The organism is Trichocoleus desertorum AS-A10, from assembly GCF_039962155.1.
Taxonomy (GTDB): Bacteria; Cyanobacteriota; Cyanobacteriia; order FACHB-46; family FACHB-46; genus Trichocoleus.
The window spans coordinates 1-46,127 of record NZ_JAMPKN010000030.1 but is presented as its reverse complement, the minus strand read 5'-3'; the positions used below and the strand labels follow the sequence as shown (position 1 = coordinate 46,127).

Genomic DNA, 46,127 nt, shown 5'->3' with positions numbered 1-46,127 from the left:
AGACATTTGATATCACTGTTTCTCATGCACTCACCATTCTGGAGAGTAACAACAGCACGGAGGATGAACGCCGAAAGGCTCAGAAGCGCCTGCTAGAGGATAAATTGCCAGGGCTGGACCTAACCGTAGATTTTCTGCTCAAAGCAGTCATTGAGAATCAAGGCCGGTTTCTCAAGCAATCCGAGCTGCTTTGGATGATTCAGAACCCGGAGGTTGCAAAGCAAATTGATCGACGTTCATTCACTAACAAAATTGAGAAGGCCGCTTTTGTCTGGTTGCCCAAAGTGCGGCAAACCTCGCTAATTGCAGACCTGATGAACCGCTCTGGTTATCTCTCTCTGCTGAGCAACGCTGAGTATCGAGAGTCAGACGAGAAAGTTCAGCTATTCAAAACCTGGGCATTGTGGAATAGCAACGAAATCCGCCGCATATTGGGCCTCACCATCAATCGAGAGCATAGCGCCATCAAAATACTCAACAAGTTTCACAAGAAGCTCGGATATGAAGCGAAGGTGATTCGCAAAGAGGGAGGGCGAGGACAGCAGGAGCGCATTTGGCAATTGAGCAACTATCACGATGGCGATCGCGATGCTATTTTCACGGCGCTCACTCGCAAATATGGGGACTTAATGGCTCAGCAAGCCTCAGAACCGTATCACTCTGATACCGTAGTCACAACTTTTTCTAATGATCACCCACAAAAAGTTGTGACTACGCTGGCTCCAGTAGAGATGGAACAGCTGTCATTAAAAGGGCCACCATTCAGTCCCGGTGCTATCACAACCCGCGTTGGCTCTATAGGACAGTGGGTGATTCAAGCGATCGCAGACCAAACCGCAAAGGTGAAGCAGTTAAATGGTTGGGGTTTCGGAGAATTTCCACTCAATGAACTCACTTTGGTACAGGAGGCGATCGCATGAGCACCCCTGAATCAGAGCAGTTTGTGCCGTCTTTATCTCCCCCAGAAATCGAATGCATAACGTACTTATCCCAGCGGTATGGAACCCCAGTTCCGGAACTCATTGAGCATCTGCATCGAAACAGAGTCGAAGCTCAACTGGTTTCAGCCCTTGAGGGCATAAGTATTGAGGATTTCTACAACCGAACGATCGCTCAGCTAAAAGCTCAGTTAACAGAGTTTGGGAATGAACCCACCAACGATGGCAAAGCTCAAAGTTGATTGTCCAACAGTGCGCTTGAAAAAAATTAGGATGCAGAAAAGTGCAGAAAAGTGCAACTTTTCTAATTGATGTAAACAAGCCAAGCTATTGGAAATCGTCATTATCAATAGCTATTCAGGCTTTCAGGGTCTTCGAATCAGTACAAGTGGCCCATGCTTCTCACTTGGCTGAGGCGATCGCCCTCTACCACCTAGCCTCGAAGCTGCCATTCTTGAACAGCAGGAAGGTAGATCTTGAGGAACTTGCCCCGCCTCATGTAGTGCCACCCCTCAACCCACTCCCCAGACTCAATGAGTCGGCGCAAAGCTCGGACGCTATAGCCTGAGCCAAATTGCTCACTAAGCAGTATTGAGGCATCTTTGAGGTCGTAGAGCTTGGCATCTAAAGGAATTTGCCGCGTCTCAGGTTTAGCGATCGCTCGGGGAGGAGCAACTTGTTTCTCAGGTAAATATCTGCGTGGTGGCATAACTCATTGGAAATTACTGCATCTGGGCGATCGCCAAACACTTACCTCTAAGTCTTGTGTTGCATTAATTGCTTGAGACTCAAGGGATATTTAGCCAATCTCACAGCCAAAACTGAACAATGTAACTAAACACCTGATAGCCAAAAGCTGCTCAGGTGTGGAAGTAATGCAAGGGCTCTCATAAGGAAACCCCATGAATAGGGGGATACCCCATGAACCTATTGCCAAAATCATGCCAATCAGGAATGACTCAGGCGAGCAATAGAAGCCTGTTGGATGCCCTCGTTGTGGAGAACTGCTCGTTCCTGAACAAAAAAATTATGCTGCCGTTTTACGCCGTTTTACGCCACTTTTCACCCACCGCATGCCTAGAGACAAAAAAGTCAATCTTTAACCGTGGAGCAGTAAAAGCAAGTTGCTGTATGGGTGGTGATGGCTTGATAGGACGTGCGATCGCTTTTAGAACTTGCTTCTAGAGAACCGTGCTTGTTCAGCTTTTTTCAATACAGTGTCAAACAGCTTACGACCTGCTTCCTCAGTCTGTTTGCCTACTGCACCACTGTTTACGTCCGCACCTGTTAACTGGTTGACAATTTGTAGTTGAATGTCCTGATTGACTGTGGTTCCTGCGTTTTTAAGAGCATCCAACTGTTGCTTCAGAACGGCTTCTGCTGGACCCTGTGCCGCTCGTACTCCCTGAGGTGATGCGGTGGGCAATGTGGCAATCGGTCCTACCGCTGGAAGGAATGGGTTAATTGCTGCGGTCGGAGTACGATCGAAACCTGTGTTAGTGGCTTTAATGCCCGCTTCAAACTGCCCCCTACCACCAAAGCGATCGAGCAACTGTTGCTGAAACTCTCGCTGCTCTCTTCTGCGTCGTCTAGGGCTGGCGATCGCCCCTATCGCTTCAGCATTGGCCGAGTCCAGTGTCGTTGCTTGTCCTGCGAGTAACTCCTGCCTCCGATTAGCTTCTGATGCTGCTTGCCGAGCACCCTGCTCATCTAGCAATACACCTTGAGCCGCCAACGTCCCTTCTTGCTCTTGCTTCTTTTCCAATACCAGTTCTAGTGCCCGTAGTTGCTCAGGTGAGGTGTTTTTGTCCGCCCTAGCTTTGGCGATGTCAGCTTCCGTTTGTGCGGTGTCCGCTTGATTTTGGATTTGAGCAATTCGATTCCGAATCTTTTCTTGTTCCAGTAGCGATCGCTCTTTTTGAAACTCAAGCTCCTTTGACTGCCGAGTTAGTTCTTGTTCCCTTAGTAAGGATTGCACTCGAAGCTTAGCTGCTGCTTCTTGAATCTGTTTGCGTTTTGACTCAGAGGTGGTCAACTCACCCAACAGCTTGAACTCGTTTTGCACAAAGCTGTCTAAAGCCTGAGATAGACTCTTTCTTTCCTCCAGTAATCGGTTTTGATTCTCTAGTGACTTAGATTGAATATCTAGTGCCTGGGCTTGTGCTTCAAAACTTTGTTGAGTCTCGGTGAAAATGTTTTGCTGTGCAGCCGTCCTCTTATCGATCTGTCGTTGAATACTGTCGGTTAGTGCTTGCTGCTGGTCTTCTTCGTTCTTGAGAATGTCGCGGGTTAGCTCAGCAGTTCGGCGCTTGCTGTCTCTGATTCGGTTCTCTTGCTCCTCTTGCTCAGCCGCAGTTCCACCCGTAGGCAGAGCCTGGAGTGCTGCAAGCTTGTCCCTTTCTGCCGCCAGCTCACCATTGATGCGATCGCGGGCTAACTTCAGGTTTTCAGCTTCAGCATCCTCACGCTTTAGTTGTCCAGAGTTAATTAAGCGTTGGATTTGGGTTTGTCGTTCCACTTCAGCAGAAGCGATCGCATCAGATGCCCTACCCTCAGCCCGCTCAATCTCCTGTAACTTGATTTGCTGAATACGCTTGAGGCTTTCAATTTGCGATCGCTCTAGCTCGGTTCTCAGTTGCGTTTCTTCTACTGAACCCTTGGCCACCACTGAGAGGCGTTTCTCGATTTCTAATTGTTTTAGATTTGTTAATTCTCGTTCGCCCTCAATTTCTCCGGTCGCGCCACTGGCGATCAAATTCTCAACCACAGCAGTTTGAGCTTGAATAGCCTTTGCTTCAATATCGGCTACCTGCTTCCTCCCATCTACCCTGGCTTTAGCTAAATCAACCTGTAGCTGCTTTTCTTCATTAGATCCCTTGGCTACTGCGGAAAGACGTTTCTGGATCTCTGCCTCCCTAAGAGCTGTAGTTCTGCGCGCCGCCTCAATCTCCGAGATTTGTCCATTTTGAGCAGCGACCTCAACTTGAGCTGATTGAATCTGAATAGCCTTTACTTCAGCCTCGGCTACTTGTTTACGACCTTCGAGTCTTGTCTTAGCTAAATCCACCTGTAGTTGTTTTTCTTCGTTTGAGCCTTTGGCCGTTGCAGACAGTCGTTTCTGGATCTCTGCCGTACGAAGCTCCGTTAATTTCTTGGCCCCATCCAGTTCGGATATTTGGCCCGACTCTACAGCCAACTGTGTTTGCGATTGCTGAATTTGCAGTGCTTTAGTCTCAGCCTCAGCTACCTGTTTACGACCGGATACCGTTTCTTTGAGTAACTGGGCGTTGAGAGACCTAACCTGGGATGCCGCCTTTTTAGCATCTACGCTTCCCTCAGGAGAGTTCTTCAATATCTCCTGCTGTTGAGCGATACGCTTGCGTAACTCGTCTAGCTTTAGCTGGGTTAAGGTGCGGGTGCCTTCAATTTCGTTTACGTTGCCCGTCGCCAACGCCGCCTCTGTCTGGCTGATTTGAATTTTTGTACTTTCAATTTCTTGATCGCTAGAATCTTGCCTAACTTTGGCGATCGCTTTACGCGAAGCTAGTTGGGTTTTGAATTCAATAGCTTGGCTATCGCTGACAACCTGAAGTCTGCGCTTGGCCTCTTGTTCCGTTATCTTTCCAAGTTCTAGCTGCTGCTGGGTGGCTTCAATCAATGTTTGAGCCTGCTGCTGTAACTGAGCCGAGTCAATCCCTTCCCCTCCACTCTCTATGGCTCTCAGCGCTCCTGAAGCCTTCTCATCTAGCTGTTTGTAGGTATCGCCTAGAATCGCAGCCTTTTTCCCCTGAAGGACGACTTCTTGGCCTTGCCCCATTAGGGCTTTTTTAAGGTTTTCTAAGTTTGCAATTTCAGCATCCCGCTGTGCCTGAACCTCTGATGATACGGCTGGGATTTGCTTGTAAGCAGCAATCTGAGAGTTCAAAGCTTGGACAAGCCCTTGCGATCGCTGCCTAAGTGCCTCCTCTTTTTTGAGCTGCTGTTCGGTAAGCGTTTGTCCATTAGCCCGCGCTTCATTTAGCTGCTTAAGCGTCAAGACGGTTCTAGATGTTTCCCCTGTTAGTGAGTTTGAGGAATTAGTAAGTTCCTGGATAGCGTCTGCTGCATCATTAATTTGATTTAGCAGTAACAGCTCGGTTATTTTGCCAATACCTTCCGTAGCTTTAGCAATGATTTGGCCTAACATTCCAGCCAATGGACCCAGTGCTGCAAGCGTAGTGGAGGCTCCCTGGGCCAGGATGAAAAACAAATCTCTTGCAACAGGTGCGGCTTGCTTCAGGATGTCAACAGTTGCGTCAAGAGCAGGCCCTAAGCTCCTGCCAATGTCTTGCGATATTCTTAAAAGCCCTTCGGTAGTGGATTTTGTAAACGCAAGAATTGCATCTTGATTTAATTGAAGATACTCATATATCTCGTTCAGCCCGTCAACGATCGGATCGAGTAATGGCTCGCCAGCAATCCGTAATGTTTCCTGAAAAATTTCTTCGATGTTGCTGGAAACGCCATTAAAAGTCTTGGCGAGCTTCTCCTGACCCGCTACCGCGCCACTTAGTCTTTTAATCAGTTCGTCGTACAGCTGGCCCGATTGCTTGAGTTTTTCTACATCTGCGTTTCGCAGGTTTAATTGGCGGGCTAGTAAACTGTCAGAGGTGATCTGACCGCTCAAAATTGACCGGATCTCTTGGTTCGCCTGCGCGATCGGAATTTTCCAGGTGGTGAGTCCCGCAGCCGTCGCGATACTCAATTTCTCCGCCTTCTGTAAGTCGCCGCCGATCGCTGAAATGTTTGCTGCGACTACATCAAAGACCCCTAGCAAATCTCTGGATGTGATCCCAGCTAGAGATAGCGAATCTTTCCGCAACTGGGCGATCGCATCGCTTACAGGGCCTTCCAGTGCATCAATCGCTTTAGCTGGGTCAGTGATTACGACTCCACCCTGCAAAACATCGTTAGTGCTAGCAAGTGTCGCCTGCATAGAGAGCAGGGACTCACGGTATTCAATCGACTGTCCAATCAAAAGATCGAACGCAGGTCGAGCAGTTGCTGCAAGTGTTTGAATTGACCCAACTACGTTGTTAAAAGCAAAAGCGATACCGCCGATCCCTTTCTGCCAATCCGCGCCTTGCTGATTGGCCTGTTGTGCCGCTTGACCAGCAGCATTTCCTGCCTGTTGCGCGGCTGCGCCTGCTCCTTGGTAGACCCCCTGTAGTCGCTGTAGTTGCTCCAGTTCAACTCGCAACGCTCGCACCCCTGCGATCGCCTGATCGACAACAGCTTTAACAGTGAGTTGAATTTCGCGATTATTTGGAGCCACAGCGATCGCCTAGAGCACTACTGCTCTCACTGTTCCCGTTGTCGGTATGGGCGAGTGATCACTATTTGCCAAACCCAACTGCTTCAGGCCGTCCATTATTGGCAGCTTCCAGGATTGCCATCAGATCGCGCTGAGTTAGTGGGCGATCTGTGTCATCCTCTGCGGGTGTTGGCGCTTCAGGTTGCGGAGATTGGGCGATCGCCTCCTGTTCAAAGTAAGCCTTAGTAGACTGAAGAATGCTCAAGATGTCAGATGTCTTGAGATTGAAACGCCAGTCATTTTCGCCACGATAGTAAACCAACGACTCAGGTAGATTCGAGAAAATGTGGCGCAAGGCATTAGCAAAACTAGCTTGAAATGATGGGCTGATAAACAATCTAATTAGTTCTTGCTCATCACCCCTTAACTCAAAATTTTTGAATGGGTTGAGCAAAGTTAGTAGGTAAATGTCGCTCACCTGATTCAGGTCTGCGGTGTAAGTTTGCCCACGCAGCACGATCACGAGTGATTGGCTAAAGTTCAGTTCTTGCATTAATCTTCTTCTGGTGCTGGAATTCCTCTAAGCCTCACTATTCCCGCAATTACCTGGTCGCAGCGGAAGTTGCGATCGCCTAAGATGTTGCAAACGCTGGGCGATTCCTATGTCTGCTGGAAAACAAAAACCAAAGCTCAACTGGTACGAGTCAGATTCACCAGCATTGATAGTTGTGATGCTGATTGTGTTTTTCCCACTAGGGCTTTGGTCAATGTGGAGGTATGCAAAATGGCCCAATAAGACCAAGGGGATTGTAACTGGAGCAGTTGTAGCAATCGCTTTGGTGGCAGGAGTGGCTAGCCCAGATGAAGAGACTCAAGAGGCGGCTCAACCGTCACCAGTACCAGCGAAGACCATTACCTTTGCAGAGCAGCTCGAGACCCCTGTCGGACCACTACCCCTTGTCAAATACTCAGGAGATAGCTGCCTGTATGCCAAAGCAACGACTGCTCACACAGGTTATTACGGTATGGACAAGTTAAAAGATGAGCTTAAGAGTAAATACAACGTTACCTGTGTTTTCTGGGAGGAATAACCCCTGAATTGTTATTTGAATGTTAGGTTTCGCTATCAGTGTGCTTAGGCAGGAGTACGTAGCAAACTAAACAACTACTGATAACATAACTGCTTTGAAGAGGTGATCGCTAGAGATTGAGATACAGAGATTGATTGGAGCGATTTAGAAGTTTCGATCGTGCCTAAAAATGTTAGCTTTTGTTAATGTTTTTCAAGAATAACTAGAAAAATATGAAGTAGCGAAAGTAACTAAGGGCAGGAAGATTAGGCATCTAGAGCGATAGCCCTCAAACCTCGAATACTGAGCCTGTTTTCCTACTTTGGCTATCACACTTTGTAGTAGTTTTCAAAAGCCTTTTGTGATTTTTCTAGCCGATTCATTAGTTGGTGTAGGTGTGATGCCATTTTGGGCTTCTCGAAGCGCCACGATTCAACGGTGGTCAAGTACTCAATAAAATCTTTAGGCTCACAACTACTAGCTCCGTGCCACTTATGGAAGCCACGATGTAAGTCTTCGTGTATCGCTAGGAGATTGTCGTGAAGTGCAGCTAAATCTGGGCGAGTTGCACGGTCGAATAGATGATGTATGTGTAGGTCGAAAGGTGTATCAGGTTTTTGTCTCTCTAGAGTTGCCTGACATTTATGATTAGCTAGCGTTTTTACCTGATCCATTGCCTTTTGCACTTTCGCGTCAAATGAATCAAGGTACTTCCTTTGTTGCTCGATCGCGTCTTCATATACTTCAGCTACCGCTTCAGTCCAAGCTCTGCGAGACTTTTGTGCTAGCTTTTCAGTCATATCTTGTGCAATTCGAACGAGCCCACGCTGGCTCCAATATTCAACGTTTTCCACTTTTTCGAAGTGGACCCCTGGTTCCATTTGCGCAGGCCCTGACAAATTATTGCTATCTTGCACACGAGACCTAGCTGCATTGAGCCCCTTACCATTTGTGCCAAGAATTCGAATAACCTTTGGTCGCTCAATGAATACCAGATCACCTCTTACAATCACACCTTTCAGTTCTTGAACTTCAAGAATGACGCGCCGTCGTACCAACATCTGACGAGTTCGTTTTCGTCGGTTGGTAATTTTCTCAATAACTGCATCTATAAATCCAGCAAACTTTCCCGCAGTATCAGTTTCCTGAATGTACTTGGCGATTGCCATTGCCCCTTCTTCATAGAAGCGGCGAGTCCGGATGTTGGGGCTTAACCATTCAAAGTGTTCGTTCTCGATTAAATCCCATTGGTCATCATCACGGGCATCGAAGGCATCACAAATGTTGTAGAGCCGTTTCAGCTTAATTCCAAGAATTTGTGATGTCTCCTCAGCTGACATCAATTCATACTTGCGGTTGCTCATGTTGCTGGCTTATCACTTACTGTGGTTTGTGTTAACGGAATGCTAGGAGTGAATCCCGCATTTTTTGCAAGCGCTCAAACACTTCACGATTTCCCCCGTGGTCTGGGTGGTGTTGCATCGCCAAACGTCGGAAGGCTGTGTTGATGTCATCTGAAGTAGCTGTTTTAGGCTCAAGGCTAAAGACATGCCAAGGGCGGAAGTTTTTTAGGACATCAATCCCATTAATGCAAGTTGGTCCTTCTTCATGGCGTTCGTTTTCAGGTACGCCTACCCACTCGCGGTACAAGATGAGCCAGCCGTCCTTCTTCCGTAAATCAAGCTCGAGTCCAGCGATCGCAAGTTTGAAAGCTTCGTGTTTCTTTAGCTCTTTAACGTCACTACAGTTGAATGCAGCCACAACAGCAGCTTGAAGTTCTGCCATAGTGGGTTCTTTCGGCTTTGGCCTTTTTGATTTAGAGTCGGTACTCGTTGATTTTTTACGAGGTTTTGGTTGGGCCTGAGCAAATTCAGCGAATTCCCTCAATACCTGTTCGTCGTAGCCGTACTGTTTGACAAGCTCTTGAATCTTGGCTTCCATTGCGCTAGCCATAGCATTGCCTCTTTGTTCATTAATGTTGAAACTCTCTAGGGCCACTCAGTTATAGCTAAAGCTATAGAAGAGAGATGAGTCCGAAAAAGGTTCAAAGCTCTGTGATAGTATTCTCGGCTTTCTATCGAAACCCACGATTACCTAACCTCCACACGAAAACTTTATTTTTCGCTGGTCAGGTCCAGGGGCGATCGCGACTTCCTTACCTGCTGTAAGTGTCAATCCCACCGTCTCTCTTGGAGAATTTAAGCAATCGCAGTGCTGCAAAGGATTGAGCAAGCACTGAACCAACCTAGAGAAGGGATGCAAAATCATTTCTACAATGACTCTGACCCTGACTTGACCATCTATAAAATTATGAGAGCGAACTTGAGAGCAGGAAGATAACGACGCCAGGGGGGTGAGCAAAAGCAAAGCCAATGGTTTCAATGGGTTCATCGTCTAGTCGGAATCTTTCGGAATTTCTTGGAACGCTTAAACGCTGTAAACAGGTAAAAAACAGGCATAGAACAGGTAAAGCTTTAGAGGCGATCGCCTCTCAGAACTCTCTCAAAACTGGTTAGTAGGCGGAATGAGTAAAGCCAGAAGTGTATCCAGACTCAGGGTTCTTGTTAACCCTAGAAATTCGTATCCTCATCCAAAGTCAAACTACGAAGTATTTCAAGAGAATAAAAATGTTGAGTATAAATACTACAAAGATTTTCTTGTTAAGCACTATTATGGTTACCTTGTCAGGGTGTGGTGTTTCTGCGGGTTCTTCATCTTTAAGTACCACAAATAGCTATTCAAGTAGTATTGCTATAAAAGACTCTTCAGCTGCTGTTACTTACAAGGACTATTTTACTAGGGTCACCCACGATGGCTATTCGACTAACATCACTAGTCGTTCTAATAAACTCTCTGTCATTATCGATAATGGGCAAGAAAAGACTTTTAATAGTTTTACCGAATTATGCTTAAGTCGAACCCTATACAACGATATAAAAACTTCAATAGATGAAATACTTAAAGAAGTTAGTGCTACCGATTGTAGTCAAGCTGAAAAAAAGCTGTACAACCTTACAGAAATAGATTTAAGCAATAGCTCGATTTATAATTTATTGCCTTTTGTATGGTTTACAAATTTGCAAAAAATCAACCTAAGTAATACACAAGTTGTCAATCTAGTCTATTTGTCAAATTTGCATAAGTTAAATCACCTTGATATTACTAATACACAAGTTGATACTTTCCTTCATCTACGATCTGAAAACCTTCAATACCTTCATGCAAGTGGTACACAAATTGATAGTTTCCTTCACCTAACATCTGAAAGCGGCCTCCAGCACCTCGATGTAAGCGGTACACAAATTGACAGCTTTCTTCATCTGCCATCTCTAAACAACCTCCAGCACCTCGATGTAAGCGGTACACAAATTGACAGCTTTCTTCACCTGCCATCGCTTAGTAACCTAAGTTATCTAAATATTAGAAATACTGAAATTAAAGATTCTACATTTATGCCATCACTACCTAAACTAAAACGCCTTGATCAAGGTAATGAGTGATATGAATACAACCGAGCTAATGAAGGCTCGTATTTCATGGATTGATCGTGCTTTGGCAGCGATAAGTGCAATCAAGTAGGCGATCGCCCATCAACTTTAGCTAAAGCCTACTGACCTTAAAATATTAGCTTTTACTACCAGTGTCTTGAGGTGACGCAGGGTAGCGAATTAAACAACTACTGATAACACAACTGTTTTAAGGAGGCGATCGCTGTAAAATCACGATACAGAGAGTGATTCGGGAATTTTGAGCGGCCTAAAAATGTTAGCTTTTGTTAACGTTTTTCGAGAGTAGCTAGAAAAAATTTAAGGTAGCAAAAATAACTAAGGGTATGAGAATTAGGCATCTAGAGCGATCGCCACACGTCCCAAATTGGGACAACTGACTAAAGAGGATGAGTGAAAAGCTTGGCGCTTTTTGTCTGCTGAGCGATCGCGCGATTGAAGCAGATGCTGTGCCAATGATGGAGCTAAGTAACGCCAGACATCATCCGTCGCCACGAACAGTGGCTAATTGGAAGTGGTCCCTAATTGATGGGACGCCAAACAGGAAATTCATTGACTGTTTCTGCGGCTTCAAAGTCGGTGAGCCTCGTGTTCTTGGAGCCATCCACATTGATCGTGTAAATCTCGGTCTTCGGCTTGTACGCGATCGGTTGGAGAGCATAAATCAGCCGCTTGCCATCCAGAGACCAACTTGGAGATAAACTCCGATTACCAAATAGATTCTGCGTTACCTGAGTCTGACCAGACCCATCCGCATTCATCACATAGATGTTAAAACGCTCCTGGCGAAGTGAAGCAAAAGCAATTTGCTTGCCATCCGGCGACCAACTCGGAGAATCATCTGGGACTAAGTTATCTGTCAATCGAGTTGGGTTAGAACCATCTGCATCCACGACATAAATCTCAGTATTGACCATGCTAAGGCTCGTCACATGACGGCTAGAGGTAAAAGCAATGCGTTTGCCATCCGGAGACCAGGATGGCGACATGTCGCCTGCATCTTCGATTAGTTTGATTGGATTAGATCCGTCAGCATTCATCACATAAATGGCACCCAGCGGGAAAAAGCCACCGCTAACAGTTACGTGGAAGGCAATCTTTTTACCGTCAGGCGACCAAGTGGGAGAAGAACTGCTATACTCGCTCGTTAATTTGACTTCTCCAGTTCCATCCGCGTTCATCACATAGATTGAGCTTTCGCTTTTACCCGCTTGCACTTGGCCTGCAGAAAAAGCAATCCGCTGGCCGTCAGGCGACCAAGCAGGTTTGTAGTAGCTAGTCTCAGGATTGCGGCTGATCTTAGTTTGTCCAGACCCATCGGCATTCATCACATAGAGCGCCTCTATACCATCCCGGCTAGAAACAAAAGCAATCTCAGCATTCTTATTAGTCATGGGAAACGCCGAAGGAGTGGAATTAGAGGGCTTGAAAGACAAACTTGCGGTCCTAGCCTCTTTAGACACAGGATTGGCACAGGCATGGAGGAAAATGCTCAGTAAGCAAACCGTAGCAGCAAGACGATGCTGGACAGAATACATCAAGAGCTCACTTTGCTTATTGATGTATTTAACTTACCCAAACTCCGCTTGCACAGCGTTTAAGCCCAAAAGCCCAATTCAAGCTAAATCAAAAATCCGATCACCCGCTCCACCATAATCCCAGCACCTCCTTTACTATCCAAAAACCGCCCCAGCCAGAGCATCAACAACGGTACTTTACTGGTAAGGCGATCGCACCCAAGGGGCTATAGATGCAGGAGCGCTTTATTCCTGAAAGCCAACTGAGAGAGGTAGTGGCAGTAATGGTGAGGCAAGAGCTAGCCAAGATGCAGCAAAAGCATCGAATTAATTCCAGCTTGATTTATACCCTCATTCAGCAACACCCAAGAATCTTGCAACATCAGACTAAACAAGATAGAGCAGTTAACCTCAACTCAAACCGTTCCTCAGCTTCTCCGGCAGACAGTGGGATAATTCACCGCATCCTGGCCAGTTGGGCCAGGTGTGTTAGCAGTCAGAAGTATCTCTCCAGCAGGAGTGACCTGCCATGCAGTCGCTTCGGTCATTGAGGGAGGGATGGGAGAGGGAATTTCTGCACCTTGAATGTTGGATGTTGAATTAAGGAATTCCCGTTGTCTTCGAGTCTTCTTGTTCTCTACTCCTAGCCGCTGGTTGCTATTCGGATCTCTCCCACTATCTGTCTGCTGCGGTGTCACAGCTGACCTACGTCGATCGCGCCAGCCCGCATCATCGTCCAACTGTTGTTCAGGTGTGGGCGGTAAGCCACCTCGACCCGTGATCACAAACGAGTTTCCCTGGTTTGCAGCACAGCCACGAGCAATCAAGCGGGATGAGTCTACTAATTCAGTGGGTAATGCAACCAACCCAGCCGCCGGATCAATTTCTGCGGTCGTGACATCGAGCGTGCCGCTCAAGGTAGAAGTCGCTCCGGTGGCCGTGATGTCACTCAAGGGGGTGGAGGTAAGACTGGGCTGGATGCCATAGAGAGAGACGGCATTGATGCTGACATTGCCGCCCCGAAAGTCCTCAGAGTTAGCGCTGATGTTGCTGTCTTCGTTTGGCACAGCCACTATAAACCGAGTATCAATGGCGATGTTGCCACCAGGAATGCTTCTGCCAGTGGCGTCGGTTGTGATGTTGCTGCCGTTGCGTAAGATAATCAGGGGCGATCGCACATTGATATTTCCGCCGCCACCTGCTGTATCGGCTCGAATTCTACCCCCATTGTTGAGAAAGATGCGATTGGCATCCACGACCAAGGAACCGGCACTGCCAGTCCCCGAACTGCTCACGGTCACTTGAGCTTGGTTTTGGATACTAAGGTCTCCGGTGCGAAGATTCAAGTTGCCACCCGTACCACTGCCCCCGGTTTCTGCTGTGATAATGGAACCATTCCCGGTTAGGGTAATAGATTCTGGAGCTGTAATCGTCAACGTTCCACCTTGCCCCCGGCTGGATGTAGAAGCAGAGATTTGTGCGCCGTCTTGCAGATTCACCCGCAGATTTTGCCCGTTGCCGCTAGGTTGAATTGTCAAATCCCCAGCATCGCCAGCAGTAGTGGTTTGAGCAAATAGCCCACTGGTTGCCCCAAATAGTTGTAGATTTGGCGTATTCACCGTGATGTTACCTGCGCGACCGTTGCTAAATGCTGTGGTGAGCAATTGTCCGCCGCTGCTCAAACCTACGATATCGGCACTGACGGTGATATTGCCTGCGTCGCCCTCTCCAGAAGTGGAAGCTGAAAGTTTTGCGTTATTGAGGACTGAAAGCGATCGCGCGGTGATATCGATATCGCCACCCCTGCCCACGCCACTCGGCTCAAGCGTGCTGATGGCATCTCCACCATCAAACGAAACAGCATCACGCACTCGAATGTGGATATCTCCTGCTCTGCCTTCACCCTGTGCAGTTGTGATGATTTGTCCTTGGTCAGCGACGGAGAGGGAGCCTGCAGTGATAATGACCTCTCCGCTGCTACCTCGATTGCCCGAACTCACTGAGGTCACCACTCTACTGGGAGTGGGATTTGAAGGATTAGATTCTATTCCACGAATCTGGACAGAATCGCGAGCATGAATAGTGACACGACCCGAGTTACCTGTTCCATCTACATTGCTGGTATCCACAGATCCCCCGTTGGTCAGAAACAGGGAGCCAGTTGAGAGAGTGACATTGCCTCCCTGACCAACTGCTCCTCTTTGACTCACATCAATTCCGTCGACTGTAAATTCTGGACTCACTTGTGTGAGAATACCGCTGCTGTCGTTGCCGCTCTCATCAGCTCCCCCGCCATCTATCAAAATCGTGTTGTGGGCATTAATATTCACATTGCCTGCATTGCCCTGTCCGTTGGTATAGGAACCCAGGAAACCGCCCTGGGTGAGGAACAACGACCTTGTCGTGATATTGATACCGCCACCGTTACCAATGCCAGTCCCGTCTACGATATTGTAGATACCGCTTACCTGCCCATCCATGCCTCCATTTAAGGAGACGGTATCACGAGCAGTGATATTTACGCTGCCTGTATTTGCCGGTCCCCTCGTGCCCGAGATCAATTGACTGGCCTCTGTAATGGACAGTGATCCCGTCGTGATATTGATATCGCCAGTTCTGCCACCCCCGCCACGGTCGATCGTATTGTACACAAGACTGTTATTCCCAAAAGCGATGCGATCGCCCGCCATCAACGTGATGCTGCCCGTTGTACCCTGACTAAACAAGCGGTTTGCCAAGACACTTTCGTTAAAGACGATCGACCCTGTAGCGTCTAGCTCAACTCCGTCGGTTGTAGCATCAGGTGATGTTGAAGTGCTGGGAATCTCAAGCCACAGAGAACTGCCCAACAGGTCAATGTTGTTCCCCAGAAGCCGAATGCTACCGCTGTCACCAATGACGATAATGCCGTTAATCTCTCTGACTCTGAGAAATTCTCTTAAATTGATTTGACCCCCATTCCTCAAAGAAATATCTGCTCTAGATACTCCATTAGGAATTGTGAGCTGCCAGTCCTGGTTAGCCGTTGATAAACTCACTATCCCGACTCCACCCACTGCCCCCAACTCGATATAGCTGCCTGGACTCGTCAAGCGTCCATTTTCCAATTGCACCACTCCACCAACCAGCATCAGGTTTTGTCGGGGGAGAACTTGTAAGCCTGTGCCGTTGAACGTGGATTGGTTGATGATTGGCGGTGGCGTCAGTTGGTTAAAGAACAACGAATTGGGATTGACCGTAAGTAATTGACTCGGTAAGGGTTGCGTTGCATCGCTGCTAAACACTTCGCCGTTAGGAAAGCCGATCGCATTAGCAGTTGTGCCCATAAAGGAACCCTCGATATTCAGCGACGCATTTGGGCCAAACAAAATGCCGTTGGGGTTGAGCAAAAACAGGTTTGCTGTACCATTCGTTCGAATCGCACCATCGATATTCGAGGTAGAGCCGCCTGTAACACGGCTAAAAATGTTTTGCACACCAACGGCATTGTTGAAGAAAGCAGATCCTCCAGTGGGTACAGAAAATTGACTGAAGCTGTGGAACAGAGAATCCCCTCGCCTTGCTCCACCATCAATTTGCACAGCAGGATTACCTGTGACTTGCGATCGCTCTCCCACAGGAAGTGTATTGTCAGGAATGACTTGAGCAGCGATCGGTTGAACACAGATTAATGCGCTCACGATACTACTCGTCAAAACCCATACTCTCAAGCGCGGTCGGCTCATTTTGTTGTGCTCGTTCCATAGTTGCGAGCGACAAAAGAGGGTGGCTCTTGGCGCGATCGCTGAAGTCAAGATAAAGGAATTGGCAGAATTAAGACCAGGCAAGATAAGTAAGTTAACTCTACTTCACCCGTACGATCGCGCTTGTCCGTCACCTACTAGTAGAATTCGCAATTTCTGGATCTAAAAGCTACAAGACTAAGATTTTTATCGTGATTCCAAGCTACTCAGTGTGCGTAGTAATATATACCTAAGCGGGGCAACCTAAAAAACACCTCACTAAATATTTTTATGAACCTCGATGAGTTTGAGGGCCAGGTTAAAGATGCGCTTGAAGTTGGGCTCAACCGACTCCAAACGGTCACGCTTTTAGTCGTAAACCTAGAGCAACAGCTCGAATCGACCCGACAAAGCATGCAAGAGCTAACTCAAGTCGTTGATAACTTCATTACTGCCGAAAAGCAAAAACGAGACCAAGGCTAGAACTGAGTCCCTCGGAATGGCGAGAGGACTATCCAGCACAAACTTTTTCAATCGCGGCGACTAGCGCTTCTGGGTGGGTCGGCTTGACAAAATAACCCTGCACTCCCAATTGCAGTGCTCGTTGGCGCTCGGTTCGAAAGGCAAATGCTGTAAAGACGATGACAGGTAAATGTTGAAACTCTATGTTCTGTCGCAGTGCTTCTAGGAGTTGGTAGCCACTGATGCCGGGTAACTTCAAGTCCAGCAAAACAACATGCGGCTGAAACTGAGCCAGAGTTGAGAAAAAGCTACTGCCCTCTGCCAAACCCAGCACTTGGTAGCCTTGATGAGTGAGGTAGTCGGTCAGTAGTAATCGATTAAAGTCATCATCCTCAACTAACAAGACTCTTAGCGCTGGGCTCGGTTCAGAAATCGGGCCATCTGTCATGTCACTGCTTACGAATAAAAAGCAAAACTAACTAAAACCCTAGGTTAGAATTGCAGCTTTTGAGCTTCTCATATTGCATATTGCATACTTTACATGCGCTCTTTACATAGCTCAGTGATCACAAGACGCCTATTCATCAGTTCCACGTTGCTAAGTGCTAAGCCCGACCGCTAGAGCCATCCGACAGGCGTAGGGCGGGTTGAAGTGAATACGACGGCTAGAGACCTTAAGCAATTCAAGCAGGAAGCCTGCATGATGACTAAGAATGAGCACAAGCCGCCAACTGTCTCACTTGATGAGTTAGATAGGGAGGCGATCGCAGCATTGACCGCAGCAGCAAATCAACTTAGTCAGGCGTTGGCACTGCTAACTAAGCAGTTAGAAGAGAAGTACTCAGAACGGTGGATGACCCCTGAGCTGGCTGCCCGTGAGTTAGGCGTGACAGCTAAAGTATTGGACTATTGGCGAGAGAGCCCTGAGTTCGAACATGGCATTCACTATCGCAGTATTGCCAAGCCTGGAGCAGTGATTCAGCGTTGGCAGTACAACGTCCCTCAATGCCGACAGGCGTTAGCCAAGCCTCCAGAAAAGCGTAAGGCTTTTTGAATACTCGCCAATCTAGCTAATCAAATATTTGACTAATCACATAGCTGCGTACGCAGCTATTTACTGAACCAGTCATTCAGCTAGTAACTCGCAAACTAAATCGTTAAACTTTTTAGGCTTGGCTTCGCTAACTGCGATCGCTAAGATGCAGCGGTGTAGGGACTTCGAAGAGATGTGGAGCAAGCTAATGGCATCCTTCGAGAAGTGAGAATTTGAGAGAATGAAAGAAAACCGAAGCGAACTATTCAAATTCTCGAAACTCTAATACTGAAAGCCTGGTGCAGTGGACATGTGAGAGCTGAGAGAGATTGAAAGAAATGTCAGGTTGAACAAGTTAATGCTTGCAAGAGGATAGGAGCAATGCAGATTTGAGAGACGCAATTGGGGCGATCGCTAAATGGATGCTCAATTTTAGCTAATTCAAGATTAACTACTTGCTCATTGCATTTCAGAAATCACTCGTAAGGGTGCCTAACCCCATCGGTAATTTACTCTCCTCACCATGATGCTTCCCTTAGCAATCAATTAGGGTCATCTACGGCCTAGGAGAAACAAATGTCTAATGTGTATGTTGCTATGCGTGCTATCGGTGGTAGTGGCGGTAATCCCTTTGGATTCTACGGTGGTACGAACGGCACTCTACTTCAAAAAATTGGTGTTTGGGCTGAAGGGTGGATGGTCAAAGCAGTCCGGGTATGGCTTACTGATGGCACGATGCAAACCTTTGGCAATCCCAGCGGCTCTTACAAGGAGCACAGTTTTCAGCCTGGCGAACGCATGACCCGTCTGTCCTTATGGGGAAATGGAAAAGGAAGTCGCCTAGGCTGGATTGAGTTTGCCACCGATAAGGGTATTACGTTCAGTCATGGCATGACCGATTGGAAACGTAACCAAGAATATCCAATTGATATTGGTTCTGGAATTTGTTGTGGGGTTTTTGGCAGAGCTGGATCTGACATTGACAATATGGGTTTTGTCTTCTTGCAGAAGATTCGGAGCAGTCGATTGACGGATGTCACGTATCCCACATTGGGGCTACAAATGGCTGTAATTCAACCTAGAGTGATTGACTCAGAAGAGTTTCACAACAGTACCAGCAGGGAGCAAACTCAAACTTTTAGCGTTGAAGAAAAAATCACCCGGAAGTCGTCTTGGTCGATTACAGCAGGGCTAGAGTACTCCTACACCTCAAAAGTAGAAGCTGGCATTCCTGAAGTTGCCACGGTTGGCGCAGAATCAACTTGGAAAGTCAGTATTTCGGGTACCTATGGCAAGGAAGAGACTGAAGAATCCACCAAGAGATATGATTTTCCAGTGGTTTGTCCACCCAATTCGAGAGTAAAGGCAACAGCAACCATCAAAGAAGGAAAACTATCAGTGCCCTACAAAGGAGTGATAGAAGTTGTGCTGGAGGCAGGTAGCTCGTTTCGCTATCCAATCGAAGGAATCTATGAAGGAGTTTCCTGTTCTGAGGTGTATTTTGATATAGAAGAGATTGGGGCGGCAGGATACGAACTCTTTTGGAATGGTCAACGAGTCGGACATGAACCTACTTGGACTCGTCAACAAGCGATCGAAAATCTGGAGTGGAACAAAACTCAACGGCCAGATGTATTGGTTGAGGGGTGGTATAACGGCGAGAAAATGGGATATGAACTATTTTTAGATACTGTACGAGTTAAATTCGAACCTACTTGGACTCGTCAACAAGCGATCGCAGACCTAAGATGGCAGAGGCTTCAGAATCAAGGAAAAAATTACAAAGGCTGGTTTAACGGTGAGGATCTAAACACCTTAGCAGCAAAAGCAGAAGCAACTCCGGTAACTGTTTAGAACTGAGGTTTATGCATATTTCCGATAACACCTTGCCAGAAAGTCCTAAAATTTGCGCTTGAATTCATTTTCGCCTTGGCGTAATTTCGTCAAGGTGATTTTCTATATTTTTGCCCACGCCCCATGTCACTCCGGCGCTGGCTTCGGGACGGTCCATAGCCCCTCGGACGGCTTGAGCTGTCCAACGAGCTTCCCATCCTCGAAGATCGTCACTTTCCGATAATTCGCTCTCGGCACTTGGATGGCCAGGAAGAACTTGAACTGCGCAGCGTCAACGTCGGACTTCGGGCGCTTCAGTCGATAACGCAGCGTCAACTCTCCAGCTTTGGTCGTCACCCGCTCGACTTCGAAGATTCGGTCCGCCTTCGACGGATCGGGAGATGCAGCGAACACGTGCGCCACCATGAGGATTTGGCTCTTCTCGTACAGACTCGCCTCCGGATGGAACGGGCGGGGGTCACCCGCGATCGGTGCGGGATGGAACACCTGGTCGTACTCCTGGGGCGTCCGGATCAGCGCATAGAATCGCGGCTCGGCCTGCTCGTCCCAGTTGATCAGGAAGTTCTGGTACGCATACATCGGGATGCGATTGTAGCTCTCGGCACATTCCCGCGCCATCCCTGTGCTGCCCATGACCACCAGGAAGCTGGTCGCCACGCCGAGGACAATCGTCTTTAAGGGTCGCATAACTGAGTCTCCATGAAGGAACGGTGTGGCATTGCAACTCTCTGTGAAGTAGCACCAAGCTACCAGATATCAAGAACTCAAGCTTGCATTTAGTTTTGCCTTCATCGCCACTTCATTCAGGTAATAGTTGAACATCGAATGCTGAATAGGTGGTGCTGCAGCTATTCAGTGACTTAGCTAACTAACCAACTGCGTACGCAGTTAATCACCTGGCTAACCAATCAGCTAGTAACTCACAGACTAAATCACTGAACTCCTTAGGCTTGGCATCGCTAGCCGCGATCGCCTCACGTAGTAGCTTCTGCTTTACTTGCAGATGCATAGATGCGGGAATATAGGCCGATACCTGTTTGTAATCACTGCTGCTTCGCTTCCCCTTAGCTCTCACCCTTTTGGGTGAATCAACTTCTACTTTTGGCTCAGTGTCTGCTTTAGGTGCGATCGCGCTTGGCTGCTCATCCTCTGGTTCCGGTTGCGACTCCATATCAAGCTCTGGTTCTGACACCCTTGTTTTGACAGCATCAAAAATGCCCTTAAGCTTGCCTGCTCTTTCGTCCTTGCTCATGCCAACACCTCATGCCCAACGGCTTCATAGCAGCGCCAAGCGATTTTTGCCATTGAATCCTTAACCTCGTAAACGGGCACCCCGACCAAAGCGGCCCGCTGGAATGCAAGCAGCCGTCTGATTTCGGATTCAAAGACGGGCAATCCAGCCTCAGTTAAAGTGGCTCGTGCTAATTCAGCATCCTTATTTGGCTTAGGGGAGGTCAGAGTGATCAGGATTCGGTACTGGTCCGCTCCAAGCTCTCGCATAGCCTCAACAGTTTGTGCCAAGGCTTCCATTGCTAAGGCATCAGGTGAGGAAGGGATGATCATTAGGTCACAGCCTTCAGCGATCGCCTTTAGGTCATCCGCCCCTGGTCGGGCGGCGGTGTCGATGACGATGTGCTCAAACTGCCGAGCAAACTTTGGACCTTGCCGCTCATCCACCACCTTGAAAGGCAAACTTCCCCGCTGTGCCCAACCAAGAGCAGAGCGGTTAGCGTCTCCATCAATGAGTAAGGTAGGCGCTTTTTTCTGCAAGTAGCAGGCAAGGTGGATAGCTGTGGTGGTTTTGCCAACCCCACCTTTGTAGGCAACGATTGTGATTATCATTGAATTTAATTGCAAACACTTAACTAGCCAGCCTGCCAGATTTTTGGTGAACTGGCTAGCCTTCCTGCTAAAAACTTAGCTACTTAACAGCTTAACTAAGCAAACAACTAACTATCTAAATACCTGCGTACGCAGTTAGCTAGGTAAGCAATTAAAGCTTTAGTCCAGAGTGTTAGTCCAAGCTTATATCTGCTACCACTATTACTCTTGCAATCAGAGGCTTCTGTATCTCTGAGTTATTGCGCGTCCCGCAACACATCAACAAAGGAGCTTGGGGCGATCGCGTCTTTAAGTTTCTAGGCGAGATTGAAAGATTGAACGTTTGAGATTTGCTAGCTTGGTGCTACTTCATAGGGAATAACGATGGCACCACGAGCAAGACGTTCATTTTTTACTGCCCCTCAACTACTCATTGGTTGTGCCATCGTTGCTCCCTGTGGTTTCATTGCCTATGTCTTGCTTGTTGCTTTCGCTGTCCCCCGTCTGCTAAATACTCATAGGGTTGTTCCAACTTATGCTGGATTTTACATTCAATATCCCAACCTTGCTGGGAAAGTATCCAACCTCCAGTGTGTAACTAATAGTCTAGACAGGACAGCTTACGCTTATTCCCACCATTGCCGCTTCAATGTGAACTTATCAAATATCGAGCAGTTTATTAGGGAGAGCCAATTACTCCCTCAGGATGGAGAGTGTGCCAACATGAATGCGCCGCCCGCAGGAAGGTATCCTCCAGCATCGTGGAAACCGTCAGACGTTCAGGAGGGAGGAGAATGTTACATCAACAACCAATATCGAGGAGTTCCAGGAGCTTACGTTGATCGGTTGCTTCTGTTGTATTCTCCAACCAGCCAACTTGCTTACATGCAGGCGAATGATTGAGAAAGCTGGACGGGAAATACAAGTAGCGACTGCCACCTACAAATTAGCGAGATTAACGGCCTTAAAGAGCTAGGTGAAAGAGTGAAAGGGGCGATCGCTCAGAATGTTATCAACTAGTCATATGAATACTCGAAGCAATTGGAAGCTTAAGTGTTGTGGTACTGGCTGCTTTAGTGCTATTGCTCACAAAGAGACTACGTAAGGGGCTTCAATGGAAAAACAATTACTTCGATTCCTCATTGTTTGTGCCATTGTTGTTCCCTATTGTTTCATTGCTTATTTCTCACTCCTTAGGTTCGCTGTTCCCCGTCTGCTGAATACCCGTAGTGCCATCCCAACTTATGCTGGGTTCTACCTTCAATATCCCAATCTTGTTGGGAAAGCATCCAACATTCAGTGTGTAACTAATGGTCAAAGGGATGCAGATTACGGTTATTCCTACTCTTGTCGCTTTAATGTGAATTTATCAAATATTGAGAAGTTTATTGAGCAGAAGCGATTACTCGCTCAGGATTTTGAAGCTTGTCTAGACATAGATGTTGCGACAAACATGGGTGAGTATTCTCCAGCACCTTCGTGGAAACCGTCAGATCTTGAGGTGGGAGGAGAATGTTACACGAGCGGCCAATTTGCCAGTGACTCGGTGTTGCTGTTGTATTCTCCAACCAGCCAACTTGCTTACATGCAGGAGAATGATTGAAGAGGTAAGGGGCTCGCCCCCGAGCCCTCCGAGTTTCTAGCCCCTGAGCCCCTTACCTTACCCCTGCTGCGCCCTCAAAAATTTATCCTAGTGAATAGCAGCGCGATTTTCCACTAGGACTAAACTGGACGAATTCTCTGGATGAGCTGAAAAGGCGTGATAAGGCGTGATCAAAATACTGCGATCGCCTGACCTAAGCCAGCCTGATTAGATAGCGAATCAAGGCCTGATCCTCGTGTGCCTCCTCGCTCAACTCAGGCTCCAACATTGAAGGCAGTTTCTCTTTTGATTCATGTGCAAAATTGATAGAGTTGTAGAAATTGCACATGAATCAAAGATGACCACTCTCCAAGCTGAGCGCACGAGGATCAGCTGTGAAGGTGAGGTGCTGCTTGATTGTTGGGTTGCCCAAAGTGCGGCTGGTGGTACTGCTAGAACTGGAAATCATTACTGGCAGGTCAGAAGCCGCAACCCTATCTTTGATGGCAAAAAGTCCAAGTATCTCAAAGCCTCTGGGGTGGCAGAGTACAAAGCTGCGATCGCTCGGGGTAAGCGCATCAAAGCTCTAGGTAAGGAAATTCAGAAATTGCAGCAGCGCATTACTAAAGTAGAGGCATTGCTGGCAACGGTGTGAGCGATCGCTTAAAACTCTCTAAATTCTTAATTGTTTGAGAGCGATTCATATTTTACCTATCTACAACTGAATAGCCAGCAGGGCAACTCGAATTATTAATTTCACTTTGAGATGGTTTTGGAGGCAACGCTGTCGTAGGCTTATTACTCTCACAAAGTACGGCAACTGTTAGGTTCTCATTGCCAACTCTTCTCACTGCCACGATACCTGTATAGCTTTTTAAGCCTTCTACTTTTGCTAGCCCGATGTTTTGGACCGCTCCTTCACCTAATTGATTAGTAGAGTATTGATAATTTGTACCTTCTGTCTCAATACCAATGCCTAGAGAAGGTACGTCAGCGGAAAAGCGACCGCTCTCTAGGTAAAATGCCTGCTGTGCTCGGTTTATTGCCCCAACATAAGTCTTAGCTTCAGACTGCTTTGCTTGATTTGCTTGATTTTCAAATGATCCTGAGATTTTGGTACCTGGAGGAAGGGTTCCAACATCTGAAATTTTCTTGATCTGCCCCATCTCAACAGTTTCATTGCTGGATGACTCTGTTATGTACAGCGTGCCTTCTGGAGTAATAGTTGCTATCAGGGTTGGCCCTGCCGAAAGGTCAACTTGCCATCGCCCTGCCAAAGAATTCGAGACAGTTTGAGCTTTCACAGAAATGGACGAGTTTGTTGCTGGTGGGGCAGAGCAACCAGCGAGAAGTGAAATAGTAGCAAGACTGGCTACAAATTTGAGTGTGAGGTTGGCCATTTTTTGAAGTAGGAGGTATTGAGCTTCTACGCCTTCAGAATGCCACTACATCCAGATGAGGTAAACATGTAGGGTAGTTTCTTTATGGGGGCTTGAATCATCGAAGCGATCGCACGTTGGCACATGCAGTTTGGCACGTCCCTAGTCAGTTCATCTGGGAAGTGGGCGATCGCTTTCACTAACTCTTCATTGCGAGCGCGTTAGTAGGCACTGAACATTGGGAGTCCTAGGGATGGCCTTATACTCTAGCCCCCATGAAAAAAGCCTCCATTCTGATTGCTTCCACGCTTGCGGTGATGGCTGCATCATTTGCCCCTCTCAGTGCAGATGCTCACTCAGGCCGCACTAATGCCAGCGGTTGCCACAATGATCGAAAGTCTGGAGGATCTCACTGTCATGGGGGTGGATCGTCTAGTTCCTCCGGCTCCAGTTCTTCGGGTTCGTCCAGTCCATCAAACCCTACTTACACTTCGCCTAGTTCCACGTATGCAGCCCCTGACTGCTCAAAGATTCCTGATGTTGATCCGTGGCGGCTGCAAAACCCTGTTTTGATGGGAAACGCTAAGGCTTCCTACTACTACAAGGGAGTGGTACTGGCAGGGGATACCCCAAAAGTACAAGCATTTATCAATTGCTACGACCTCACTACTAAGAGCCGTCCCGACTACACTACCTACCGTCCTATCTGGGCCGCTTGCCAAGAAATCATGGGACCAGGGGGACCGAGAGGAAGTCAGATGGTATGCGTTGCTCTAGATGAATCGAGCAGAGCCGCTGATGATCGCATTTACTCTAAGGAATATGCCTGGAAGGTCGCTGATAAAGTCTTTGCTTGGTTCTAGGAGTTAGCCAGTGAATAAGATTCGAGTCAAGCGAGTGGCGATCGCCCTTGGTGTTCTAATCCCCATCATTACCTTTCCGATGTGGGCACAGTACCTTTGGCCGCAGATGTTCTCGACAGAAGTTTGCGTGGGCCAAGAACCAAACGGCACGATCGTTCAAGCGCGAGGTATCGCTTGCAGAACAGACGAGCTATAGCACCCCTGAAAAATATGAATAGATTTCTAGCCTTGGCAGCAGCGATCGCTATCTTCTCCCCCGCCCCACTCCTAGCACAAACCAACCAACCAGGTACTGTCATTAGTACAGGTGACGGAGATACACTGCGCGTCCAAGTAAACGGAAAGCCCATTACTGTAAGACTGGCCTGTATAGATGCGCCGGAGGCTACCCAGGCAGGCGGGAAAGAGGCAGCAACCCGTCTCAGTCAGTTTCTACCGAAAAACCAGAGTGTGCAGTTACGGGTGGTAGAAATAGACCGCTACCGTCGCACTGTAGCCGAGGTATTCAAAAATGGGCAGTCGGTGGATCTGCAAATGGTGCAGGAAGGTCGGGCTGTAGTTTATCGGCAGTACTTAAATGATTGTGCTGCTACCAAGGATCGCTATCTCCAAGCAGAGGCAAAGGCCAAGCAACGAAAGCTAGCCTTCTGGAGCCAAGCAAATCCAGTCATGCCGTGGGATTTTAGAGCAGGCAAACGGGGTACTTCTAAACCTGCCCCCACAATTAATTGGCCTACCGATCCACAACCTGCTGCTCAGACCTCTAACTGCTCTCCTGCTTACCCAGGCGTGTGCATTCCACCTAGACCGCCCGACTTAAATTGCGGTGATATTTCAGAGCGGCGCTTTCAAGTGATAGCACCTGACCCGCACGGATTTGATAGAGATGGAGATGGGGTGGGGTGTGAGAGCTAATTCGTGAAGTGAAAGTTGCGATCGCCAAATCTAAATAGCAAAAAAATAGGCCCATAATCGTGGGCCTAAAAGTAGAACAAGCTTTTTCATTTTATTGATCTGTCGGGAGCGTTTTTGATTCGCTCAATAAGAAGACACTTACCTGAATCGCTCATGGAGGTGATCGCACCTCCAAACTGACCCCATAGCCATTCAATGATTGCTTTATCTTGCTTAGTTGGTTCTGGAGGTGGCGGAGGTTGCGATCGCGTCTTCTCCCCTGTGCCACCAGTCAGGAGAATGAAGCCGAGGATTAGTAAGGCGAGCAATAGTATTTCCATCACTCCCCTTTAGCCGCACACACTAAGCTTTTCACCCCTTCAATCTGTGCGGTCTGTGCTGCAATCTGTTGGGTCAGCAATTGGTTCTGTGCCTGCAACTGTTGGTTTTTGAAGTTGCCGATACCCTCACCAATTAGCTGAAATATCAATGCCCCCGCCACTGCAACCACAGCAGCAGGTATCAGGAAGTTGGGGATTGCAGAGACAGGGCTAGGGGTTGGGGTAGATGCTGCACTCCCTCCTCTGCCATGCCAGTTAATCACAATGCCGTTATTCACAGGAGCGATCGCGCCTCCCTCAGCCTGGTCAATTTCAACCGATTGGTTCTCTCTCGTTGCTAGTGTCACGCTGCTAACCTCTGCGAAGTTTTCTCTAGCCAACCCTGCTCGAGTAGCAGGATGTATTGGTCTGTGCTGCGGCTGTCAATTTGTAGGGGATGCGGGCAACTACCCTTAATCCAGTTGTTCTTGTGGTGAGCGCACTCAGGATTACTTTTGTCCTGGTGGTGGTCATCACAAAGCGGGTACAAGTGCCTGCCCGGTATCGGGTCATCACAAATGCTGTTGCCTTCTTCGTCCTGGTAGCAGATGTGATGAGCTTCGGTTGCTTCATTGGGGCATCCAGGGTAGCAGCACTGGCCTTGAGTCATCGTCATTGCCAAAGCTCTGTTGCGCTCATACCCTTCGGTGTAGCGGTAAGCGTAGGGGCTCTCTTCTTCTCCCTCTACCTCATCACTAGAGATGTCTACAGGGCGATCGCTAAACTCACATGGAGGAATCAGGCACTTGATCTCTGGCTGGTTGTCGGGGTAGTGGGGCAAGAAAACTAAGCGCCAACGACCTAGCAAGTTAGTTAGTGCCAGTACCCGATTAGGGTCAAACTTGGGACCGTTGAGGTAGTCAAGGAATTGCTCATACAACTTCCGCCTGATCAACTCATCGTCAACGATCGCATTTCTACCCTGGAGAGCATCGTTAATGGCCCCATGCTTACTGCCTCTACCCAATACAGCGAAGTAGCAGCTACGCTTGATTGCACCATTGAGAGCAATATCTTCTTTGTTGGCGCTATGGGTTGTAATCCAGTCCGTGAAAAGTTTAGAGCGTCCCTTGGTTGCCTGTTCGTAGATGGCAGCATTGGTTAGCTTCGCGATCGGCAAAGCCTTCTTATTTTTCTTATTCAGGTCGTCAAACAGTTCAGCCGCATCCAAGATGTTGTTGAACTCTTCCAGAATATTGATGGTGGGGAAGCCTGGGGCTTTCCGCAGTCGTGGACGCAGAGCATAAAGCCTACTGTGGGCAATGGGCGCTAGCTCATAATCCGCAGCGTACATGTAGCGGTTAGGGTCTTTTTCTAGCCCGCAATATGTCTCGTCATCCTTCCCGGCGAAGACATACATATCCACTTTGCCCTGATGCAGTTCATGAGCTTTATGGATTGCAGCTCGCAGGAAGTTAGACTTACCAGTGCCAACGGGAGCGGGGATGATGACTGAACCTGCTTTACTAGGGTCGGTCGTGGTTAGCGCGAGAGTGTGGGCTAAATCTTCGGTCGGGAAAGGTAGGCCATCCTCTACTACTACTGTCGGCTGTGCTTGAACTACTGCAGCTTGAGTGGTAGCGATCGCCTGTTGCTCTGCTTGAGGCTGTACAGGAGGAAGTTGTTGCTGCTTTGGCTGTGCGCTCAGTTGTTCACGAACTGGTGGTGGAGGTAGGACCGCTGCGCGAATCTGTTGAGCGACCGCAAAAGCATGAGAACCCCATTGAATTTGAAGTAGTTCAACCTGCTTCTGCTTTCGGGCCTTCAACAGTTTCTCTTGCTCTGCATTCTCCTGAAGTCTCCGACGGAGCACCACCGCATTAGCGAGGGCCATGCCTCGGCAACCCAGGCTAAACCAGATGGGAAACTTAGCGCCGTTGAAGTTCGTTAGCGGGATGAGCCAGAGGGAGAGGGCGAACCCTACAAACCAGACAGCCTCCCGCTTGCGAACATTCAAGGCCGCTCGGTCTTGGTTGATTCCCTTGAGGTCGAACGGCGATGTAGTCATAGCAGACCTACCACGATGCCGAAGGTTAGAGCGATGAAGTTAACGGCAATCAACGCCCACAGTGTTTTGTGTTCCTCCCCTGCTACCCATTCATCCAGCAACAGGGTAATAAGGATGACTACGATGATCGCGATGAAGCAAACTCCAACGGCGACTCTCATGCTGGGGAATGCGTGAGCGATACTCACTAGCATCGTTGCGGCGATCGCTTCTAGCAGATTGTTGGACAGTAGTACTTGGAGATTGGCTGTCTTCATGGTGCTTTCAGTTCAGGTCAATGGATTGGGTCCAAACATTCAGCTCATTCACCATTGCGGTGTGCTGTGCTTCGATTGCTTCAAAAGCTCGGTCACGCTGGAACAAGTCAACGCTCATACCTTGGGCTAGTGCTGCCTGCTTCTCATTGGCCTTGACCTTGACCTGAACATTCTTCATCTCATGGTTCTGGAAGTCCCTCAGAGACTCATGCTCAATGCGATCAGCGTCCGAGATTTGCTTGTAGCATTCCATCGTTTTCTTGAACCGTTCAGCATTCTCTTTCCGCTGCTGCGCCAGGGCTAGAGTCTGCCCCAACTGCTCAGGGGTTACGTTCTCTGGCCTCTCTGGGTGCTTAACCGTTGACCAGATCATTGACTCTGGTAGTTTGTTCGGCCCCCAGTACTTATCTCGGTCTGCTTTGCGATGCTTCTCGATCGCACTGCCACCCGTTCTCTTAGCGTCAACGGTGTTCTTGCCACCACCGAAGAACAAAGACATGATTCCGCTCATTGGTTCACCTCGGTTGCTATGGTTGGTTGGACTGGGGGGAAGAGTGCGTTAACCCCAAACATTAAAAGGATGCTGGCTATCAGCGCTGCACTCATCCGGGCAATAAACCCGTCGATAGTGACAGGTGAAAGAACTTTGTCTATCAGATGCAGGTTGACTGCGATCGGACTGCCCCAGAAGTTGAGGCTGACCAAGCGCGGATTAGCGGGAACCCCTTGCGCCTCAAGGTACTGATTAACTAGAGACAGGATTCGTTCTGGTGAACCGCCCATAAACTCGGCTATCAGTTGGGCGGCTTCTTGCTCTTTGATTGCCTGGGCTTGGACCAGTTGAGCAAGGAAGTCTTTCACCATGTCTAGTGAAAGCTCTGGCACTTGCGGGGGAGCCTCAAGCTGCTGCATCCCTCACCCCTGCCGCTGCATTCACCTCAGCAATTTTGCTCTGAAGGTCAGCTTTCACATTGCCCCAGGAAGTTTGCATCATCCGATCGATGTCGATGTTGTAACTTCCCTGAGCTTGAAGGTCAGCAGCGACCCCGCCCCAAAGACGCAAGCCCAAGCCCCGGTTGTAGTCGCCTAGCATGTTGCGAATCTCGGCAAGCTGAGTCTCTTGCTGCCCAACGTAGTTGACTACCTGAGATTGCAAACCGTTGACGCTATTGGCGATCGCCTGCTGTGTCTCTAGGTCAATCGCTTGGGGTGGCTGAGTTGGTGCTTGTGCTGGAGGTTGGGCGGGCTTACCCTTGGCGAGTCCTCCAGTCTTACCCGCTTTGGCAGGCTTGCTCTGTTGTTGCTGCATTGCTTCCAGCCAAACCGCCATCATCTCGCTATCAACTTCGTCAGCAGTCATCTTGGCAGAAGTCAGCTTCTCCTCTACTTCCGCTTCAGTGAAGTTGAAACCGTTATCAGCAAAAGCTTTTTGAATTTCAGCAATGGTCATGTCATGCTCCTAATTTTTCAATCCACCAGTTGATCTGCTTGGTGCTGTACTGCTTGGCCTTGCTGAACTTCTGCCCATGTCGTTCAGCAATTCGGTACAAGCGCCGGGGGTTGATGTCACAGCCTGTCAGCCGCTCCAGTGTCTTGTGTAGGTCGCGCCCATAGCAGGGCTGAACTAACGTGTTCACCGGAGTCTCAGCGATCGCATCTAGAAACTTGGCTTGTTCCTTCTTGCGTCGCAGCTTCGCCATCTCCACTAGCACTTGCTCATAGCTGTACTGATTCCAAGGATTCTGCTTCTTTAGGTAAGCGAGTACCAGCAAGCACTTAACCTGGAACTCAGTCAGCCACTCACCCACATGGGGATGAGCCGGGGGAATCTCACAAGCTCGCTTCCACTTGCGCCAAGTCCGATCGGTCATGGTGCGACCGTAGACTAGGCTGCATTTCTCCATTACCTCGTGACCTGGTAGCAGTAGCATTTTTCCTTTGGTGTCTCATGTGTCTCTTGTGTCTCTAACTAATAGCACACAAATCTAGGGAGTTGCGGAAGGCTTTCAGGGTGGTTTGTCAGGTTGTGTCACCCACTAGAAGCCAGAAGTCTTTCTGTGGGGGTGCTGGGGGTTATCAGAAAAACTTAGGTGTTCCGTGTCAAGTGTTCCGCGCCATCGGAACACCTAGAGGCTTAAATGAGTGCCCTGCTTAGCTCTGCTGTCACGTCACCCCTGACAAATTGATTCAGGTCGGCAGGTCGTGTCAGTCAGCGCTGAAACCAGAGGCTTTTAAACTCAATGCTTTTTGCTTAGCGGAACACCTAAAAACGGGAGGCTTGCTCGGAACACCTAAAACCTTAGACCGCAAAGGTTTGAGATGTTCTAGTAACTTAGGCTAGGCTTAAGGTGTCTCGCCCAAGACACGTATGACCAACCGACGCAACCAAATCCGCATCACAGTAAACGCTGACGAGCTCGCTACCATCACCCCAATCGCGGAGCAGTGGAAGCTACCTCTTAGCGCGATTGCTTTGGACTTCTTCCGGCTAGGGTTTGATGCGGGGGTTGAAAAGTACAAGCGCATGGCTCAGGCGCTGGAACGCGATCGCCCTCAGTTCAGAAGCTTGGCTCATGCCATCTGCACCAATTGGGATAAACTGACCCAGACTAAGTTGAATCCTGAAAAGTTGGCAGCCATCCGCGACGGCAAGAAACAGCCGACTGAACTAGAGTTGGTTAGAATTGCAAATGCTTTAGGCGTAAGTGAAGAGTATTTAGAATCTCTGCCCCTGCTAGATGAGGAGACGACTAATGCAACATGCCACTGAGCTGCATCACCTTCTCCCCTGTACATGGCAAGTGCATCCTGTTATTGACGGGTTAAAGTTGGTAGCTCCTAAACACACAGCAGCCGAAGAACTGTTGCAAGGTGCCAAGCAGAGTTTGAAAGATATAGCGACTCGGCTAGGCGTAGACCTACTGATTTGCTCAGACGACCAGGCTCAACCCATTGAGCGGATACCAGGAACCGATCGCAAGCTAGCGTTCGGTTTAGAGGTGCCCAGTTCCAGGGACTTAAGCAGAGCAACTGACGCTGAGTTAATGGTGGCGATCGCCAGTTCTGAAGTCTCTGCCTGCATCACCACCACTGGAGACAACAAGATTGTGGCGGCTAACTTTGCAGTCACGCCAAGTCACGGTAAGCCCTATCACCAGATGATCGGTTCAGATCTAACCCCGCTCTGGGATGTGGAGGAGTTAGGGCGAATCATGCGATCGCTCAAGCATGACAAAGGCATCAGAGAACTAGAGTATTGGTCATGGAAGTGGGCACAAGAGGCTGACGGGTCATACAACAGGACAAAGCAAGAGTTAGTAAGGCATGCCTACTTAATTCAGTTTGATGGCGTTCCGTGTCGTTTGACGCTCGGGGTTTAGTAGTCTAGATCGCCGTAGCTCGAAAAATCGAGAAGCCCATAGGCCAGGATGCCCACAGTCCTAGTTAAGCAGGAGAAAAAATGGAAAAGAGCAATGCAACGCATTAGTAAAGTAGAGGCATTGCTAGCAACGGAGTGAGCGATCGCCCTTTACCCCTTCTAGTCATCCCTCTCCTTGGCGCATGTCTTGCGAAACTCAGCTGCTTCAGCAGCTTTTGTAAACCTAACTTCAGATCGACAGGTTTGAAGTTCCTCGTCAATATCTTGCACAGCAGCAACAATTTCCTCAATTGAAACGCGGAAAAACTCCTTCCGCTCATTTATCTTGTTAACCCGTCTGTGATTAAACCGTTGATGCAAAAGGGATTCGATCGCTGGTGCATTCTCACAGGAAATCATTGCATGAACATCAAATGGGAAGGGTACCGAAGCGTCACCCAGCTCCTTCACTCGATCCATTGGCTCAAGGCGGCGGGTCATTCCAATCTTGTAAACACCCTCGCCAAAAGAGCCAATATTTGAGATGACATAGACGAATCCCATTTTTGTCATTTGGGCCTGAGAGACAGCTCGCTGTCGCGCCTCAGCCTCAGCAAGTCGTTGTTGTAGCTCCTCTATCTGCCGTTGGAGTTTCTCTTGAGCTTTACCTGTGGTCGTCTCTACATCTCGCTGAGCTTTCTCTAGTGCCTCTTGATAGCGGCGTTCTTCCTGCTCAGCTTCTTGCTTCGACTTTTCTAATTCCCTTGAAGCACGCTCTTCTTCACGCATCTGCTCACGAATTGCCCGCTGCTCCTCTTGCTCTTGATATCGCTTCTCCTGATATTCGTGAGCTAGCCAAAGCTCTTGCAGCTTCAAATCTAAATAACGTGGGGTAATCTCACAATGGGTGGTCACTGACAACTTGTTTAGAGACTCATAGGCTTTTCGAATTCGGTTCTCCATAGGTTGTACGTTGCTGTACTTGACTTTTGCCACCGCCGCATCACATTCACCATTAAAGGCCCGGAGTGCCAGCTTGAGGAAGTTGTCAGTCATTTTCTTGCCTTCCTTAATGCTGCCACTAACTTCCCATTGGGTGTTGCAAACAGCAGCTGTTTTGTCTTTAACCATCTGCTTCTGATCGGAACGAATCTGGTCTAAACGCTGCTTGTATTCCTCTGCCTCTTGAAAGTCGTACTTTGACTCATAAAAACCAAATGATTCAATAAAGTCTTGTTCCTCCAGTTCCTTGAGTTGGCTCTGAAGGATAGAAATTTGACTATCAATTTCCTGCTTTTTAGCTTTAGCTTGTTGGGTTAAGCGGCTGGCTTGCTCCTCAAATCTTGCTTGCAAAGCTGAAGTTTTATCTGCAATCTCGCGTTCCTTGCTTTCAGATTGTTGAGTGAGAACGATCGCCTTCTCGGTGAGAGCTTTGATTTGAGCTTCTAGCTGCTTTTCTGCTTCATCTTTCGAAATCAGCCCACCGTACTTTCGGTCAAACTCTTTGAGACGTTGCTGAGCAATCGCGAGTTCATTCTGACGTTGCTGCTTCTGTCTAAGGACGACAACCAAAGCCGTTGTCAGTCCCAACGATAAAAAGAGTAGAAGATAGGTCATGGCTACTTGCTAGGGGCTCCACTTCAAGGTGCCCCGATGAGGGTTCAAGAATCGAGTTTTAAAAAACTTTTGCGCCCGCAATAGCCAAAAGATAGCAGTGTGCTACCTTTCCTGAGACTGTTCTCCTTAGTTGTTTAGAGCTGCCTACCAAGGGCAATCTCTGTGCCCGCGATCGCTTATTCACACGAGCACACGTTGTCACAAGCCAGCACCCATTGGCACAGTTTGTCAGGCTGAGAGGGAAATAACAGCAACAATCCAATCACGTAGGACACCATTTGGCACCTTCTATCACCCTCTAACACAATCTGCGATATTGTGCCGCTGCCGTAACCTGTTTGGCGATCGCTTCCCCAAAACGCCCAGCGATGGTTTAGTTTCTGTGCCATACCTAACGCCTGCCGTCGCGTGACCGTCGCGTCGCGTGTCGCGTGACCGTCGGACACTTGCCGCAAGTCTTCCAAACTGATCCAATCCGGGCCGTAGTAGTTGCGGCGAATCTTCCAAACTGTAGCTTTGACGCAGTTCTGACGCACTCTTGACGCACCTTTAGCGCCAATGGAGTATGAATCCGCTTTCATTGACTTCTGTTATTGATTTTTGCCGCACTTCTGACGCAGCCTTGACGCACTTTTGACGCAGTTCATCCATCTCTGAAAATGAGATGTTGCCGCACTTCCAACCGATCCACTGCATGGAGTGGAAGTTTATCCAACCCGTTGCCTACCATAGCGATCGCCCCACTCCTGACTGAAAAGGGGTAGAGCGATCGGGCAAGAAGGGGTGGAAGAGCACCCCCGGAACTTTTAGCCGATTAAGCCAGCTGTAGCAACACCTGCGAAACTAACCGCTCCATAGGCCACAGCCTCGCGGACTCTCCGTAGCCGAGCGAGGCGCTTGACTTCGGCAAATCTGTTTAGCGCCCAAACTTGAACGCGATCGCGCGTCACGTAGCCCAGCTTACGCGCTCTCTTTGCCAGCGGATTAGCAAAGCACCATGCAATCTGATGCGGACCCATGCCCGTATATTCCAGTTCATCCACAAAAGCTCGAAACTGTTGTCCAGCGCGTAGGCAGTAGATGGCGGCGATCGCAGTCCAAAGGGTAACCAATCTAGCTATATCCCAAGTGAGGCGAAGCGCTGGCCCCCAATGCTGTTTGAGAGTGGCATAGGCATCAAGTGTGCCATCTACAGCGGCGACCTTGAATTGTAGTGCCTTGTCGTAAACGTCTTGCTTGAGCTGCCCGTAGTCGGCATCACGTACCGCTACGGCTGCTTCCTTGGCAGTGGCGATCGCTTGCTCGGCGGCAGGCTTTAACTGAACTGCGATCGCCTCTAGCACTTGCTGCCAACCAGCCTTGGTGCGGAGGTCAACATTCAAGCCGTGGCGCTCGGCCCAGTCTTTAACTTGGGAAGCGGTGGAAGCTGTGATTTGAGCGAATACTGCGGACTTGATTTGAGCGATTGTGGAGAGTTGCATTGTAAAAAACCTCTGCGTGTGGTGAAAACCGCTTGAAGCGATGCGGTTTGTTTGCATGTATCTAAACTACTATGATATTTTTGAATTGTCAATCAATTAATGATTAAAGATTTGATGAATATCGAAGAACTCAGGCAGAGGGCGGGACTGACAGCTGAGCGGATAGCCGAAAGCTGCGGCAAATCGAGCGGCACTATCCGCAATTGGGAGGCAGGACGATCTATTCCCAAGCTGGAACCAAGAGAAATGATGCAGGTGTTAGCGGCTTATCAATGCACTCTGGAGGAATTCTCTGAGGCTATTGATGTGTCACGCACTGAACAAAAGCGTAAGAAACCAGGAAGGAAGCCAGGCGATCGCAACCTATAGCCAGCAAAAAGCCCACCTCAGAGAAGTGGGCCGCAAGGGTGTAAATGCAGTGATGGAACTATAAAGCTTTCAGGTCTGCTTCCGCAGCACTCCTAACAGGCTCGAATCGTTTACGAGGAATACTCTCGTCTAACTCGATAGAATACCACCAGCCGCGCTCGGCCTTAGCAAAACCAGTTTCTGTTGCATAATCTATGCCGACGATCACGCCATAGTCCTCCCATTCGTCATCAATTCTCACCCGCTGCCAAAAACGAAATTTAGGTTTACGGATGTTGTGCGGCAGCTGCATGCAAATAGCTTTAGTTTTGGTTCGCATGTTGCACCTTTACCAATTTTTCTGGAGTTCAACACTGGGGGTGTAACGACGACCGACGATGATCTCTAGAGGTCTGTCGAGTAGATGTCGCGATCGCCAGAGTTCATCAGCTTCGTCAACGCAATCGGTAAGAACGGTAAAGCGATCGGACTGTGGAATTACATCAGAAGCTGTCTTTACGAGAGCAAGCCATTTGAAGAACCTTTCATCCATGTCTTACGCTTCCTCCGCGGGTTGGGTTCTTCTGCTCTTGAAGCAACATCTTGAGCTGGCATATTGGCGATCGCCTTCCCATGCTTCCAAGTGGTAGCCAGCAAGCCAAAGAGCGCCGTAATAATCTCGCCAAATCCGATCCGCTACCTCAGCTTCATCGGGCAATAAACGCACAATCACGCTGCTTTCCTTGACTTCAATTGTGATTTTCTGCGGCTCCTTGACTGAACCCACCATCTTGAAAAACAAGTAATCAAACAAGGATGTAGTTTTGTCGTAGGCCAGCAGTATTTCCACGTGGAATGTGTAGATCAACTCTCTGCTGAAATTGATGTCGATAGCTTCAAGACCGAGTTCGTGGGCACCCTTGAGCATGTCGCCTAGGAGTGGGTATTCGACTAGGCGATCGCAGTCCTCTAGAGATTTGCAAAAGAGTGTAACCCTATCCCATGAGTCTCCAGCCCGAATGGAACAGTCAAATTTTTCTAACGCAAGCTTCTGTCTTACAAGATTCTTGAGTATCATGGCTGCTTCCTCCCTGGTGTTCCTGTAACGAGGTCATCTAGTGTTCTGCGGTGCCGGGTGTAGAGATACAGTCTTTTGCCTACCCAGAGATCCACGTGCTTCAGTGAGCCTTGGCCGAGCTTAAGAATGGGCAGCGATCGCCATAGCGCCCCAGCTTGATACTTGTCGCTAACGTGAATCTCAATCGTTCCGTCCTTGATAAAAGCTCTTGCAGATTGCGGCTCTCCAACACGGGATAGCCAAGCATAGAAACGCTTGTCTTCGTCGGTGAAAATATCCATAACTAGGACTCCACCGAGACTCTGGCGGGAACTCTCTTCTTCCAGCCTTCTTGAACTGCGGATCTAGATAGGTGGGTGAATTCTGTGAGGGATAAGCGATCGCTATCCACTTCCTCTTGCAGGACTTCACGAATTATTGAGTTTGTTGACTGCCACTCAATCCAGCACATAGAAGCGTGTACCGCATCAGAAGCGAAGTCGTATTGATCGAGCTTGATGAATTCTTCAGGCTTCCAATGAGGGAATCTAAGATAGTTTGTCCATCCGTTTGAATCTGGCGTGACTTTGATGCCGTAGCCACGATAAGAAAGTTCGATTGCTTGCATGGCTAGGACTCCACTGATGCTCTAATGGGCTTCTCTTTACGCCATACACCACGAATGGATACGGCTAGGTGGTTGAATTCTTTCTGTGAGAGGCGATCGCTGTTCATCATGTCGTTCAGCACTTCACGAATAGCCAACTCTGCTGTACTTACATCGGCTAAAAGCATTGCAGCTTTAGCAGCATCACAAGCCGAGTCAAAGCCAGTAGCTACCACGAAGAATTCGTTATCAGCTTGCTGTCGCGGGTGACTGAGATGGGCCGTATATCCATCTGAATCAGGCGTGACCTTGAGAATCCAGCCACGATAGGGGAATTGAATGATTTCCATGATTAAATCTCTTCTGATTCGGTGAGGCTGGCTTCGTGGGCTTCATCGTCAATGCCGTTGTCGAGGTGGATGAAGTGCCAAAAGCCAGGGGGTAATCTTTGGGCTATGGACAATGCCATAAATGATTCCAGTGGGGTGTGGGGTGCCCGCTTCGCTGCTTCCGGTATGGATGACAAGCTGGAATAGCGAAACCGCGATCGCGGGGAATAGCTGTCATAGTGGGCGACCTTGCGATCGCCCCTTCTCATGGCTAGAAGGAAGTGTCAGCCCATTGAAAGGAAACGGTATGCCAACCAGAGCCGAGCACAGCATCCAGACATTTGTCGATCGCGGCTCTGCAAGGATTGATCACCACCACATCGGCAGTGGCTTGCTTGCCTGACTTGTGAGTAATCTGGGCGATCGCACGGTAGGTGTGCTGTGGATACTTGATCGCGTTGGGATGTGTGCAGTACAGGCGACCACTGCCACGCTCATCTTCGCCAGATTGAGTGGGGGTGGTGGAAGGAGCAACAGGGGCGATCGCTGAAGTGTTTGATGGGAGAGGAGTTTGAGTTAGCATAATCTTGTGGCCTGTATGGGTTGCTTTTTTAGAGAGGGCGCTTTAGTTGTGGAGACCGGAGCGCCCTCTCTATTAGTAATCTAGTCTAGTTAACTAGACTTGTCAAATGTTGACTAGACTAGCAAGCTAGATTAGACTGGTCAACAAGACAAGTAATCTTAAGGAGGTGACGTGCTAAAGATCGTTTTTATGGACCTTAAGGAACTGCGGGAAAAAGCTGGATTAACAGCTGAGCGGGTTGCGGTAGAGCTTAGTAAGTCTGTTTCTACAATTCGATTCTGGGAAGCTGGCACTTATATACCAAGCCTCAACCCTAGTGAGACGCTCCGATTGACTCGTCTTTACCAATGCACTGTTGAGGAACTTTCAAAAGCTTTTGAGGAAACACAGCAAAAAAAGAGCAAATCAGAAAAGAGTTAGCTCTTACCTAATCCGCCGCCATCTTAAAAACTTAAAAATTGGCGCGATCACAACTCAGGGCAAACACTATGACAACAGATCAGCGTTTTGATGATGTGGATCGACGGCTAGCCGCATTACTAGCTGTAACCGAGGCAAACTCGAATCAAATCAATCAGCTTGCCGGAAGCGTGAACGCGCTAACAAGAAGTGTGGATGAGATGCGCTCCACGTTCAGCGAAAGATTTAATCACCTAGAGCATCAAATCGCTGGGCTGGCTAGCGAAACAGCTGGATGGTTCACAGGCGTTGTAGAGCAGGCAGCAGCAGATCGCGCAGTGATGCAGCAGATGCAGTCAGAGGTCCGAGGATTACAAACCGAGAATCACCGCATCCTTGAATACCTACAAGACCAACGACGTGGCGATGCTGGTACCGAAAACTAACGAGTAATGTGAGGCGATCGCACATGGCACAACTAACACTTGCCTACCTGCAAGAGCAGATTACTAAGTTGGAGGCTGAACAGAAAAAACTAGCCGCCCAGCAAGAATGGATGGAGCGAATCTTTCAGGTTCACGGTATTAGCGGTCCTTGGGTATCACCACAGAATGCCGCTGACCTTCTCTGTATTGATAGGCGCGGCGTGATGCAGCATGTCCGCAGAGCTGAGCGATTCAGAGAGCTTGGTCGAGATTGTGAGTGCCAGTATGGAGTGCATTACCGCCAAGTTCCTAGACTCAAGGATGAGCCATGCGAACGTGCTACGTGGCAAATCCATGTCACCGAGTTTGAGAAGCTATTGGCTATTCCCCAAGACAACTTAAAGGCAGGTTAGCGATCGCCATGATTCAAGCCATCCCCCAAAAACTAAGCATCAAACCTGGGTATAGGCCCCAAGCTTCAGACACCAACATTGAGGCTGATGTCGTTCAGTTTCAGCTTTTGCGGCAACGCAGCAACACTCAACGATTGGCAATTGCCATAGGACTCACCCGATGGGCAAAAGCGGCCTCTTTGCGAGGGATGCAGAAAGCTAATCAAACAAAGTTTCGAGAGCGATTTGCTCAATCTGTTTTGGGCGAAAAGTGGTTGCCCTGCCTGACTCCAACGAATGACCCCGCCATGTGGACGCAAGACCCTAGTGAGATAGCCCGACTACTTCACCCCATTTTTGAGCAACTAAGAATTCCCTACTACATCACGGGTGGAGTTGCAGCCAGTATGTATGGCGACCCCCGCACCACTCGCGATATGGATTTGGTCGTTGAAGCGCGACGGGAAGATATTTTTCAGCTTGCCGAAGCTTTGGGACAAGCAGGTTTCTATTGCCCACCTGGAGCCGTAGAGGAGATTGCAGAGGGACGGGGGCAGACACTGAGTGTCACTCACATGGAGCAGTTGTTAAATGCTGACCTTGTTCTCAATGCCAATACGAATTTCGATCGCTCAAAGATGGCCCGCCGCCGCTTAGAGGCGATCGATGAAGCTGAGCTGCTCCAAGTGTGGGTGATTGCCCCTGAAGATTTAATCCTGGCAAAGCTGCTGTGGGGGCGTGGCAACCAATCCGAGAAACAGTGGCGTGATGTCCTGGGGGTTCTCAAAGTTCAGGTTGACACTCTGAACTATGCCTACCTCGCAGAGTGGGCTGAGCAGCTAGCAATCTCAGAAATGCTTCAGCAAGCGTTGATTGAAGCTGGAATTTGATGGCAAGGAAAATTGTTGGATGAGGCGATCGCCACTACTGGTGCATCTGGAGCGCTGCAAAACCATAGCAACATCAAAACAGAAGAGGTGAGGAGGAAAGCTGATGGCTAAAGACCCAATAGTACAGGCGCTTCAAAAAAAGCACTTGTAATTCAAAAAAGAGCAGCAACAACGCCAAGTCAAGCAGGGTAATACTTCCAACGATGAGGGATTGACCGATAAGTAGGACGATTACTTCTATCAACTTTAAAGTTAGTGACCTTGAAATAAAAGTAGAGACGAGCCATCATAAAGCACGAATTTCCCAACTGTTGATGCCAAGAACGTAAGGAAGCAGAAATTAGTGACTGAGATACAAACCCTTACTATTCCAGCACTGCCGTTAAACCTTATTGGAGGAGAAGCCCGTCGAACGCTTAATGCTCTAGAGCAACCCTTTCTGGTCCTAGACAACGATCCAAACAGTCAGACTAGAGCTGAAATTCTACTAGGCCATTGGTCACTAGCCCTGCATTGGCTAGTTAAAAAGAAATGGCTTCCCAACTACAAACTTGATCGAAGAAACGCAATCATTCGTGACTTTGAACCTTTCGGTGATTTATTGCTTAGCATTCTAGAGCTTTGCATTCAATCCTACGGAGCGACAAAGCACAGCGCATCTTACGCCTCTGGCTACATCTGGTTTCAGGCAGTTGCTAATGAAATGAAGAATAGGGATTTTGCCGAAATCTTCCAGCCGGATGGACACAGAGGTAAAACATCTGACTTAGCGGAAAGGAGAGATGTTGTTAAACAACTTCGAGATTATGTAAATTTCAGCGATCCAGACAAAACCCCTCATTTGTGGCGGCTACTTGAAGCTTCAATCGCACTCGCTACAGCTTCCCCAGGCTTTGACAGAAAGTACTGGAGAGGAGAGCGAGGGAAAAACAAGCAAAAGGGTTTCATCCACGCTTATACAGCTTGGGTAGGCGAGTTGGGCAAGAAAGAGTGGAGGAATATAGTTTGCGAAAAAGGAAAGCTTTTCGTCAGGGACGGACAGGGAAAAGCCCTCACTCCTATGCCTGTACTTGCAAAATAAACCCTAGAAAAAATACATACCTGTGGAAGCCTTGCCCTGCAAGGGTTACAGACTTTAATAAAAAAAACGCCGAAGGAGTGCAGTAATGGTTAGATAGTCGTAGAGGCAAAGTCGTCGAGAACCAAAACCGGGAACAGTACAAATAGGATGGTGCACTAATAGTGGATTTATGGAGAAAAAGAATGTCCCCGTTTAGAACCGAAGCCATACCCCTCAATACACCTGTAACCACCAAGCTGAATGAACTTGAGTACCGAACTTTAGTTAATCAGGCCCAAGCGGAGGGGACTACAAAAACAGCATTAATTCGGCTTGCCCTACGCCAGTATCTTAGAGAGTTAGCAACGCCCGCTATTCCATAAAAAAAAGGCTGGCTCTCTGCATTTTCGCCGCTCTATCAAAGCTGAATCGGGTGGTACCGATTCGCGAAAACTGGGACAACCAACCAGTACTTTTATTTCTTAATCTCAACGTTAGCACTCAACCCGTTCTAAAGGGTATGAGTCAGAGCAAGCGAAAAAGCAGAGAGCAGCCCCTAACCACGACGTAAAGGACTGCTCTAATGAAAATCTATCTTCCTGAGCCAATTGTGGCACAGGCTTCAGTCTCATTGCAACACATTGAGTCTCAAAAGTCTCAAAACCGGACTCAATCTCAAGCTGAACTTACTAAATTCTTTCAGAGCTTGCGATCGCATCTTCTAACAGCAGGAGATGCAGCATGATCGCTCTGGCACCTCAGAAGGCGATCGCCATACTTCCAGCGCTGGCCCAGTCAATGACGCTGCGTCCTTACCAAGCACGGGTTAAGGAAGAGGTTTATCGAACCAACGACAGCTTGATCGACCGGATTCTAGTAGTTGCCCCTACAGGCGCTGGCAAAACCATAATTTTTTGTTCACTGATTGCTGATGCCGTTGCTAAAGGGCAACGAGTTCTAATCGTTGTCCACCGCGACGTTCTCATCAAGCAAACCCATGAGAAATTACGGCGCTTTGGCATTGATTGTGGCTTTATTAAAGCTGGATGGGCAGAGAACCGAGACGCGCTAGTTCAAATCGCCAGCATTCAGACACTACCCCGTCGCCATTGGTGGAAAGAATTTAAGGCGGACATTGTCATCCTGGACGAAGCGCATGTCACCGCGTGGGCTGCTGTCGTCGAGCGGATGATGGATTGCATTTACCCAAATTCGACTTACCTAGGCTTCACTGCCACGCCTTGGCGGCTGAGCAAAAAAGAGGGGATGGGCGATCGCTTCAATGCCTTGGTAGCAGCACCAATGCCCCATCAGCTGATGGATAGCGGTTATCTAGTCAAACCGTCTTACTATGCTTTGCCCCAAGCTGACCTGAAGGGAGTCAGAACGTTAGCAGGTGATTTTGCCGAGAGTGATTTATCAGTTGCTTGCGATCGCCCAGAGTTAATTAAACGAGCTGTTGACGAATGGTTTCGTTTAGCAGAGGGACGACAGACGCTTGCCTTTACCGTCAGCATTTCCCATTCTTTGCACCTCTGCGAGGCATTCCAAGCCGCTGGCATCTCAGCAGCCCACGTTGATGGGACAACGCCTATCCCAGTTCGTAATCGCATTTACGAAATGCTGGCAGCTGGTGAAATCTTGGTTGTGACGAGCTGTGCTGCTCTTCAAGAGGGATTTGATGTTCCCTCTGTATCAGCAGTTCTGCTTTGCCGTCCCACTAAGAGCAAGGCTCTCTACTTCCAACAGATTGGCCGAGGGTTAAGGATTAGCCCAGAGACAGGAAAAACTGATTGCATCGTCTTAGACCAGGCAGGTAACGTCCGGCAATTCGGTTTTGTCGAGGATCTGAAGCAGGTCAGCCTTGAAGAAGGGCGAGACGTTAGTGGGGTCGCTCCTACAAAGGTTTGTCCCAAGGATGAACACGACCACCTAGGACATGAAGGATGCGGAGCCATCCTTTCTACTTTTGAAATGAGGTGCAGGCACTGCGGCTATCAGTTCCCTGTCAAGGAGAAACTAACTCCTATACAGGCGCTGGAGCGGCTGCTGAGCAATGAGGATAAGGAGCGCTTCAATGTCTATCGGGCTCTCGCTAAGGAAGCTTACGAACGCCAAATCTCACCGGGTTACGCTGCTAGAAAGTTCAAAGACCAGTTTGGGCATTGGGCACCTGATGATTGGGGCTTAGGTGCTGTATTTGGGGACAGCCCAACCACTGATAGCATTCGTGCCTACCTTCGGTTTGTGCAAGGGGTAGCCCAGCGCAAAGACAAGGATGTGGGATGGGTTAACCTCTGGATGAGGCGTGAGTTTGGCAAGGGCTGGCAGCAAGCGATCGCTACGGTTGGAGGTGAAGCATGAATACCTCTATCCAATTTGCTGTAAACCCGCATGGGGTAAATAAAGACTGGAATTTCGAGCTGCTAGCAACTGGCTATCAGGATCTCACAGGCACATTTGCGGATGTAGTTGAGCACGTTAAGCAAGGTCATGCCTTATGCGCTGGCCTATTAGGAGGACAAAGACGCTCCAAGGCCGCTGTCATAGGCTCCCAGTGGATTTTGCTAGATGTCGATAACAGTGACATTGAGAGGAATGAGGATGGAAAGCCCGTTAAGGATGAGCACGGGCAAACGATCAAGGTATTTAAGCACCAACTGACGTTAGAGGAAGCGATCGCGCATCCCTTTATTGAGCAACATTGTGCGCTCATCTATACCAGCGCTTCGCACACCCCTGAGTGGCACAAGTTCAGAATGGTGTTTCTGCTGCCAGAGGTCATCTCTGACGTTGAAACCTACGAGGCAATGGTGCGGCTACTCATGGAGCAATTGCCTCATGATCCTGCCTGCAAGGACGCCTCACGAGTCTTCTACGGCAACACAAAAGCAGAAGTCCCCCTATTCAACTCAACTGCTGCTTTGCCTGAGGATTGGCAAGCACGGGCGATCGCGCTGGCAAACGAAGAAAAGGCCAAGCGACAAGCTCAATTACTGCAAATCGCAGCGAAGCGAGAGCAATTCAAGCAGTTGGCACAGGATGAAGAATGGGACATTGAAGCGCTGATTCAGCAGGCGCTCAACTACATCCCTCCACGTCAGCCAGGATCGAATAATTATGATGAGTGCCGTCAAGTCTTAATGGCACTCGTTGATCATTACGGCCCATCTGAAGCAGAGGCGATCGCTGAGCAATGGTCGCCTAGTATTCGAGGCACAACCTGGAATATTCCTCAGAAAATCAAGAGCTTCCGGCGATCTGGCATTGGCATTGGTACCCTCTTTTTTATCGCTCGGCAATACGGGTTCAACTTTCCCATGGCCCACAGGCCAAGCCAAGCAAAACGCGATGCTTTAGCCCAGCCACAGGAGGGGCGACGGGAGCATGACCATGAGGCAGAGAAACAACGCAAGGCGGCTGCCTATCGTGAAAAGATTGACCGCATCCAGCGATCGCTCAACTCACTGACTCGCAAGCCAACTCTTGAACTAAATCAGCGTTACATAGGAGAGCTTGAATTACCAGAAGAAGGCTCAGCTTTACTACTATCGGGGCCTTGCGGCTGTGGGAAAAGCGAGACATTCAGGAGGCTGACTCAACAGCATCGCAAGCAATACCCATACAGCAAAATATTGGCACTTGGTGCTCGGAATTTGCTCTTGCTTCAACTAGGTGAAAGGCTTGGAATTCATCATATTTCTGCCTTTCAGCACAAAGGTTTTACGGATACAAGAGCACTTAATGCTGCTAGCACCAAGGCTCTATGCTACGACAGCATCCTTAAACTTGATCTCTCGGAACTGGGTGATCATCCTTTACTATTTTTGGATGAAGTTGATGCTGGATTCAGACACCTTTTGCAGGGTGGAACAATCGACAGTAAGAATCTTGGTCACATTCTGTTGCATTTTCAAAAACTACTGAAAGAAGTAGTAGCTCGTGGCGGCTTCATCATTGGGGGTGAAGCTGATTTGACAGACTTACCCATCGACTTTTTGCAAGAAGTCGCGGGAGCTGAAGTACCACTTCAACTGGTAACTAATCATTGGATTCCAGATTTAGCTAGGGAAATCAGAGTCTTTGATTCACCATCCAAAACAACAGAAGAGATTTGCTCTTTCCTCACTCAGGCTCAGCCCTTAATCGTAGTATCCGATTCCCAGAAGTACCTGGAGGAAGTGGAAAGCATAGTTCTAAGAATGGAGCAGGATAGTGACCTGCCTCCTCAGCGTGTCGTTAGGGTGGACGGCAAGACCACAGAACTTGATGAAATCAAGGATTTCATGCGGAATCCCAATGCAGCAATTGCCGCTCTCAAGCCTACGCTGCTGCTACTCTCACCCAGTGCTGAATCCGGCATTGATATCACAATCCCTTACTTTGTTCAGCAAGCATTTCACCTCGTTCACCTAGAAACGCGATCGCAGATACAGACAATCAATCGCTATCGCTTGCCAATTCCCTGCTTTGGCTATGTCAAGGAGTACGCAGCATACGACGAGGGCGGGCGATCGCTCAACCCTGAAACGCTGCTCAAAGATTTGAATCAGAACAAAGAGCAGCTGAGCAGACTTATTAATTTGGCTGAGGCGCTAACCGCTGCTGACACTGAGAACAATGGCTGGCTAGATAAATTCAACCAGCTCCTAGACCCAAACTCCGAATCACCTGATAAGCTCTGGCTGAAGTACTGGGCACGTTTCCAAGCTCGCACCAATGGAGCTAGGGTAAACATGCGGGAACGGCTGCTGCAATATTGGCGAGATACCGGGAATACAGTGATTGAGGTGGATGCTGGAAAGTCCAAGCCTTACGCTAAACTGCGCCGAGAAGCACGGGAAGAGCTTGATTCATTAGAAGCCCAGAAATGGGCAGCAGCAAAGACATTTGATATCACTGTTTCTCATGCACTCACCATTCTGGAGAGTAACAACAGCACGGAGGATGAACGCCGAAAGGCTCAGAAGCGCCTGCTAGAGGATAAATTGCCAGGGCTGGA

At 48.6% G+C, this 46,127-nt stretch carries 57 protein-coding genes; 25 read left to right on the top strand and 32 right to left on the bottom strand.

Translation table 11 applies throughout. From position 1 onward, the window contains the following. Both NDA01_RS24280 and NDA01_RS24275 read left to right on the top strand, forming a co-directional pair. A partial coding sequence (locus NDA01_RS24280; RefSeq protein WP_348230031.1) for a hypothetical protein occupies window positions 1-920 on the top strand: 920 nt, incomplete at its 5' end. Next, window positions 917-1,180 (top strand): hypothetical protein, encoded by a 264-nt coding sequence (locus tag NDA01_RS24275; RefSeq protein ID WP_348230030.1) that lies wholly within the window; start codon window positions 917-919, stop codon window positions 1,178-1,180. The genes NDA01_RS24280 and NDA01_RS24275, both read left to right, overlap by 4 nt. A 191-nt stretch (window positions 1,181-1,371) precedes the next feature. On the opposite strand, the gene NDA01_RS24270 is transcribed toward NDA01_RS24275, so the two are convergent. The 3 genes from NDA01_RS24270 to NDA01_RS24260 form a co-directional block, all read right to left on the bottom strand. Next, a complete protein-coding gene (locus NDA01_RS24270) occupies window positions 1,372-1,647 on the bottom strand; it encodes a hypothetical protein (protein WP_348230029.1) in 276 nt (91 codons plus the stop codon). A gap of 459 nt (window positions 1,648-2,106) precedes the next feature. Then, window positions 2,107-6,252, bottom strand: coding sequence for a hypothetical protein (locus tag NDA01_RS24265; RefSeq protein ID WP_348230028.1), 4,146 nt, complete (start codon window positions 6,250-6,252; stop codon window positions 2,107-2,109). A 61-nt stretch (window positions 6,253-6,313) separates the two neighbouring features. Continuing rightward, the gene (locus NDA01_RS24260) at window positions 6,314-6,784 is read right to left on the bottom strand and encodes a hypothetical protein (protein WP_348230027.1); all 471 of its coding nucleotides are present in this window, start codon (window positions 6,782-6,784) and stop codon (window positions 6,314-6,316) included. A 109-nt stretch (window positions 6,785-6,893) separates the two neighbouring features. Here NDA01_RS24260 and NDA01_RS24255 point away from each other — a divergent pair, with 109 nt between their 5' ends. Next, window positions 6,894-7,322 carry a hypothetical protein gene (locus tag NDA01_RS24255; protein ID WP_348230026.1) on the top strand — a complete coding sequence of 143 codons (429 nt, stop codon included), beginning with the start codon at window positions 6,894-6,896 and terminating at the stop codon, window positions 7,320-7,322. A 308-nt stretch (window positions 7,323-7,630) separates the two neighbouring features. On the opposite strand, the gene NDA01_RS24250 is transcribed toward NDA01_RS24255, so the two are convergent. Continuing rightward, entirely contained in the window at window positions 7,631-8,665 is a 1,035-nt protein-coding gene (locus NDA01_RS24250) for a hypothetical protein (protein WP_348230025.1), read from the bottom strand. 31 nt (window positions 8,666-8,696) lie between these two features. Beyond that, window positions 8,697-9,254: a J domain-containing protein gene (locus tag NDA01_RS24245; protein ID WP_348230024.1), complete on the bottom strand. Its 558-nt coding sequence runs from the start codon at window positions 9,252-9,254 to the stop codon at window positions 8,697-8,699. A gap of 674 nt (window positions 9,255-9,928) precedes the next feature. On the opposite strand from NDA01_RS24245, the gene NDA01_RS24240 reads away from it, so the two are divergent. Continuing rightward, complete coding sequence (locus tag NDA01_RS24240) at window positions 9,929-10,801, top strand: leucine-rich repeat domain-containing protein (RefSeq protein WP_348230023.1); 873 nt, start codon at window positions 9,929-9,931, stop codon at window positions 10,799-10,801. A 339-nt stretch (window positions 10,802-11,140) separates the two neighbouring features. Here the strand turns inward: NDA01_RS24240 and NDA01_RS24235 are convergent, their stop codons facing one another. The 3 genes from NDA01_RS24235 to NDA01_RS24225 form a co-directional block, all read right to left on the bottom strand. Next, the gene (locus NDA01_RS24235; protein WP_348230022.1) at window positions 11,141-11,302 is read right to left on the bottom strand and encodes a hypothetical protein; all 162 of its coding nucleotides are present in this window, start codon (window positions 11,300-11,302) and stop codon (window positions 11,141-11,143) included. A 26-nt stretch (window positions 11,303-11,328) separates the two neighbouring features. Next, a complete protein-coding gene (locus NDA01_RS24230; RefSeq protein ID WP_348230021.1) occupies window positions 11,329-12,201 on the bottom strand; it encodes an eIF2A-related protein in 873 nt (290 codons plus the stop codon). A gap of 551 nt (window positions 12,202-12,752) precedes the next feature. Beyond that, on the bottom strand, window positions 12,753-16,004 hold the full coding sequence (locus NDA01_RS24225) for a two-partner secretion domain-containing protein (RefSeq protein WP_348230020.1): 3,252 nt from the start codon (window positions 16,002-16,004) through the stop codon (window positions 12,753-12,755). Window positions 16,005-16,337: 333 nt separating this feature from the next. Between NDA01_RS24225 and NDA01_RS24220 the strand changes: the two genes are divergently transcribed. Beyond that, on the top strand, window positions 16,338-16,529 hold the full coding sequence (locus tag NDA01_RS24220; protein ID WP_348230019.1) for a hypothetical protein: 192 nt from the start codon (window positions 16,338-16,340) through the stop codon (window positions 16,527-16,529). 28 nt (window positions 16,530-16,557) lie between these two features. Here the strand turns inward: NDA01_RS24220 and NDA01_RS24215 are convergent, their stop codons facing one another. Continuing rightward, entirely contained in the window at window positions 16,558-16,956 is a 399-nt protein-coding gene (locus NDA01_RS24215) for a response regulator (protein WP_348230018.1), read from the bottom strand. Between the two features lie 252 nt (window positions 16,957-17,208). On the opposite strand from NDA01_RS24215, the gene NDA01_RS24210 reads away from it, so the two are divergent. Both NDA01_RS24210 and NDA01_RS24205 read left to right on the top strand, forming a co-directional pair. Beyond that, window positions 17,209-17,562 carry a hypothetical protein gene (locus NDA01_RS24210; protein WP_348230017.1) on the top strand — a complete coding sequence of 118 codons (354 nt, stop codon included), beginning with the start codon at window positions 17,209-17,211 and terminating at the stop codon, window positions 17,560-17,562. 555 nt (window positions 17,563-18,117) lie between these two features. Then, on the top strand, window positions 18,118-19,395 hold the full coding sequence (locus NDA01_RS24205) for a jacalin-like lectin (protein ID WP_348230016.1): 1,278 nt from the start codon (window positions 18,118-18,120) through the stop codon (window positions 19,393-19,395). A gap of 126 nt (window positions 19,396-19,521) precedes the next feature. Here NDA01_RS24205 and NDA01_RS24200 read toward each other — a convergent pair whose 3' ends face one another. The 3 genes from NDA01_RS24200 to NDA01_RS24190 all read right to left on the bottom strand — a co-directional run bounded on the left by NDA01_RS24200 (window position 19,522) and on the right by NDA01_RS24190 (window position 21,237). Then, complete coding sequence (locus NDA01_RS24200) at window positions 19,522-20,082, bottom strand: hypothetical protein (RefSeq protein WP_348230015.1); 561 nt, start codon at window positions 20,080-20,082, stop codon at window positions 19,522-19,524. 205 nt (window positions 20,083-20,287) lie between these two features. Next, window positions 20,288-20,647: a hypothetical protein gene (locus NDA01_RS24195; RefSeq protein ID WP_348230014.1), complete on the bottom strand. Its 360-nt coding sequence runs from the start codon at window positions 20,645-20,647 to the stop codon at window positions 20,288-20,290. Next, window positions 20,644-21,237 carry a nucleotide-binding protein gene (locus NDA01_RS24190; RefSeq protein ID WP_348230013.1) on the bottom strand — a complete coding sequence of 198 codons (594 nt, stop codon included), beginning with the start codon at window positions 21,235-21,237 and terminating at the stop codon, window positions 20,644-20,646. Before NDA01_RS24190 ends, NDA01_RS24195 begins: the two co-directional genes overlap by 4 nt. Before the next feature lie 363 nt (window positions 21,238-21,600). Between NDA01_RS24190 and NDA01_RS24185 the strand changes: the two genes are divergently transcribed. The 3 genes from NDA01_RS24185 to NDA01_RS24175 all read left to right on the top strand — a co-directional run bounded on the left by NDA01_RS24185 (window position 21,601) and on the right by NDA01_RS24175 (window position 23,453). Further along, complete coding sequence (locus tag NDA01_RS24185) at window positions 21,601-22,119, top strand: hypothetical protein (protein ID WP_348230012.1); 519 nt, start codon at window positions 21,601-21,603, stop codon at window positions 22,117-22,119. A 211-nt stretch (window positions 22,120-22,330) separates the two neighbouring features. After that, on the top strand, window positions 22,331-22,819 hold the full coding sequence (locus NDA01_RS24180; RefSeq protein WP_348230011.1) for a hypothetical protein: 489 nt from the start codon (window positions 22,331-22,333) through the stop codon (window positions 22,817-22,819). A 337-nt stretch (window positions 22,820-23,156) separates the two neighbouring features. Continuing rightward, a complete protein-coding gene (locus NDA01_RS24175; protein ID WP_348230010.1) occupies window positions 23,157-23,453 on the top strand; it encodes a hypothetical protein in 297 nt (98 codons plus the stop codon). A gap of 52 nt (window positions 23,454-23,505) precedes the next feature. On the opposite strand, the gene NDA01_RS24170 is transcribed toward NDA01_RS24175, so the two are convergent. Next, window positions 23,506-24,198 carry a type IV pilin-like G/H family protein gene (locus NDA01_RS24170; RefSeq protein WP_348230009.1) on the bottom strand — a complete coding sequence of 231 codons (693 nt, stop codon included), beginning with the start codon at window positions 24,196-24,198 and terminating at the stop codon, window positions 23,506-23,508. A gap of 254 nt (window positions 24,199-24,452) precedes the next feature. Here NDA01_RS24170 and NDA01_RS24165 point away from each other — a divergent pair, with 254 nt between their 5' ends. Genes NDA01_RS24165 through NDA01_RS24155 form a run of 3 tightly spaced genes read left to right on the top strand, consistent with a single transcriptional unit; the run spans window position 24,453 to window position 25,955 of the window. After that, entirely contained in the window at window positions 24,453-25,040 is a 588-nt protein-coding gene (locus tag NDA01_RS24165) for a YHYH domain-containing protein (protein ID WP_348230008.1), read from the top strand. 10 nt (window positions 25,041-25,050) lie between these two features. Further along, window positions 25,051-25,236 (top strand): hypothetical protein, encoded by a 186-nt coding sequence (locus NDA01_RS24160; protein WP_348230007.1) that lies wholly within the window; start codon window positions 25,051-25,053, stop codon window positions 25,234-25,236. A 14-nt stretch (window positions 25,237-25,250) separates the two neighbouring features. After that, a complete protein-coding gene (locus NDA01_RS24155; protein ID WP_348230006.1) occupies window positions 25,251-25,955 on the top strand; it encodes a thermonuclease family protein in 705 nt (234 codons plus the stop codon). An 86-nt stretch (window positions 25,956-26,041) separates the two neighbouring features. On the opposite strand, the gene NDA01_RS24150 is transcribed toward NDA01_RS24155, so the two are convergent. Genes NDA01_RS24150 through NDA01_RS24115 form a run of 8 tightly spaced genes read right to left on the bottom strand, consistent with a single transcriptional unit; the run spans window position 26,042 to window position 30,510 of the window. Further along, window positions 26,042-26,275 carry a hypothetical protein gene (locus NDA01_RS24150; RefSeq protein WP_348230005.1) on the bottom strand — a complete coding sequence of 78 codons (234 nt, stop codon included), beginning with the start codon at window positions 26,273-26,275 and terminating at the stop codon, window positions 26,042-26,044. Beyond that, window positions 26,275-26,622 (bottom strand): hypothetical protein, encoded by a 348-nt coding sequence (locus NDA01_RS24145; RefSeq protein ID WP_348230004.1) that lies wholly within the window; start codon window positions 26,620-26,622, stop codon window positions 26,275-26,277. The genes NDA01_RS24150 and NDA01_RS24145 overlap by 1 nt, the downstream gene beginning before the upstream one ends. Then, window positions 26,619-28,322 carry a hypothetical protein gene (locus tag NDA01_RS24140; protein WP_348230003.1) on the bottom strand — a complete coding sequence of 568 codons (1,704 nt, stop codon included), beginning with the start codon at window positions 28,320-28,322 and terminating at the stop codon, window positions 26,619-26,621. Before NDA01_RS24140 ends, NDA01_RS24145 begins: the two co-directional genes overlap by 4 nt. Continuing rightward, entirely contained in the window at window positions 28,319-28,579 is a 261-nt protein-coding gene (locus NDA01_RS24135) for a hypothetical protein (RefSeq protein ID WP_348230002.1), read from the bottom strand. Before NDA01_RS24135 ends, NDA01_RS24140 begins: the two co-directional genes overlap by 4 nt. A gap of 7 nt (window positions 28,580-28,586) precedes the next feature. Continuing rightward, window positions 28,587-29,078, bottom strand: coding sequence for a hypothetical protein (locus tag NDA01_RS24130; protein WP_348230001.1), 492 nt, complete (start codon window positions 29,076-29,078; stop codon window positions 28,587-28,589). 8 nt (window positions 29,079-29,086) lie between these two features. After that, window positions 29,087-29,491, bottom strand: a complete 405-nt coding sequence (locus tag NDA01_RS24125; protein ID WP_348230000.1) for a hypothetical protein — start codon at window positions 29,489-29,491, stop codon at window positions 29,087-29,089. Next, on the bottom strand, window positions 29,478-30,029 hold the full coding sequence (locus NDA01_RS24120) for a hypothetical protein (protein WP_348229999.1): 552 nt from the start codon (window positions 30,027-30,029) through the stop codon (window positions 29,478-29,480). The genes NDA01_RS24125 and NDA01_RS24120 overlap by 14 nt, the downstream gene beginning before the upstream one ends. A 1-nt stretch (window position 30,030) precedes the next feature. Next, on the bottom strand, window positions 30,031-30,510 hold the full coding sequence (locus tag NDA01_RS24115) for a hypothetical protein (RefSeq protein WP_348229998.1): 480 nt from the start codon (window positions 30,508-30,510) through the stop codon (window positions 30,031-30,033). A 437-nt stretch (window positions 30,511-30,947) separates the two neighbouring features. On the opposite strand from NDA01_RS24115, the gene NDA01_RS24110 reads away from it, so the two are divergent. Together NDA01_RS24110 and NDA01_RS24105 are read left to right on the top strand one after the other, a co-directional pair. Continuing rightward, the gene (locus NDA01_RS24110) at window positions 30,948-31,349 is read left to right on the top strand and encodes a hypothetical protein (RefSeq protein WP_348229997.1); all 402 of its coding nucleotides are present in this window, start codon (window positions 30,948-30,950) and stop codon (window positions 31,347-31,349) included. Further along, complete coding sequence (locus NDA01_RS24105; protein ID WP_348229996.1) at window positions 31,333-31,959, top strand: hypothetical protein; 627 nt, start codon at window positions 31,333-31,335, stop codon at window positions 31,957-31,959. The genes NDA01_RS24110 and NDA01_RS24105 overlap by 17 nt, the downstream gene beginning before the upstream one ends. A 158-nt stretch (window positions 31,960-32,117) precedes the next feature. Here the strand turns inward: NDA01_RS24105 and NDA01_RS24100 are convergent, their stop codons facing one another. From NDA01_RS24100 to NDA01_RS24090, 3 genes are all read right to left on the bottom strand, one after another. Then, entirely contained in the window at window positions 32,118-33,554 is a 1,437-nt protein-coding gene (locus NDA01_RS24100) for an SNIPE associated domain-containing protein (protein ID WP_348229995.1), read from the bottom strand. 176 nt (window positions 33,555-33,730) lie between these two features. Next, on the bottom strand, window positions 33,731-34,135 hold the full coding sequence (locus NDA01_RS24095) for a hypothetical protein (RefSeq protein ID WP_348229994.1): 405 nt from the start codon (window positions 34,133-34,135) through the stop codon (window positions 33,731-33,733). 225 nt (window positions 34,136-34,360) lie between these two features. Continuing rightward, window positions 34,361-35,035, bottom strand: coding sequence for a hypothetical protein (locus NDA01_RS24090; RefSeq protein ID WP_348229993.1), 675 nt, complete (start codon window positions 35,033-35,035; stop codon window positions 34,361-34,363). 114 nt (window positions 35,036-35,149) lie between these two features. Here NDA01_RS24090 and NDA01_RS24085 point away from each other — a divergent pair, with 114 nt between their 5' ends. Then, window positions 35,150-35,404, top strand: coding sequence for a helix-turn-helix transcriptional regulator (locus tag NDA01_RS24085; RefSeq protein WP_348229992.1), 255 nt, complete (start codon window positions 35,150-35,152; stop codon window positions 35,402-35,404). 58 nt (window positions 35,405-35,462) lie between these two features. On the opposite strand, the gene NDA01_RS24080 is transcribed toward NDA01_RS24085, so the two are convergent. The 8 genes from NDA01_RS24080 to NDA01_RS24045 are packed head-to-tail and all read right to left on the bottom strand — an operon-like array spanning window position 35,463 to window position 37,959. Then, entirely contained in the window at window positions 35,463-35,723 is a 261-nt protein-coding gene (locus NDA01_RS24080; protein WP_348229991.1) for a hypothetical protein, read from the bottom strand. Between the two features lie 9 nt (window positions 35,724-35,732). Then, entirely contained in the window at window positions 35,733-35,936 is a 204-nt protein-coding gene (locus NDA01_RS24075; RefSeq protein ID WP_348229990.1) for a hypothetical protein, read from the bottom strand. Window positions 35,937-35,939: 3 nt separating this feature from the next. After that, window positions 35,940-36,461 (bottom strand): hypothetical protein, encoded by a 522-nt coding sequence (locus NDA01_RS24070; RefSeq protein ID WP_348229989.1) that lies wholly within the window; start codon window positions 36,459-36,461, stop codon window positions 35,940-35,942. Continuing rightward, the gene (locus NDA01_RS24065; RefSeq protein ID WP_348229988.1) at window positions 36,458-36,742 is read right to left on the bottom strand and encodes a hypothetical protein; all 285 of its coding nucleotides are present in this window, start codon (window positions 36,740-36,742) and stop codon (window positions 36,458-36,460) included. The genes NDA01_RS24070 and NDA01_RS24065 overlap by 4 nt, the downstream gene beginning before the upstream one ends. Window positions 36,743-36,744: 2 nt before the next feature. Beyond that, window positions 36,745-37,068 (bottom strand): hypothetical protein, encoded by a 324-nt coding sequence (locus NDA01_RS24060; protein WP_348229987.1) that lies wholly within the window; start codon window positions 37,066-37,068, stop codon window positions 36,745-36,747. Window positions 37,069-37,070: 2 nt separating this feature from the next. Beyond that, a complete protein-coding gene (locus tag NDA01_RS24055) occupies window positions 37,071-37,397 on the bottom strand; it encodes a hypothetical protein (RefSeq protein ID WP_348229986.1) in 327 nt (108 codons plus the stop codon). 2 nt (window positions 37,398-37,399) lie between these two features. Next, window positions 37,400-37,645, bottom strand: coding sequence for a hypothetical protein (locus NDA01_RS24050; RefSeq protein WP_348229985.1), 246 nt, complete (start codon window positions 37,643-37,645; stop codon window positions 37,400-37,402). A 2-nt stretch (window positions 37,646-37,647) separates the two neighbouring features. Then, a complete protein-coding gene (locus tag NDA01_RS24045) occupies window positions 37,648-37,959 on the bottom strand; it encodes a hypothetical protein (protein WP_348229984.1) in 312 nt (103 codons plus the stop codon). Between the two features lie 171 nt (window positions 37,960-38,130). On the opposite strand from NDA01_RS24045, the gene NDA01_RS24040 reads away from it, so the two are divergent. From NDA01_RS24040 to NDA01_RS24000, 9 genes are all read left to right on the top strand, one after another. Further along, window positions 38,131-38,379, top strand: a complete 249-nt coding sequence (locus NDA01_RS24040) for a helix-turn-helix transcriptional regulator (protein ID WP_348229983.1) — start codon at window positions 38,131-38,133, stop codon at window positions 38,377-38,379. A gap of 68 nt (window positions 38,380-38,447) precedes the next feature. Then, window positions 38,448-38,804: a hypothetical protein gene (locus NDA01_RS24035; protein WP_348229982.1), complete on the top strand. Its 357-nt coding sequence runs from the start codon at window positions 38,448-38,450 to the stop codon at window positions 38,802-38,804. 23 nt (window positions 38,805-38,827) lie between these two features. After that, a complete protein-coding gene (locus NDA01_RS24030; RefSeq protein ID WP_348229981.1) occupies window positions 38,828-39,196 on the top strand; it encodes a hypothetical protein in 369 nt (122 codons plus the stop codon). A gap of 8 nt (window positions 39,197-39,204) precedes the next feature. Beyond that, window positions 39,205-40,065, top strand: coding sequence for a hypothetical protein (locus NDA01_RS24025; RefSeq protein ID WP_348229980.1), 861 nt, complete (start codon window positions 39,205-39,207; stop codon window positions 40,063-40,065). Between the two features lie 343 nt (window positions 40,066-40,408). Beyond that, on the top strand, window positions 40,409-41,146 hold the full coding sequence (locus NDA01_RS24020; protein ID WP_348229979.1) for a hypothetical protein: 738 nt from the start codon (window positions 40,409-40,411) through the stop codon (window positions 41,144-41,146). A 182-nt stretch (window positions 41,147-41,328) separates the two neighbouring features. Next, window positions 41,329-41,508, top strand: a complete 180-nt coding sequence (locus tag NDA01_RS24015; RefSeq protein WP_348229978.1) for a ribbon-helix-helix domain-containing protein — start codon at window positions 41,329-41,331, stop codon at window positions 41,506-41,508. A gap of 200 nt (window positions 41,509-41,708) precedes the next feature. Further along, window positions 41,709-41,870, top strand: a complete 162-nt coding sequence (locus tag NDA01_RS24010; RefSeq protein WP_348229977.1) for a hypothetical protein — start codon at window positions 41,709-41,711, stop codon at window positions 41,868-41,870. Then, the gene (locus NDA01_RS24005) at window positions 41,867-43,489 is read left to right on the top strand and encodes a DEAD/DEAH box helicase (RefSeq protein WP_348229976.1); all 1,623 of its coding nucleotides are present in this window, start codon (window positions 41,867-41,869) and stop codon (window positions 43,487-43,489) included. The genes NDA01_RS24010 and NDA01_RS24005 overlap by 4 nt, the downstream gene beginning before the upstream one ends. Continuing rightward, a partial coding sequence (locus NDA01_RS24000) for a plasmid replication protein, CyRepA1 family (RefSeq protein WP_348229975.1) occupies window positions 43,486-46,127 on the top strand: 2,642 nt, incomplete at its 3' end. The genes NDA01_RS24005 and NDA01_RS24000, both read left to right, overlap by 4 nt.

Coding starts and splice junctions, on each gene's coding strand:
- NDA01_RS24275 (WP_348230030.1), top strand. CDS start 917: ATGAGCACCCCTGAATCAGAGCAGTTTGTGCCGTCTTTATCTCCCCCA.
- NDA01_RS24270 (WP_348230029.1), bottom strand. CDS start 1,647: ATGCCACCACGCAGATATTTACCTGAGAAACAAGTTGCTCCTCCCCGA.
- NDA01_RS24260 (WP_348230027.1), bottom strand. CDS start 6,784: ATGCAAGAACTGAACTTTAGCCAATCACTCGTGATCGTGCTGCGTGGG.
- NDA01_RS24255 (WP_348230026.1), top strand. CDS start 6,894: ATGTCTGCTGGAAAACAAAAACCAAAGCTCAACTGGTACGAGTCAGAT.
- NDA01_RS24250 (WP_348230025.1), bottom strand. CDS start 8,665: ATGAGCAACCGCAAGTATGAATTGATGTCAGCTGAGGAGACATCACAA.
- NDA01_RS24245 (WP_348230024.1), bottom strand. CDS start 9,254: ATGGCTAGCGCAATGGAAGCCAAGATTCAAGAGCTTGTCAAACAGTAC.
- NDA01_RS24240 (WP_348230023.1), top strand. CDS start 9,929: ATGTTGAGTATAAATACTACAAAGATTTTCTTGTTAAGCACTATTATG.
- NDA01_RS24230 (WP_348230021.1), bottom strand. CDS start 12,201: ATGACTAATAAGAATGCTGAGATTGCTTTTGTTTCTAGCCGGGATGGT.
- NDA01_RS24220 (WP_348230019.1), top strand. CDS start 16,338: ATGAACCTCGATGAGTTTGAGGGCCAGGTTAAAGATGCGCTTGAAGTT.
- NDA01_RS24215 (WP_348230018.1), bottom strand. CDS start 16,956: ATGACAGATGGCCCGATTTCTGAACCGAGCCCAGCGCTAAGAGTCTTG.
- NDA01_RS24210 (WP_348230017.1), top strand. CDS start 17,209: ATGATGACTAAGAATGAGCACAAGCCGCCAACTGTCTCACTTGATGAG.
- NDA01_RS24205 (WP_348230016.1), top strand. CDS start 18,118: ATGTCTAATGTGTATGTTGCTATGCGTGCTATCGGTGGTAGTGGCGGT.
- NDA01_RS24200 (WP_348230015.1), bottom strand. CDS start 20,082: ATGCGACCCTTAAAGACGATTGTCCTCGGCGTGGCGACCAGCTTCCTG.
- NDA01_RS24195 (WP_348230014.1), bottom strand. CDS start 20,647: ATGAGCAAGGACGAAAGAGCAGGCAAGCTTAAGGGCATTTTTGATGCT.
- NDA01_RS24190 (WP_348230013.1), bottom strand. CDS start 21,237: ATGATAATCACAATCGTTGCCTACAAAGGTGGGGTTGGCAAAACCACC.
- NDA01_RS24185 (WP_348230012.1), top strand. CDS start 21,601: ATGGCACCACGAGCAAGACGTTCATTTTTTACTGCCCCTCAACTACTC.
- NDA01_RS24180 (WP_348230011.1), top strand. CDS start 22,331: ATGGAAAAACAATTACTTCGATTCCTCATTGTTTGTGCCATTGTTGTT.
- NDA01_RS24175 (WP_348230010.1), top strand. CDS start 23,157: ATGACCACTCTCCAAGCTGAGCGCACGAGGATCAGCTGTGAAGGTGAG.
- NDA01_RS24170 (WP_348230009.1), bottom strand. CDS start 24,198: ATGGCCAACCTCACACTCAAATTTGTAGCCAGTCTTGCTACTATTTCA.
- NDA01_RS24165 (WP_348230008.1), top strand. CDS start 24,453: ATGAAAAAAGCCTCCATTCTGATTGCTTCCACGCTTGCGGTGATGGCT.
- NDA01_RS24155 (WP_348230006.1), top strand. CDS start 25,251: ATGAATAGATTTCTAGCCTTGGCAGCAGCGATCGCTATCTTCTCCCCC.
- NDA01_RS24150 (WP_348230005.1), bottom strand. CDS start 26,275: ATGGAAATACTATTGCTCGCCTTACTAATCCTCGGCTTCATTCTCCTG.
- NDA01_RS24140 (WP_348230003.1), bottom strand. CDS start 28,322: ATGACTACATCGCCGTTCGACCTCAAGGGAATCAACCAAGACCGAGCG.
- NDA01_RS24135 (WP_348230002.1), bottom strand. CDS start 28,579: ATGAAGACAGCCAATCTCCAAGTACTACTGTCCAACAATCTGCTAGAA.
- NDA01_RS24130 (WP_348230001.1), bottom strand. CDS start 29,078: ATGTCTTTGTTCTTCGGTGGTGGCAAGAACACCGTTGACGCTAAGAGA.
- NDA01_RS24125 (WP_348230000.1), bottom strand. CDS start 29,491: ATGCAGCAGCTTGAGGCTCCCCCGCAAGTGCCAGAGCTTTCACTAGAC.
- NDA01_RS24120 (WP_348229999.1), bottom strand. CDS start 30,029: ATGACCATTGCTGAAATTCAAAAAGCTTTTGCTGATAACGGTTTCAAC.
- NDA01_RS24115 (WP_348229998.1), bottom strand. CDS start 30,510: ATGCTACTGCTACCAGGTCACGAGGTAATGGAGAAATGCAGCCTAGTC.
- NDA01_RS24110 (WP_348229997.1), top strand. CDS start 30,948: ATGACCAACCGACGCAACCAAATCCGCATCACAGTAAACGCTGACGAG.
- NDA01_RS24105 (WP_348229996.1), top strand. CDS start 31,333: ATGCAACATGCCACTGAGCTGCATCACCTTCTCCCCTGTACATGGCAA.
- NDA01_RS24100 (WP_348229995.1), bottom strand. CDS start 33,554: ATGACCTATCTTCTACTCTTTTTATCGTTGGGACTGACAACGGCTTTG.
- NDA01_RS24095 (WP_348229994.1), bottom strand. CDS start 34,135: ATGAAAGCGGATTCATACTCCATTGGCGCTAAAGGTGCGTCAAGAGTG.
- NDA01_RS24090 (WP_348229993.1), bottom strand. CDS start 35,035: ATGCAACTCTCCACAATCGCTCAAATCAAGTCCGCAGTATTCGCTCAA.
- NDA01_RS24085 (WP_348229992.1), top strand. CDS start 35,150: ATGAATATCGAAGAACTCAGGCAGAGGGCGGGACTGACAGCTGAGCGG.
- NDA01_RS24080 (WP_348229991.1), bottom strand. CDS start 35,723: ATGCGAACCAAAACTAAAGCTATTTGCATGCAGCTGCCGCACAACATC.
- NDA01_RS24075 (WP_348229990.1), bottom strand. CDS start 35,936: ATGGATGAAAGGTTCTTCAAATGGCTTGCTCTCGTAAAGACAGCTTCT.
- NDA01_RS24070 (WP_348229989.1), bottom strand. CDS start 36,461: ATGATACTCAAGAATCTTGTAAGACAGAAGCTTGCGTTAGAAAAATTT.
- NDA01_RS24065 (WP_348229988.1), bottom strand. CDS start 36,742: ATGGATATTTTCACCGACGAAGACAAGCGTTTCTATGCTTGGCTATCC.
- NDA01_RS24060 (WP_348229987.1), bottom strand. CDS start 37,068: ATGCAAGCAATCGAACTTTCTTATCGTGGCTACGGCATCAAAGTCACG.
- NDA01_RS24055 (WP_348229986.1), bottom strand. CDS start 37,397: ATGGAAATCATTCAATTCCCCTATCGTGGCTGGATTCTCAAGGTCACG.
- NDA01_RS24050 (WP_348229985.1), bottom strand. CDS start 37,645: ATGAGAAGGGGCGATCGCAAGGTCGCCCACTATGACAGCTATTCCCCG.
- NDA01_RS24045 (WP_348229984.1), bottom strand. CDS start 37,959: ATGCTAACTCAAACTCCTCTCCCATCAAACACTTCAGCGATCGCCCCT.
- NDA01_RS24035 (WP_348229982.1), top strand. CDS start 38,448: ATGACAACAGATCAGCGTTTTGATGATGTGGATCGACGGCTAGCCGCA.
- NDA01_RS24030 (WP_348229981.1), top strand. CDS start 38,828: ATGGCACAACTAACACTTGCCTACCTGCAAGAGCAGATTACTAAGTTG.
- NDA01_RS24025 (WP_348229980.1), top strand. CDS start 39,205: ATGATTCAAGCCATCCCCCAAAAACTAAGCATCAAACCTGGGTATAGG.
- NDA01_RS24015 (WP_348229978.1), top strand. CDS start 41,329: ATGTCCCCGTTTAGAACCGAAGCCATACCCCTCAATACACCTGTAACC.
- NDA01_RS24010 (WP_348229977.1), top strand. CDS start 41,709: ATGAAAATCTATCTTCCTGAGCCAATTGTGGCACAGGCTTCAGTCTCA.
- NDA01_RS24005 (WP_348229976.1), top strand. CDS start 41,867: ATGATCGCTCTGGCACCTCAGAAGGCGATCGCCATACTTCCAGCGCTG.